Source organism: Streptomyces sp. SCUT-3 (assembly GCF_014083985.1).
GTDB lineage: Bacteria > Actinomycetota > Actinomycetes > Streptomycetales > Streptomycetaceae > Streptomyces_H > Streptomyces_H thermolineatus.
Window position 1 is genome coordinate 5,943,633 of sequence record NZ_CP046907.1, and the last position, 55,830, is coordinate 5,999,462.

The following is a 55,830-nucleotide window of genomic DNA, read 5'->3' on the forward strand; positions in this document are numbered from 1 at the left end:
TCCACGAGCTGCGGCGCGTCGTCACCAACCTGGCCGTGCTCGACTTCGGCGGCCCCGGCGGCACCATGCGGCTCGTCTCCGTCCACCCCGGCGTCACCGTCGAGGAGGTCACGGCCAACACCGGCTTCGCCCTTCACGTCGACGGCGAGGTTCCCGAGACCCGCACCCCCACCGACGAGGAACTCGTCCTGATCCGCGAGGTCATCGACCCCAACGGGCGGCGCGACCGGGAGGTCCCGGCATGACCGCGCCCCCGCCCGGTGCACCGCGCCCCGCCCCCGTCCCGGCCCGCGCCCCGCACCCCGCGCTGCACACCGCCCTGTGCGAACTCGTCGGCGTCCGGTACCCGATCGTGCAGACCGGCATGGGCTGGGTCTCCGGACCCGAGCTGACCGCCGCCACCGCCGAGGCCGGCGGCCTGGGCATCCTGGCCAGTGCCACCCTCTCCCTGGAGGAGACCCGCACCGCAGTCCGCGCCGTCCGCGAGCGCACCGGCGCCCCCTTCGGGGTCAACCTGCGCGGCGACGCCCCCGACGTGCTCGAACGCGCCGACCTGCTGGTGCGCGAGGGCGTCAGGGTCGCCTCCTTCGCCCTCGCCCCCGGCGAGCGGGTCGTCCGGCGGCTGAAGGACTCCGGCCTGGTCGTCATCCCCTCCGTCGGCGCCCGCCGCCACGCGGAGAAGGTCCAGGCCTGGGGCGTGGACGCGGTGGTGGTGCAGGGCGCGGAGGGCGGCGGGCACACCGGCGCCGTCCCCACCTCCGTCCTGCTCCCGCAGGTCGTCGACGCCGTCGACATCCCCGTCGTCGCCGCCGGCGGCTTCCACGACGGACGCGGCCTGGTCGCCGCCCTCGCCCAGGGCGCCGTCGGCATCGCCATGGGCACCCGCTTCCTGCTCACCAGCGACAGCACCGTCCCGGACCCCGTCAAACGCGAGTACCTGGCGCGCGGCGTCACCGACACCGTCGTCACCTCCGTCCTCGACGGCGTCCCCCAGAGGGTGCTGCGCACCGAACTGGTGGACCGGCTGGTCGAGGCCGGCCCCCTGTCCCGGCTCGGCCGCTCCCTCCGGCACGCCCTCGCCTTCCGGCGGATGTCCGGCATCCCCTGGAGCGACATGGTCCGCGAGGGCCTGGCCATGCGCCGCAGCCACGAACTGGGCTGGACCCAGGTGCTCATGGCCGCCAACACCCCGATGATGCTGCGCTCGAGCATGGTCGACGGCCGCACCGACCTGGGCACCCTCGCCTCCGGCCAGGTCGCCGGCCTCATCGACGACCTACCCAGCTGCGCCGAGCTCGTCGACCGCATCGTCACCGGGGCGACCGACGTCCTCGAACGCCTCACCGCGGCCCCCGCCGTTCGCCCCGCCCCCGCAGCCCCCGCCCCCGCCCCCGCAGCCGGAGGAGAGTCATGACCGCGCCCGTACCGGCCCCCCGCCCCCACCCCGGCCACGGACTGCTGACCGGCCGCACCGCCCTGGTCACCGCGGCCGCCGGCACCGGCATCGGCTTCGCCACCGCCCGCCGCCTCGCCGAGGAGGGCGCCCGCGTCGCCATCAGCGACCGCCACGAGCGCCGCCTGGCCGAGGCCGCCGACCGGCTGGCCGAGGTCACCGGCAGCAGGCCCCCGGCGATTGTCTGCGACGTCACCTCCCAGGACGACGTCGACCGGATGTTCGCCACCGCGATCGGCGAACTCGGCCACCTCGACGTCCTCGTCAACAACGCCGGCCTCGGCGGCACCGCGGAGCTCGTCGACATGACCGACGAGCAGTGGTCCACCGTCCTGGACGTCTCCCTCAACGGCACCTTCCGCTGCACCCGCGCCGCCCTGCGGCACATGGTCCCCCGCGGCACCGGGGCCGTCGTCAACAACGCCTCGGTGATCGGCTGGCGCGCCCAGCGCGGCCAGGCCCACTACGCCGCCGCCAAGGCCGGCGTGATGGCGCTCACCCGCTGCGCCGCCGTCGAGGTCGGCCGCTCCGGGGTCCGGGTCAACGCCGTCGCCCCCAGCATCGCCATGCACCCCCACCTGGCCAAGGTCACCAGCGACGAACTGCTGGACAGGCTCGCCGCCGACGAGGCATTCGGCCGCGCCGCCGAACCGTGGGAGGTCGCCGACGTCATCGTCTTCCTCGCCAGCGACTACTCCTCGTACATGACCGGCGAGGTCGTCTCGGTGAGCAGTCAGCACCCCTGAGCCCCCGTCCGAGCCCCCGTCGGGACCACGCGCCGGCACCCCCGGCCCCCGACACCGGCCCCCGACACCTGCCGGCCGGCCCCGACCCGGCCGGCCCCGACCCAGGAGACACACATGGGCGCAGAGATCATCAGGACCGGAGTCGACGAACGCGGCATCGCCGAGGTCGTCGTCGACTGCCCGCCGGTCAACGCCCTGCCGGTGGCCGGCTGGTACCGGCTCGCGGAGGCGCTCACCTCCCTCGGCCGCGACCCCCGGGTGCGGGTGGTGGTGCTGCGCGCCGAGGGCCGCGGCTTCAACGCCGGCGTCGACATCAAGGAGATCCAGGCCGACGACGGCCACACCGCCCTGATCGGCGCCAACCGCGGATGCTTCGCCGCCTTCGCCGCCGTCTACGACTGCCCGGTGCCGGTGATCTCGGCGGTCAACGGCTTCTGCCTCGGCGGCGGCATCGGCCTGGTCGGCAACTCGGACATCGTCGTCGCCGCCGAGGACGCCGTCTTCGGCCTGCCCGAGGTGGACCGCGGCGCCCTCGGCGCCGCCACCCACCTGTCCCGCCTGGTGCCGCTGCACAAGGCCAGGGCCATGATGTACACCTCCGCCACCGCCACCGCCGCCGAACTGCACGCCTTCGGCTCCGTGCTGGAGGTCGTGCCGAACGACCGGCTGCGCGAGCGGGCCCTCGCCCTCGCCGCCGGGATCGCCGCGAAGAACCCGGTGGTGGTCCGTGCCGCCAAGGAGGCCTTCACCGGCATCGACCTGTGGGACGTCAAGCGCAGCTACCGCTACGAGCAGGGCTTCACCTTCGAGCTCAACCTCTCCGGAGTCGCCGACGAGGTCCGCGACACCTTCGGCCGCGGCGCCGCCGGCAACGGCACCGCCGACCGCACCACCGCGGGCGGGGAGGGCTGAGATGGACCTGACCTGGAGCCCCGAGGACGAGGCGTTCCGCGCCGAGGCGAGGGCCTGGCTGGAGGCCAACGTGCCGCGGCGGCCGCTGCCCTCCGGCGACACCCGCGAGGGGTTCGCCGCCCACCTGGAGTGGGAGCGCACGCTGTTCGACGCCCGCTGGGCCGTGGTCTCCTGGCCCGAGGAGTACGGCGGCCGGGACGCCTCCATCTGGCAGTGGCTGATCTTCGAGGAGGAGTACTACCGCGCCGGGGCCCCGCAGCGGGTCACCCAGAACGGCATCTTCCTGCTCGCCCCCACCGTCTTCGAGTTCGGCACCCCCGAGCAGCAGCGGCGCATCCTGCCCCGGATGGCGGCCGCCCGGGACCTGTGGGCCCAGGGCTGGTCCGAGCCCGGCGCCGGAAGCGACCTGGCGGGCATCCGCAGCCGCGCCGTCCGCGACGAGGCCGCCGGCGGCTGGCGCCTGACCGGCCAGAAGACGTGGACCACCCGCGGAGCCTTCTGCACCCACCTGTTCGGCCTGTTCCGCACCGACCCCGAGGCGCAGCGCCACCGCGGCCTGACCTACTTCCTGGTCCCGCTGGACGCCCCCGGAGTCACCGTGCGCGGCTTCGAACGCCTCGACGGTGACGAGGGGTTCGCCGAGGTCTTCCTCGACGACGTCTTCGTCCCCGACACGGACGTCCTCGGCGGCGTCGACCGGGGCTGGTCGGTGGCCATGGCCACCACCGGCTCCGAGCGCGGCCTGACCCTGCGCTCGCCCGGCCGCTTCCTCACCGCCGCCGAACGCCTGCTCGACCTGGCGCGCTCCCTCCCGGACGGCCCCGGTGCGCACCGCGACCGGGTGGTGCAGTCCTGGATCGACGCCCAGGCCTACCAGCTGTTCACCCTCGAACAGGTCACCGCCCTCGCCGAGGGCCGGCCGGCCGGCGCGGAGTCCAGCCTCAACAAGCTCTTCTGGTCCGAACTGGACATACGGCTGCACGAGACCGCGCTCGACCTGCTCGGCCCCGCGGCCGAGACCGACGGCCCGTGGAGCAAGGGGTTCCTCTTCTCGCTGGCCGGCCCGATCTACGCGGGCACCAACGAGATCCAGCGCAACATCGTCGCCGAGCGGCTGCTCGGCCTGCCGAGGAGGTGACCGCCGGATGCGCTTCTCGACAGCCGAGAACGACGCGGCCCTGGCCGGGGCCGTGGCCGACCTGCTGGCCAAGGAGGCCGGCCCCGAGGAGATCCGGGCCGGCTGGCCGGGAGGCCGCAGCGAACGGGTCGACGCCGTGTGGCGCAAGCTCGCCGGGGTCGGCGTGGCGGGCACCCTCGTCCCGGAGGCCGACGACGGCCTGGGCCTGGACGAGAACGCCCTGCCGCCGCTGCTGACCGAACTGGGCCGCTCCGGCCTGCCGGTGCCCGCCGCGGAGACCGTCGCCGTCGGCGCGCCGCTGCTGGCCGCGGCCGGAGCCCCGCAGCTGGCCGGCGTCCTGGCCGGGGACCTGCTGCTCACCGCGTCCGCGGACCCCGGTGCCCCGGTGCCCTTCGGGACCCGCGCCGACCTGTTCGTCCTGCGCACCGGCGAGCAGCTGCGGCTGTACGGGCGCGACGAGGTCGACGCCGAGCCGGTCGGCTCGGCCGACGGATCCCGGGCCCTGGCCCGGGTGACCGCCCCGCCCGGCGGCGGACTGCTGCTGGCCGAGGGGCCGGACGCCGTCGCGGCGGCGTGGCGGCACGGCGTGCTGGGCACCGCCGCGCTGCTGGTCGGACTGGGGGAGCGGATGGTCGAACTCACCGTCGCCTACGTCGCGGAGCGCCACCAGTTCGGGGTGCCCGTCGGCTCCTTCCAGGCCGTCAAGCACGCCCTGGCCGACGCCGAGCTCGCCGTGCGGTTCGCCCGCCCGGCGGTGATGGCGGCCGGCTGGGCGCAGGCCGCAGGCGACCCCGGGGCGGCGGTGCGCACCTCCATGGCCAAGGTGCTGGCCTCCGACGCGGCGCGGCTGGCCGCCCGCACCGCGATCCAGTGCCACGGCGCCATCGGCTACACCACCGAGTACGACCTCCACCTGTACGCCAAGCGGGCCTGGGCGCTGGCTGCCGCCTGGGGCGGCCCCTCGGACCACCGGGAGCTGATCGCCCGCGAACTGGACCTGACGAGAGTGGGACGAGCATGACCGAGCCTTCGCCGACCGATCCGGCCGCGGACGGGCCCGCGCCCGACGGGTCCGCGCCCGACGAGGAGGTCGTGCGCTACGAGCGCCGCGGCCCCGTCGCGGTGGTGACGATGAACCGCCCGCAGTACCGCAACGCCCAGAACTCGGCGATGACCTACGCCCTCGACGACGCCTTCTACCGGGCCGCCGCCGACGACGAGGTCAAGGTGGTGGTGCTGGCCGGAGCAGGAAAGCACTTCTCCGCCGGGCACGACATCGGCACCCCCGGCCGGGACGTGGACCGCTCCTTCGACCGCCGCGCCGGACTGTGGTGGGACCACGTGGGCCGCCCCGGCGGCGAGGGCCGCTTCGCCCGCGAGCAGGAGGTCTACCTCGGCATGTGCCGGCGGTGGCGGGAACTGCCCAAACCGGTGATCGCCCAGGTGCAGGGCGCCTGCGTGGCCGGCGGGCTGATGCTCGCCTGGGCGTGCGACCTGATCGTCGCCTCCGACGACGCCTTCTTCGCCGACCCCGTGGTGCGCATGGGCATCCCCGGCGTGGAGTACTTCGCGCACCCGTGGGTCATGGGCCCCAGGTTCGCCAAGGAGTTCCTCTTCCTGGGCGAGCGCGTCCCCGCCGACCGGGCGCTCGCCCTGGGCATGGTCAACCGGGTCGTCCCGCGCGACCGGCTTGAGGAGGAGGTGGCCTCCGTCGCCGGGCGCATCGCGCAGATGCCCCGGATGGGCCTGTCCCTGACCAAGAAGGCCGTCAACCAGGCCGAGGACCTGATGGGCCTGCAGGCCGGCATGGACTCCGTCTTCGGCCTGCACCACTTCGCCCACGCCCACAACGCCGAGGTCGGCGCCGACTCGCTGGCCGGCCACGACGCCCGCTCCATGCGCGACGCCCAGCGCCGCGACTGACACCCCGTGAGGAGAGAGACCGACGTGAGGGGAATCTGCCAGGACCGCGTGGTCGTCGTCACCGGAGCCGGCCAGGGACTGGGGCGCGAGCACGCCCTGGCGCTGGCCGCCGAGGGCGCGAAGGTCGTGGTCAACGACCTCGGCGACGCGGCCGCGGCCGTGGCCGGGGAGATCAACGCCTCCGGCGGCACCGCCGTCGCCGACTCCGGCGACGTCAGCGACTGGGCGTACGCGAAGGCCCTGGTCGACCGGGCGGTCGCCGAGTTCGGAACACTGGACGCACTGGTCAACAACGCAGGCATCAACCGCGACCGGATGCTGGTGTCGATGACCGAGGAGGAGTGGGACCTGGTCCTGAAGGTCGACCTCAAGGGCCACTTCGCCCCCATGCGGCACGCGGCCGCCCACTGGCGCGAGCAGAGCAAGCAGGGCCGCCCGGTCGCCGCCCGCATCGTCAACACCAGCTCGGGCGCCGGGCTGATGGGCAGCGTCGGCCAGGGCAACTACGGTGCGGCCAAGGCCGGCATCGCGGCCCTGACCGTGACCGCCGCCGCGGAGCTGGCCCGCTACGGCGTCACCGTCAACGCCATCGCCCCGGCCGCCCGCACCCCCATGACCGAGGCGGTCTTCGCCGAGAGGATGCGGGCGCCCGAGGACGGCTTCGACGCCATGCACCCGGGCAACGTCTCGCCCCTGGTCGTCTGGCTGGCCGCGGCCGACTCCGCCGACGTCACCGGCCGGGTCTTCGAGGTCGAGGGCGGCACGATCGGCGTGGCCGACGGCTGGCAGTACGGTCCCCGGACCGTCCGCGACCGGCGCTGGGCCCCCGCCGAGGTCGGCCCGGCCGTCCGCGGCCTGATCGCGAAGGCCCCCGCCCCGGCCCCGGTCTACGGCGCCTGAGCGGGCCGGGCCCGCACCCCGACGGACGCCGACACCGCGGTGGCCGGTCCCCGACCGGCCGCCGCGCAGCGTTTCCCCCCGGGCCGCGTCTTCGCGGAAGGCCCGTGTCCGGTGCGGCCCGTGCCCGGTGCGGCCCGGGACCGCCCGCCCTGCCCGGTCCGCGCCCGTCCCGATCCGCTCGATCCGCCCGTCCGCGCCCGTCCCGCGACACGACTGCGGCCCCCCGGCACATCTGCCGGGGGGCCGTTCTCGCGTCGCCGGGCGGAGCCGAACGCCCGGCGACGCGGCCCGGTGCCCGGAGTGCCGGGCGCCGGGGTCCGTGGACGCCGGTGGCGCGGGGCGTCAGGGGCGGGGTTCGCGGGGCAGGCCCAGGACCCGTTCGGCGATGATGTTGCGCTGGATCTCGTTGGAGCCGGCGTAGATGGTGTCGGAGCGGGAGAACAGGTACAGCCGCTGCCAGTCGTCCAGGTCGTGGTCCGGCCCGGTCAGGGTCGAGGCGGTGCCGCACACGTCCACGGCCAGTTCGCCCAGGGAGCGGTGCCAGGTGGCCCAGAAGATCTTGCCGATGGACGCCTCGGGGCCGGGGGCGCCGGAGGCCACGCCGTCCATGGTGCGCAGCGCGGTCGCCCGCATGGCTTCCAGGCCGATCCACGCCCGGACCAGGCGGTCGCGGATCAGCGGGTCCTCGGCCGCGCCGTTGCGCCTGGCCAGGTCGGTGACGGCCTGCAGTTCGCGGCGGAAGCCGACCTGCTGGCCGAGGGTGGAGACGCCGCGCTCGAAGCCGAGGGTGGCCATGGCGATCCTCCAGCCGTCGCCGGGCGCGCCGACGACGTTGCCGGCGGCGGTGCGGGCACCGTCGAAGAACACCTCGTTGAACTCGCTGGTGCCGGTGAGCTGGACGATCGGCCTGACCTCGACACCCTCCTGGTGCATCGGCACCAGCAGGTAGGACAGGCCGGCGTGGCGGGCCGAGCCGGGCTCGGTGCGGGCGACGACGAAGCACCAGTCGGCCTCGTGGGCGAGCGAGGTCCACACCTTCTGCCCCGTCACCACCCACTCGTCGCCGTCGGGTTCGGCCCGGGTGCGGACGTTCGCCAGGTCGGAGCCGGCGTCCGGCTCCGAGTAGCCCTGGCACCACATCTCCTCCACCGAGACGATCCGCGGCAGGAACCGCTCGCGCTGCTCGGGCGTGCCGAAGGCGATGAGGGTCGGGCCGAGGAGCTGCTCGCCGATGTGGTTGACCCGCGCGGGCGCGTCGGCCAGCGCGTACTCCTCGTGGAAGGCGATCTGCTGCTCGAGGGTGGCACCCCGGCCGCCGTACTCCTCGGGCCAGCCGACGCACGTCCAGCCCGCGGCTGCCATGTGCCGCTCCCAGGCGAGCCGTTCGGCGTGCACCTCGTGCTCGCGGCCCGGGCCGCCGCGCCCGCGCAGACCGGCGAATTCGCCGGTGAGGTTGGACCGCAGCCAGTCGCGGACCTCGGCCCGGAACTCGCTCGTGCCGCGTTCCTCGGCCCTGCTCATGGACGACTCCCTCGACCCTGTTCGATGTCGGACTGCATGGTGACCTGCCAAGCGCGTGCTGGGGGACGGTTCTGTGTGCGCGGCCGGCCGGCCGCGGGGTGTTCTCAGACGGCGGGCGCGAGACCGAGGTCCGCGGCCAGTCGGCGGCGGTGCGAGGAGGGCGTGCCCAGGAGCAGGGCGGAGCCGTGCGCGCGTTTGAAGTAGCGGTGGGCGTCGTGCTCCCAGGTGATGCCGATGCCGCCGTGCAGCTGGATCATCTCGCCGGCCACCGCGGAGAACGCCTCCGAGCAGGCGGAGGCGGCCGCAGCCGCCAGCCGCGGCAGCTCCGGCGAGTCGTCCGCCGAGGCGAAGGCCGCGGCCAGGGCCAGCGACCGGGCGGACTCCACCATCACGTAGCAGTCGGCCAGGCGGTGCTTGACCGCCTGGAAGGACCCGATGGCGCGGCCGAACTGCACCCGGGCCTTCGCGTACTCCACCGTGGCCTCCAGGGCCCGGGAAGCGGCGCCGACCTGCTCCGCGGCGAGCGCGACGGCGCCCTCGTCCAAGGCCCGCGCCAGTGCTCGGCCGCCGTCGCCGTCCGCCCCGACCGGCCGGGCCCGGGCCCCGTCGAGCCGCACCCGCGCCTGGGGGCGGGTCAGGTCCATCGTCCCGACCGCCTCCCGGACCACTCCGGGGCCGTCCGCGGGCACCTGGAACAGCGAGCAGCCGGCGGCCGAGCCCGCCGTGACCAGCAGCACGTCGGCGTCCGCCCCGTGCAGGACGTGCTCCTTGACCCCGGTCAGCCGCCAGGTGCCGTCCGGCTCCTGCTCGGCCCGGGTGCGCGGCGAGGCCGGGTCCGACGGGCCGGGCTCGGCCCAGGCCAGCGCCCCCACCGCGGTGCCGGCCGCCAGGCCGGGCAGCAGGTCGCCGCAGGCGGCCGCGTCGCCGGAGGCCAGCAGCGCCCGCACGGCGAGCACCGCCGAGCCGAGGAACGGCACCGGGCTGAGCACCCGTCCCAGTTCCTCCGTCACCACGTGGACCTCCAGCGCGCCGCAGCCGGCCCCGCCGTACTCCTCTGGCACGGCCAGGCCCGCGGCGCCGATCTGCTCGACCAGGGGGCGCCAGGCGGCCGCGCCCTCGTGGCGGGCCAGCAGGGACCGCACCGCGGCCCGCAGCTCCTCCTGCTCGTCGCCGAGTCTCACCGGTCCTCACTTCCTTCCGGGGAACGGACGTCCGGGCAACAGACGTCCTGGGGACGGACTTCCTGGGGACGGACTTCCTGGGAACGGGCGGCCAGGTAGCGGCCGGGGTGCTCGCCGCCGCCGTGGACGGCCAGGTCCGCGCCGTTGACGTACGAGGCCAGCGGGGAGCACAGGTACAGGCAGGCGGCGGCCACGTCCTCGGGGACGGCCATCCGGCCCATCGGGATGATGCCGGCGACGGCGGCGCCGCCGTCCGGGCCGTACACGCCGGCGGCGGCCTCCGTGCGCACCAGGCCGGTCGTGATGTGGTTGACGCGCACGGCGGGGGCCCACTCCAGGGCGAGCGCCCGGGTGAGGGCGAGCAGCCCGGCCTTGGCGGCGGTGTAGGCGGCGGTGCCGGGCTGCGGGTCGTGCGCGGAGACGCTGCCGATGTTGACGACCGCCCCGCCGCCGGGCTGCTCGCGCATCACCCGGTTGGCGGCCTGCGCGACGTAGAACGGCGCCAGCAGGTTCAGCTGGACGATCTTCTCCACGAACCGCGGGGAGACCGTGGCCGCGTCCGCGTCGGGGGAGCCGCCGGCGTTGTTGACCAGGGCGTCGAGGCGGCCGAAGCGCCGCACCGCGGTGTCGGCCAGGTGTGCCGCGGCCGCCGGGTCGCGCACGTCGGCGGCGGCGAAGACGGCGGTGCGGCCGTTCGCCGCGGGGAGTTCCGCCGGTTCGTTGCGGCCGCACACCAGGACGTCCGCGCCGGCGGCGAGGAACGCCTCGGCGACGGCGCGGCCGATCCCCTTGGTGCCGCCGGTGACGATCACGGCCCGTCCGGTGAAGTCCACCGGGTTGCTGCTCATGCTGCTGCCTTCCGAAGGGGGAGGGGCACCCGGCCTCAGCCGAGCCGCTCCACGATGGTCACGTTGGCCTGCCCGCCGCCCTCGCACATGGTCAGCAGGCCGTACCGGCCGCCGCGCCGCTCCAGCTCGCCCAGCAGGCTCGTCATCAGCCGGGCGCCGGTGGCGCCGAGGGGGTGGCCGAGCGCGATGGCGCCGCCGTTGACGTTGACCCGCTCCGGGTCGGCGCCGGTCTCGGCGGTCCAGGCCAGCACGACGGAGGCGAACGCCTCGTTGATCTCCACCAGGTCGATGTCGTCCAGCGTCATGCCGGCCCTGCGCAGCGCGTGCTCGGTGGCCGGAATGGGCGCGGTGAGCATCCACACCGGGTCGGCGGCGCGGACGGACAGGTGGTGGATGCGGGCGCGGGGGGTCAGGCCGTGGTCGCGCAGCCCGCGCTCGTTGACGATCAGCAGTGCGGCGGAGGCGTCGGAGATCTGGCTGGCGCAGGCGGCGGTCAGCCGGCCGCCCTCGACCAGGGCGGGCAGCGAGCGGATCTTGTCCCAGTCGGGCACCCGCGGGCACTCGTCGCGCTCCAGCCCCGCGCAGGGGACGGTCTCGGCGTCGAACAGGCCCTGCTCGCGGGCGCGCAGCGCGCGCTCGTGGGAGCGGACGGCGAAGGCCTCCATCTCGTCCCGGCCCAGCGACCACTTCTCGGCGATCATCTCCGCCGCCCGGAACTGGGAGACCTCCTGCAGCCCGTAGCGGTCCCGCCAGCCGACGGATCCGGAGAACGGGTCGTCGAAGCCGTAGGCCCGACCGGCCGTCATGGCCGAGGAGATCGGCAGGCTGCTCATGCTCTGCAGGCCGCCGGCCACCACCACGTCGCAGGTGCCGCTCATCACGGCCTGGGCCGCGAAGTGGATCGCCTGCTGGGAGGAGCCGCACTGCCGGTCGACGGTGACGCCGGGGACGTGCTCGGGCAGGCCCGCCGCCAGCCAGGCGGTGCGGGCGACGTCCCCGGCCTGCGGGCCGATGGTGTCCACGCAGCCGAGGACCACGTCCTCGACGGCGCCCGGGTCGATGCCGGTGCGCCGCATCAGCGCGGTCAGCGACGCGGCACCCAGGTCGGCGGGGTGTACGGCGGCGAGGGCGCCGCCGCGGCGGCCGACGGGGGTGCGCACCGCGTCGACGATGTAGGCCTCGGTCATGGTCTCCCGCTTCCACTGCGACGTTGTATCAGAATGAATTTCACCCTACCAAGCGCTTGCTTCGGGCGCTAGGGTGGCGCCCAGGGTCCCGACGGCCACACGTGACACACAAGGAGAACCGGATGAGCGACGGAGAGCAGGCCACCACCGTTCCCGGCGTGCTGGCGGCCGCGGCCGCCGGCCGCCCCGAGGCCGAGGCCCTGGTCGACGGCCCGGTCCGGCTGACCTACCGGCAACTGCGAGAGGAGGTGAGGCGCGCCGCCGCCGCGACGATCGCCTCCGGCGTCGGACCGGGCGAACGGGTCGCCGTGTGGGCGCCCAACGGCCACCGCTGGGTGGTCGCCGCCCTCGGCGCCCTGGCCGCCGGCGCGGTACTCGTCCCCGTCAACACCCGCTACAAGGGCGAGGAGGCGGCCTGGCTGCTGGAGCGCAGCGGGGCGCGGCTGCTGCTGGTGGCCAACGGCTTCCTCGGGCACGACTACCTCGCGATGCTCGACCGGGCCGGGCGCCTCCCCGCGCTGCGCCGCACCGTCGTCCTCACCGACGACGAAAACTGGAACGAATTCCTCGAAAGCGGCGAGGCCGTGCCGGCCGGGGTCCTCGACGCCCGGACCGCGGCCGTCGGCCCGGACGACATCTCCGACATGCTCTTCACCTCCGGCACCACCGGCCGCCCCAAGGGCGCGCTGACCGCCCACGCCCAGAACGTCCGGGCCGCGGGCGCCTGGAGCAGCCGCGCCGGACTCCGCCCCGAGGACCGCTACCTCGTCGTCAACCCGCTGTTCCACACCTTCGGGTGGAAGGCCGGGGTCATCGCCTGCCTCACCCGGGGCGCCACCATGGTGCTCCAGCAGGTCTTCGACGCCGACGAGACGCTGCGGCTGGTCGGACGGGAACGGATCACCGTGCTGCCCGGCCCGCCCACCGTGTACACCTCGCTCCTGGACCACCCCGACCGCGCCGCCCACGACCTGTCCTCGCTGCGCGTCGCCGTCACCGGCGCCGCCGTCGTCCCCGTCGCCCTGGTCGAGCGGATGCAGGCCGAACTGTGCCCCGAGGTCCTCACCGCCTACGGGCTCACCGAGAGCTGCGGCATGGTCTCCATGTGCACCGCGGAAGACTCCCCGGAGACCATCGCCCGCACCGCCGGCCGCGCCGTCGACGGCATCGAGCTCGCCGTGGCCGACCCCTCCGGCCGGCACCTGGGACCGGGCGAGCCCGGCGAGATCGTCGTCCGCGGCTACAACGTGATGCGCGGCTACCACGACGACCCGGCAGCCACCGCCGAGGCCCTCGACGCCGACGGCTGGCTGCACACCGGCGACGTCGGGCACCTCGACGAGCAGGGCAACCTCACCATCACCGACCGGCTCAAGGACATGTTCGTCGTCGGCGGCTTCAACGTGTACCCGGCCGAGGTCGAGCAACTGCTCGCCCGGCACCCGGGGATCTCCGAGGCGGCGGTCGTCGGGGTGCCCGACGCCCGGATGGGCGAGGTGGGCCGCGCCTACGTCACCCCGCGCCCCGGAGCCGACGTGGACCCCGACGAGGTCGTCGCCTTCGTCCGCGCCCGGCTGGCCAACTTCAAGGTCCCCCGCGAGGTCGTGGTCCTCGACCGGCTTCCCCGCAACGCCGCGGGCAAGGTCGTCAAGAACGGCCTGCGCACCGCCTGACCGCCCCCCGCCCCCCGAACTGCCCGAACCCCTCGAACTCCGAGACCACACAGGAGGACCACCGTGTCCCACGCAGTCATAGTCGCCGCGAGCCGGTCCCCGATCGGCCGCGCCCGCAAGGGATCGCTGAAGGACCTGCGCGCCGACGACCTTGCCGCCACCATCGTCCGGTCGGCCCTGGAGCAGGTGCCCCAGCTGGACCCGAACAGCATCGACGAACTGCTCCTCGGCTGCGCCCAGCCCGCCGGCGAGCAGGGCTACGGGCTGGGACGCGTCGTCGCCACCCTGCTCGGCCTCGACGGCGTCCCCGCCGCCACCGTGCAGCGCTACTGCGCCTCCAGCCTGCAGACCACCCGGATGGCCGACCAGGCGATCCGCTGCGGCGACGGCGACGTGTACGTCTCGGCCGGCGTCGAGACGGTCTCCCGCTTCGCCCGGGGCAAGTCCGACGGCCTGCCCGACACCCACAACCCGCTCTTCGCCGCAGCCCGGCAGCGCACCGCGGACCTCGTCGCGGCCGGCGGCACCTGGACCGACCCCCGCGCCGCCGGAGAACTGCCCGACGCCTACATTGCCATGGGCCACACCGCCGAGCACGTCGCCCGGCTGCACGGCGTCAGCCGCGCCGACCAGGACGCCTGGGCGCTGCTCAGCCAGCAGCGCGCCGAGAAGTCGGCCGCCGACGGCTTCTGGAAGCAGGACATCACCCCGGTCGCCCTGCCCGACGGCACCGTCGTCGACACCGACGACTGCCCGCGCCTCGGCACCACCGCCGAGGGCCTGGCCGCCCTCGAACCCGTCTTCCACCCCGAGGGCACCGTCACCGCCGGCAACTGCTGCCCGCTCAACGACGGAGCAGCCGCAGTGGTCATCATGTCGGAGACCCGCGCCGCGGAACTCGGCATCACCCCGCTCGCCCGCATCCTCTCCACCGCCGTCTCCGCCGTCTCGCCCGAGATCATGGGCATCACCCCGGTCGAGGCGTCCCGCCGGGCGCTGGCCCGGGCGGGGCTGACCATGGGCGACGTGGACCTGGTCGAGATGAACGAGGCGTTCGCCGCCCAGGTCGTGGCCTCCCGGCGGGCCCTGGACATCGACGAGGACAAGCTCAACGTCCACGGCGGCGCCATCGCCGTCGGCCACCCCTTCGGCATGACCGGGGCCCGGATCACCACCACCCTGCTGAACGCGCTGCGCCACGGCGACAAGGAGATCGGCCTGGAGACCATGTGCGCGGCCGGCGGCCAGGGCATGGCGATGGTCGTCCAGCGCCTGTCCTGACCACCGCGGCACACGGCGGCGCCCCCGCGTCCGGGACCTCCGGGCCGGGGGCACCGCTCAGCCGTCCAGGCGGGGGACGACGAGGAGCCGGAGCGCAGCGCCGGCGCGCGGCCCGGCGTCCACGGCCCGGGGGCCGCCCGCCACGCACCGGCGGCCCCCGTCCGCCGGGGGCACCGCCGGGCGGCGGGCCGGGGCGACCACCGGACGGGCCGTGAACACCGCCGGGCGGCGGGCCGTGAACACCGCCGCCCGGCCCGCCGCCCGCCCGGTCACGCCGTCCCCGCGAGCAGGGAGGCCAGCAGCGCAGGCGACTCCGGACGGCCGTCCAGCACCCGGCTGGTGCGGACGGCGACCCGCCAGCCGTCCGGCCCCCGGCGCAGCCGCCAGTGGTTGGCGGTGGCACGGCGCACGGTGCAGGCACCGTCCTCGCGGACCACCATCAGCGAGTGGCACACCGCCACCGCCTCGTCGCCGTCCACCGTCACGTGCGCGGGGCCCACGACGTGCGCGCAGCCGCCGGCGATCCACCCCCGGTGGGCGTCCGAGCGGACCATGGCGGTGATCTCCTCCCGCCCGCGCATGAGCAGCTCGTCCACGTCGTACACGCCGTCCGGCTCCCACAGCGCCGCCACGGCCTCCGCGCTGCCGCTGTCCACCAGCGGCCCGTAGGCGGCGATCAGCCGGGCCACCGCCCGCTCGTCCTCCAGGTGCGCCAGACGCCGCTCCAGCCTGGCCAGCCGCTCCTGCGCAGTTCCCTCCGTCATGCCTCCTCCTCCAGTTCGCAGCCGGACTCCAGGGCCAGCGCGCGCAGCGCTTCCAACTGCTCGCAGTAGTGGGCGGCGGACGACGCCGCGACGGTCGCGCTCGCGACGGTGGCACCCGCCTGCGCCACCCGGCTCAGGGCCTGCACCGCCGCCTCCGGGGCGCCGAGCGGGTCCAGCGGCTTCCCGGCGCTGAGCACCACCTCGAAACCGTCCGGAAGGTCCGCGCCCCCGAGCATCTGCGCCAGCCGGTCCAGCGGCAGCCCGAACGGCACCCAGCCGTCGCCGTGGGCCACCGCCCGCCGCAGCGACCGCGGAGTGCGGCCCCCGATCCACAGCGGCACCCGGGGCTGGACCGCGTGCGGCTCCACCACGAAGCCCTCGAAGTCGTAGAACTTCCCGTGGAACTTGGGGGTGCGCCGCGACAGCGACGCGCGCAGCGCCTCCAGGGCCTCGTCGGCGCGCGCCCCGCGGCCCTCGAAGGGGACGCCCAGCAGCTCGAACTCCTCCTGGAGGGAGCCCACGCCCAGCCCCAGCACGACCCGTCCGCCGCTGATGCGGTCCACGGTGCCGTACCGCTTGGCGATCTGCAGCGGGTGGTGGTAGCCGAGCACCAGCACCTGGGTGGCCAGCCGGATCCGGGAGGTCCGCGCGGCCAGGTAGCCCAGTGTCGCCGCCGGGTCCCAGTAGGTGCCGCCGCGTTCCTCGGCGATCGGCTCGGGAACGGCCGTGTGCTCGCTGCAGGTGAGGTGGTGGAACCCCAGCCGGTCGGCGGTCCCGGCGATCAGGCCCAGCTCCTCGACGCCCGCGTCGCGCTCCCACTCGGAGCGGACGCCCGGCAGTTGGACGACCACGGGGGAGACGATCCCGACCTTCATGCGCAACCTCCTGCGATGGGAACCCGAAGAACCGTTCCTAACGCCCAGGGCGGGGCGGCCGGCCGTTCCTCCCGGTGAGCGGGACGGGGCGGCCGGCGCCGCCGCCCGGCCGGCCCCGCACTCCGCCGGCCCCGTGTCCCGGTCACCGGGACGCGGGACCGGCGGGCCGGGGCGGGCGGTTAGCGTCTGGGCGTCCAGGAGGTGCACGGAGCGGAGGAACCGGACGTGAACAGGTTCGAGGGCAGCAAGGTCCTCCTCACCGGGGCGGGCTCCGGGATCGGCCGGGCGACCGCGCTGCGACTGGTCTCCGAGGGCGCCGCCGTCCTCGCCGTGGACCGCAGCCCGGAGGGCCTCGCCGAAACCGTGCGGGCCGCGGCCGGGCCCGGGCGGATCACCCCGCACACCGCCGACGTGGCGGACGAGCGGTCCGTCGTCGCGGCGGTGGACGCGGCCGCCGCCGAACTCGGCGGCCTGGACGCCCTGGTCAACGTCGCAGGCGTCCACCGCACCACCCCGATCGCCGACCTCACCGTCGACGACCTGCGCCGCCTCTTCGACGTCAACCTGGTCGGCACGGCACTGTTCTGCCGCGAGGCACTGCGCCACCTGCCCGACGGCACGGGCGTGATCGTGAACGTGGCCTCCAGCGCCGCGGCCCACGGCAACCCGTACATGACCGCCTACTCGGCGAGCAAGGGAGCGGTGCTGGGCTTCACCCTCAGCCTCGCCGCGGAGGTCGCGGGCCGCGGCATCCGCGTGGTCGCCGTCTCCCCGGGCAGCGTCGCCACCCCGCTGACCGCCTCCGGTGTCCTGCCGCCCGGCCTGGACCGCAGCTACTACGCGCGCATCGCCCCGCCCTTCGGCGCCGCGGCCCCCGAGCAGATCGCCGGCACCATCGCCTACGCGGCCTCCTCCGACGCCGGCCACCTCACCGGGGTCGACCTCCGCGTGGACGGCGGCGCCCACATCTGACCCCGGCCCCGGCCCCCGGGCACCGACACCGGCGTGCGACGGCCCGCCGGTGCGGGCGCCCGTCCGCCTCCCCGCGGCATTGTCAGAGTCATGTGGTGGGATCCCGTTCGTCGCACGGTGCGAGGACGAACGGGGTGTGGTGCACGGTGACGGGGGACGAGCGGGCGCAGCGGGACGTGCTGTCCTTGCTGGTGCCGGGCGTACCGGCCGGGGAACTGCCGCGGTTGCGCGAGAGGTTGGGCGGCGAGGGGCTTCCGCGGCCCGCGGCCGGGTCCGGGCCCGGAGGCGGCGGCTGCGGTACCGACGGCGGCGCCCCGTCCCCGGCCGGGGCGCTGCGCGCGGCCCTCGCCGCGCCGCGCCCCTCGGGGCTGGGGCCGCTCGCCGCCGCCGCGCGGAAGGCCGGCCCGCTCGACGACGACCTCGTCCTCGCCCTGCTGGAACGCGCCCGCCCCGCCCGCACGCTGCCCGCCCTGCTCGGCGAGGAAGTGCGGCCGGACGGCCTGACGGCCGCACGGCTGCGCGAACTGGCCGCCCGCCACCCGGGCGCCGACCCGGCCCGCTGGCGCGGGCTGCACGACGCGCTGGCGACCCACCGCGGCACCCTGCCCGAACTCCTCGCCGCGGAACCGGAGGCGGCGCCGGAACCGGCCGACGGCCCGGCGCCCCTCCCGCCGAGGAGCGTGCCGGCCACCCTGGCCCTGCTGCTGGAGCACACCGCACCCGAGCAGACGGCCGCAGCCCTGCGGGCCCTGCCCGACGCCGCCGTGCGCGAACTGCTCGCAGGCGGCTCCCTCCCCGGCCCGGCCCTCACCGCCGCCGTCGCCGGGCACGGCGACAGCCGCAGCCGCACCGCCCTGGCCGCGCACCCCCGACTGGACGCGCGCGTCCTCAAGCAGCTGGTGGCCGCCGACGACCCGGCCGTCAACGCCGCCGTCTACCGCAACCCCCGCTGCACCCCCTCGCTGCGCCGCGCGATCGCCCACCGGCTGGACCGCGTGCCGCTGGACGAGGGGCTGCGCGCCGAACTGCTGTCCCCCGGGGCCGACGTCCCCGCCACCTGGCACACCCCGCTCCTGGCCTGCGGCGACCCCGGACTCGTCGCCCGGGCCCTGCGCCGGGGCGTGCGCAGGGCGGCGCAGCGCCACGCCCTGGTGCGCGTGTGGGAGAGCCGCGGCCCCGACGCCGTCCGGCGCCTGCTCTCCGACGCCTCCGCGCGGCCGCACCTGCACGCACAGGTCCGGGCCGAGGCCGAAGCCGCGCTGGAGGAACCGGACGGTGCCGCCCGGCTGCGCGCCGACGGCGAGCCCTACGACGACCCGGCCGCCCTCCCGCGCCTGCTGCGCACCGTCCGCGGCACCAGCACGCTGCGCGACCTGCTGAACGAGCCCTACGCCCACGACTTCCCGGCACTGGCCGCCGCCCACCGGCAGAGCCCGTTCATGCCGAAGGCCGCCGAGGAACTCCTCCGCCACGAGGACGCCACCGACGCAGACCGCGCCGACCTCCTGCTGAACGTGCTGAACGCGCCGTGGCGCACCGGCGGCCGGTACGGGGGCAACACCGCTCCGCCCGCCCGGCGGCTCGCGGACGAACCGCTGGACGACGCGGCCCCCGAGTGGGCCGAGGGCATGGTTCGCGCCGGCCTCCTGGACCCCGCCGCGCTCGTGCACCCGGCCCGCCCCGCCGCCCGCGCGGCCGGCGCCCTGGCCGCCCTGGCGGAGCGCGGCCTGCTGACCGACGACGCGCGCCGCGCCCTGCACTCCGCGGTACGCGACCACCTGGCGGGCCGCCCCGACGCCTGGGCGGCACTGCTGCGGATGCTCCCCGGCTTCACCGGCAGCTTGGCCGAGCTGGTCGCCGCGGCGGGGCAGGCCGCCGCCCCCACCCCGCCCGCCGCCCCGCCCGCCGCCCCGGACTCCGCCGCCCCGGACTCCGGCGCCCCCGCAGGCCGGCCGCGGCGCCCCGGCCCCGCGGCCGTGCGTGCCCAAACCCCCGGGACCCCCGAATTCCCCGGCGAGCCGCGCGGCGAGCGCCAACGGGCGGCGCTGGGCGCACTGGACCTGCTGATCCGTCTCGCCCCGGGCGACGCGCCCCTGCCCGACGACCCGGGCAGCCTGCGCTACCTCGCCCGTCACCACCCCGCCGACAACCCCGGAGGGGAGTCCCCGGCCTGGCTGGTCAAGGCGTGCGAGGCCGCGGGCATCGCCCCCGAGGACGGCTGGCACACCCCGCCGCCCCGGGCTCAGGCACTGGCGGAACCGGCCCGCGCGCGCGACGCCGGCGCGGCCGGGCACACCCTCGAGACCGCCTACCTGCACGGGGTGCTCCGGGCGGACGACCTCCTGCGCACCCTCCCCGCTCCGTGGCTGGTCCGCCGCCCCCACGACTGGTACCGGCTCGCCTTCCCCGTGGCCTGGGAGAACGCCCTGGCCGCCTTCCTCGACCACGAACTGGGCGACGACCCGGACGCCTGGCTGTACCTGGCCGCGGCCGCCCGCGAGGAGATGCGGACCGAGACCCGGCGCCCGCCGCACGGGGCGACCTGGCCCGAACTCCTCGAACGCTCCCGTACCCGAACCGGCGCCCCGCGCCGGAGGACTGGGCGCCCATGGCGGACCACGCGACCGTCGATCACGGCCCGTCCTCCCGCAACCCCGCGCCCACCACCCCCGACGAGGCCCTGCGGCTCCTCGCCCACGGCAACCACCTGTGGCTGTGGCCACTGGGCACCCTGCTGGGCCTGGCGGGGCCCCGCGCCCTGACCGCCGTGCTGCCCCGGCTCGGCCCCGACGGCCCCTGGCTGCTCGCCGCCCACCTGCTCCGCCACCGGCCCACGCCGCGCGCCGCGTTCGACCACCTCCTGCGGCAGCGCGACCCGCAGGCCCTGCGCGTCCTCGCAGTGCAGGGGCGGTGGCTCGACGACGGACTGGAGCAGCGGCTGGCCGACCTCCGCGACCCGGACGCCGACCTGGCCCTGCTGCACCACACCCAGGACCGCCACGTCCGCCGGCGGATCGTCACCGCTCCCGGGCCGGTGGCGGGCCGCCTCCTCCCCGGACTGCGCGACGACCCGTCAGCCGTCCCTCCCGGGGGCGCCCTGTGGCTGGAGTCGGCCGAACCCGACCTGATCGAGGCCGTCCTCGTTCGCACCGGTCGGCACCTCGACCTCGCGCAGCAGCTCACCGGATGCCTCAACCTCCTGCGCCACGGCGGTCCGCGGCGCCTGGGCGACCTCGTCGGCCGCGGTGTCCTCGGCCAGGCCGCCACCCGGCTGTGCCAGAAGGCACTGGCCGGACCGGACCCCGCCGCGGCGCTCCGCGCCCGCCTCGACCGCGAGCTGTCCCCGGCCCGGCTCGCCGCACGGCTGCGCCGCAGCGACCACCCGTGGCGCACCGCCGAACTCCTCGGAAGCCGGCCCGCCGCATGGGACTGGTACGGGCTGGAGGCCGAGCACCACAAGGACCCCGTCCCCCACTGGGCGGAGGTGGTCCGCCACCCCGCCGCCCCGCGCGACCTGGTCCTGCGGCACAGCGAGCACCTCCCGGCCCCGGGCCGGCACCGCACCCCCGCGGACCCCGGCTGACGCGGGCCCGGCTCCGCCACGGACTGGGCGACCACTTCCACGAGCCGCTCACCGTGCAGCTCGACCACCTCCTGGGCACCGGCCACCTCGGTGGGGCCGATTTGGTCCGGGAGGTCGCCCCCGCCGCTCTCGTCCTGGACTACCTCAACGGGGCCGGCCGCCGCACGGACGCACCTGCCCGGGTGGGGGCCGCGCTGGCGGAGACCGCGGTCCTGGTCCGCGACCGGCTGGGCGTCGACGCCGCCGCCTGGCGCCGCGTCGTCGCCCGCCTCAGCGAACGCGATCCCCACTGGGACCCCCTCGCCCCGGTCGCCTCCCTGCTCGCACCCTGAGCCGGAGCCCTCCGGCCGCGGGCCCGGACCACCGCGCCCGCGGCCGGGGCGCGCACGCGGGACGTGACGGCGGGGCAGACGCCCCGCCGTCACGTCCCGCCGGGTTCGGGCGCGCCGCGGAGCTCGCCCTCCAGCAGGCCCATGACGAACATGTCGTGCCACCGGCCGTCGCGCCGGAAGACCTGGCGCAGCCGACCCTCCTCGACGAAGCCGACCTTCTCGTAGACGCGCCGGGCGGCGTGGTTCTCGGTGACGACGGTCAGCGTGATCCTGTGCAGGCGCATCTTCTCGAAGCCGTAGCGGCACGCCGTGCGCATCGCGTCCGTGGCGATGCCGCGGCCCCAGTACTCCTTCTCGCCGATGTAGATGTCGATCTCGGAGCACCCGGTCTCCGGCTCGGCGCCGTGCAGCCGGACCAGGCCGACGAGCTTTTCGCCGGCGAGCACCTCGATCCCGAGGAGCACGTCCCCGTAGGTGTTGCGCGGTCGTTCCGCCAGCCGCTTCTCGACCTGGGACAGCGGCTGGGCGTAGCCGTCCTCCATCCACCGCATGACGTCGGGGTCGTGGTTCCACCGCCACAGCGCCTCGGCGTCCGGCAGCCCCATCGGCCGCAGCCTCACCAGTTCTCCGACCGTCATCTCAGCCTGCTTTCCGGTTAGTTCGTGATCGGTGTCCGCGGGCCCGCAAGCGGTTGCACGGCCCGGAGTCCTCCCCGGTCCGCCCAGGACCGTGTCCTGTGCGGTGGGGCGGACCGGCCGCCGCCGCGCACGCGGCGTCGGGCGCCCGGTAGCGCTTTCGACGCGAGTCCCGGGGTGCGGCCCGCCGGAGGTGGGCCGGCGGGCCGCGTGTTCCCGCGGCTGTGAAGCGATCGGGAGCAGGTGACACCATGGCACAGGCGTCTGACAACCCGTCCGCCGCAGCTGTCCGGAAGCCGACGGAGGCCCCGTCCCCGGGGCTACCCTTCCGTCCGACCCCGCGTGCCGCACGGGTCGGCCGAAGGCGTGTCAGGAACCCCGCCCGGCAGGACCGGTGACGCGGGACGACGGGGACGGGCGGACGGGGCGGGTGGCGGGAATGACGGGCACGGCGGGGAAGAGGAGGACGGCGGGGCGGGCGGAACCCGGTGCCCGCGGTCCGGTGGCGCGGATCGCCTCGGCGGCGCTCCCGCTCTACCTGACCATGATCGTCTCGTCGGCCGGCGCGCTCGTGGGAACCGCCGTGCTCGGCAGGCACGCCACGGTCTCCCTCGCCGCCTTCGCCGTCACCACCGCGGTCCACACCCCGGCGGTCGCGGCCGTCGCCGGCGCGCTGCGCGGTGTGATGCCCTTCGTCGCCGCGGAGCGCGAGGACCCCGACGCGCTGCTGCCCGTGGTCCGCGACGGCATGTGGCTGGGGATCGTCACGGGGCTGCTCGGCGCAGCCGCGGTGGGCGCGGTCCCGCTGATCGGCAGGGCCTCCGGCGTGCCGGAGGAGACCCTCGCTGAGCTGGGCGCGCTCCCGGCCCTCCTCGCCTGCAGCGTGCTCGTGTCCGCCGTGGGCAACTCCGCCACCTCCACCCTGGTGGGTCTGGGCCGCTCGAAACCGGTCATGCACGCCGGGACGGCCGGGACGGTGACGGCCGTGGCGCTCTCGCTCCTCCTGGTGGGCGGCGTCGGCCCGTTCGGCGGTCTCGGGCCGACCGGCGCGGGTGTCGCGATGCTCGCGTCGAACCTTGTCGGCGCCGCGGTCGCGCACCGGGCGCTGCGCCGTTCCCCGGTCCTGGCCGGGCGGCGGCTGCGGCCCGGGCGGCCGCACGTGCGCGCGCTGCTCCGCCTCGCCGCGGTCGGGGTGCCGCTCGCCGCCACCGTCCTGGTCAAGTTCGCCGTCCTGGGCGTCCTCGCCCTCGCCGCCGCCCGGACCGGCAGCGAAAGCGCCGCCGCGCACAGCATCTCCGTCTCCCTGGCCAACCTGGTGTTCACCGCGGCCGTCGCCGTGGGCCAGGCGACCGTCCCGCTGGTGTCCCCGTACGTCGGGGGCGGTGACGTCCGCGGGCTGCGCGGCGGTGTGCTGGCGGGGGTGAAGGTGGCCATGGGCGCCGTGCTCGTCCTGGGCGGCGTCCTGGCGTCGGCGGGGGAGCCGGTGGTCTCCCTGTTCACCGGTGACGCAGTCCTGCGCGGCCTGGTGACCGGGCTGCTGCCGGTGGTCCTGCTGGCGGTCGTCACGGACGCGCTCCAGGCGGTTTTCGGGTTCGGCCTGGTGGCCGTGAAGGACACGGTGCCCGGCCTCGTCGTCTTCGCCGCCTGCTACGGGGCGCTGGCACTGGTCGCGGTCCCGGTGGCCGCGGCGGGAGGACTGACCGCCCTGTGGGCCGCGCTGGCCTGCGCCAACACCGCGCTGGTGGCCGGGCAGGCGTGGGCCTTCCACCACCGCAGCGCCCGGCTGCCGTGCGGACCGGCGGGCACTCCCGGGTGAGCGCACCGGCGGCCCGGCGGAACCGGGACACCCGAGGCTCCGTCCTCCGCGGGGACGCCAGACCCCGCGACGGCCGCTCCCGCGACGGCCGCCCCTGCGACGGCCGCTCCCGCGACGGCCGCCCCTGCGACGGCCGCTCCCGCGACGGCCGCCGGCCGTGCCGCACCGTGGGGAGACGGTGCGGCACGGCCGGGGCGTGCGGGCTGCCCCCGGGGAGGGGCTCAGCGGGTCGTCACTTGACGTTGACGCCGGCCCAGGCGGCGTTGACCGCCTGGTACTCGGCGCCGGCGGCCCCGTACAGGTCGCTCGCCGCCGACAGGGTGGCGGCGCGGGCGCCGGCGTAGTCGGTGGTGGAGGTCATGTACGTGGTCAGGGCCTTGTACCAGATCTTCTCGGCCTTGTCCCGGCCGATGCCGGCGACCGCCGTGCCGTCGTAGGTCGGGCTGTTGTAGCTCACGCCGTTGACGGTCTTGGCGCCGCTGCCCTCGGAGAGCAGGTAGAAGAAGTGGTTGGCGGGGCCGGACGAGTAGTGGACGTCGACCCGGCGCAGGTTCCTGGACCAGTAGTCGTGGGACGAGCCGTCCTTGGAGGGCTTGTCCATGTAGCGCAGCGGGGTGCCGTCGCCGTTGATGTCGACCTTCTCGCCGACGAGGTAGTCGCCCGGGTCGGAGGAGTTGGCGGCGTGGAACTCGGCGGCCGCGGCGAAGATGTCGGAGGTGGCCTCGTTGAGGCCGCCGGACTCGCCGCTGTAGCGCAGGCCGGCGGTGTTGGAGGTGACGCCGTGGGTCATCTCGTGCGCCGCGATGTCCAGCGAGGTGAGGGGGGCGGCGTTGTTCGCCCCGTCGCCGTAGGTCATGCAGAAGCAGGAGTCGGACCAGAACGCGTTGACGTAGGCGTTGCCGTAGTGGACGCGGGTGTAGGCGGCCGCGCCGTCGTTGCGGATGCCGTTGCGGCCGTGGACGTTCTTGTAGTAGTCCCACGTGACCGCGGCGCCGTAGTGCGCGTCGACCGCGGCGCTCTGGCGGCCGCCGCCCCACACGTCGTCGGCGTCGTTGAACAGGGTGCCCGTGCCCGTGGTGCCCTGGTTCATGTCGAGGGTGCGGTGGCCGCCGCGGGCCCCGTCCTTGAGGTCGAAGGTGCTGCCGTTGGGCGTGGTGGTGAGGGAGACCGTGCCGTTGTAGTCACCGGTGCCGGTGCCGGTGTGGACGGTCTCGTAGGAGAACAGCTCCTTGCCGGTGGCGGCGTCGGTGACGACGTGCATCTCGCTCGGCGTGCCGTCGTGCTGCACCCCGGTGACGACGGTCTCCCAGGCCAGGACCGGCTTGCCGTCCGCGGCCCAGACCACCTTGCGCGGGGTCTTCGCCGCCGCGGCCCCCTCGGTCTCCTGCGCGGCGGCCTTCAGCGCGGTCTTCTTCGCGGCGGACGCCGGCAGCCCGGCGTCCGTGCTCGGCACCGAGATCCGGGCCTTCGTGGCCCGGGTGACGGTCCGCTCGCCGTTCTTCCGCTCGTGCACGACGAGGTCGCCGCCCAGGACGGGCAGCCCGGCCCAGGTGCGCTCGTAGCGGGTGTGCACCGAGCCGTCGGCGTCCTTGACGACGTCGCGGACGACGAGCTTCTCCTCGCTGCCCAGGTTGAGGAGTTCGGCCTCGGCGGCCGCGTCGGCCTGCGCCGCCCTGATGGCGGATGCCCGCTCGGAGGCGGACAGGGCGACCGCCGTCGCGCCGGACTCGCGGTCGGCCTGCGCGTTGGCCGTTCCGGACTGCACGCCGACGACGAGCATCGCGGCCGAGGCGGCCAGGGCGGCGGCGCGGACGGTGGCCTTGCGGGGGGTGGTGCTGGGTATCACTGGGGTCTCCTCGGCACGGGACCGCGAGGTGGCCGCGGTCCGTCAAAGCCGGGCGGATCAGTGGTGGGCCGCCCGGAGTTGTCGGGAAGTCCCTTCGGGCGTCCGGAACCGCGCCCCGGGGTGCACGAGGTGGAGACAGGTGCGCAGGGGAACGCGGACCCCTGGTGCGCCCGCGGGGAACCGGAGCAGAGACTGTCATCAATCGGTCACTTAGCAACAGGGGTTGAACAGAAAATGATTTGTTGTGTTCCCGACATGCCGATCTCCGTCACCCTGGGTGACCGTGCCCCGCCTCCCGCCCTGCCGGTGCTCGGCCCGCCGCCCCCACTGCCTCCGCCGCCCCCACTGCCCCGCTGCGTCCCATCACCCCGCAGTGCCCCGTTACTCCGCGGTCCCCCCGCGGTGACGCACGACGGCCTCGAAGATCTGCGCCAACTCGGCCGCGTCCTCACCCGCATGGTGCGTGTGCGGCAGTCCGTCCAGGCCCAGTGCGTGCTTGACGGTGCCCTTGCGGGTCCCGGCCCACTCGCTCCCGGTCATGCCCATCCAGTAGCTGCGCAGGTCGATTCCCGAACCGGTCGCACCGAACGGGCTCTTGCCGGTGAAGCGCATGAAGTACCAGTGCACGAACATCCCGTCCCACACCGCGGGAGCGGCGAGGAAGACCGGGCGCCCGATCCCGCGCAGGCCGTCGACCCAGCGCGCGGCGGCCGACATCGCATCCTCGGCGGCCGGTGCCTCCCGCAGCAGCCGTTCCCGGTCGAGGCCGGAGACGGCCAGCGCCTTGGGGTCGAAGTCGTCGGAGATCGGGCGCAGTTCGGTGTAGAACGACAGGTCGGGACGGCCGGCCACGGCCATGCCGAGGGAGATCATGCTGTACGGACCGGGGATCGGTCCGTCCGCCTCGACATCGACGGCGACATAGAGTTCGGGAAGACGGGACATGGTCGGCACTGTAGGTGCCTGGCTCTTCCCGGTGCCATGCGGTTTCCCGCGGCGTGCGCCGCGGGCCGGCCGGCCCGGCTCAGCGGCGGGTGCGGTCCCGGAAGGCGCGGTCCCGGAGGGCGCGGGGTCGGAGCCTGCGTGCCGCCGGCAGCAGCGCCGTGCCCGCAGCCAGCGCGAGGGCGCCGACGCCGGCGGTGACGGGGGCCCGGCCGCCCGGGCCGGTCTCCGCCAGCGCGCCCGCCGCCGCGGCGTCCCGTCCGTCCGCGGGTGCCCGCCCCGCCGAGGCGTCGAGGATCAGCCGGGCGACCGCCTCGGGGTGGGTGATCATGGCGAAGTGCGGCGCGTCCACCTCGACGGTGCGGGATCCGGCCCGGTCGGCCATGAACCGTTCGAGCCGGGGCGGGACGGCACGGTCCTCGGTGGCGACCAGGTACCAGGACGGGACGGTCCTCCAGGCCGCCGCGCGGGACTCCTCGGCCAGGGCGGCCTGCGCGATCGGGCGCTGGCCGGCCGCCATCGCGGCCGTCGTCCGGGCCGGGGCGCCGGCCACGAGGACCTCGCGGAACCTGTCCGGGGCGACGGAGAACTCGACAGCCGTCCCGCCGCCGGGCAGCGGGTAGCGCGCCGGCACGACGGCGGTCCCCAGCCGGCTGCCGGGGAACCGCCCGTTCAACTCCTCCACGCTCTCGCCCCTGTCGGGCACGTGGGCCGCGATGTAGACCAGGGCCTCGACGTCGGGGTCCGAGGCGGCGGCGTTGCCGATCACCGCGCCCGCGTAGGAGTGGCCGACGAGCACGATCGGCCCCTCGATGCGTTCCAGGACCGAGGCGAGGTACGCCGAGTCCCCGGAGAGCCCGCGCAGCGGGTTGGCCGGGGCGACCACCCGGTGGCCGAGCCGCTGCAGGCGCTCGGTGACGCCCCGCCACGCGGAGGCGTCGGACATGGCGCCGTGCACCAGGACCACGGTGGGCCCGGCGCCCGCCCCTTCCCGCCCGTCGCCGTCGCCGGGAGCGGCGGCGGCCGGGGACACGGCGGTGAGTGCGGCGACGGCCAGCGCGACCGGGCCGCGGGCGAGGAGGGTGCGGACGCTCGGGAGGGAAGGCACAGCGGTTCTCGCTTCCGGAGGACGGGGCGACAGTCAACGAGCCTGTACGACCCGGGATCCCCGGGCTCCCCAGGAGGGCCGGAAGAGTGACGCGCGCGGCGGCGGCCCGGCGGCGGTCGCCCGCGTCAGGTGTTGGCGGCCCAGATGCTCAGATTCAGCGCGGCCGCGAACGCCACCCACAGCAGGTAGGGGACCAGCAGGTACCCGGCAGCCGGCCGGACGCGGCGGAACAGCACCGCCGTCGCGCCGGCCGTGAGGAGCAGCAGGCAGACGTCGGCGAAGGCGAGCCCGTACTGCCGCGCGCCGAAGAACAACGGCGTCCAGGCCGCGTTGAGCAGCAACTGCACACCCCACAGGCCCAGTTCGGTACGGGCCCGCCGACCCCGGGCACGCTGCACCAACCATGCGGACGTGCCCACGAGCGCGTAGAGCACCGTCCACACCGGGCCGAAGAGCCACGACGGCGGCGCCCACGAAGGACGGTCCAAGGACGCGTACACCGCTCCGGAGCCGGAGGAGGAGAGCGCCCCCACCGCGGCGGCGGCAAAGCTGAGGGCGAGGAACAGCAGCAGCGAGGGCCAGGCGGCCCGTCCGGACGCGGCGGCCCGTTCCTGCCGGGCGGTCCGCCCCTGCCCGGTGCCCTGCCGGGGGCCGTGGACTGTCGGCATCGTGACTCTCCCTGTTCCCGCCCGCCGTCGTGCCGATCGCCTACCCGCCCGCGCCCGGTTCACCGGGCGGTTCGCCGGGCGGTTCGCCGGGCGGCCGGTCCGGGAGGCCGCGGCGAACCGCGCTCCGCGACCCCGCTTCCGCGGTAGGATCCGCGAGAACCCTTCGGACGCTCCCGGCCGTGATCACCGGCACGGGACGTCCGCCGCGGCGGAGGCCCCGATTCCCGCCGCCCGCCCCGCACTTCAGGCTCCAGGTCACCGACCTGGAGCCTTTTCGCCGTTCCGGGACCGCTCCGGGACCGGTTCATGAACGAAACCGTCCGGGGACGCCGCGGCCACCCGCCGCGGCACCCCGGCGTCCCACCAGGAAAGGCAGCAGAGCCCATGGACCTCGACGGATTCCCCCGGCAGTTCGCCCGCACCCGCCGCTTCTCCCTCGGGGTGCCCCGGTCGTTCACCGTCTCCCCGGACGGCGAGCGCGTGCTGTTCCTGCGCTCCGCCTCCGGCACCGACCCGTGCGGCCTGCTGTGGCTGTACGGGAACGGCCGGGAGCGGGTCCTCGCCGGCCCGGCGGAGGGCGGCCCGGTGGAGGGCGGCGGGGCGTCGGCGGGCGTGACGGAGTACGCGGCCGACCGGGAGGCGCGCACGGTGGCGTACGTCCTGGACGGCTCGCTGTGGACCGTGCGCACCGACGGCGGCGCGCCGCGCCGCCTCCCCGTCCCCGGCCCGGTGGCCGACCCGCGCCCCTCCCCGGACGGGACCCTGGTCGCGTACGTCACCGGCGGCTCCCTGCGCGTCGTGCGGACCGACGGGACGCAGGACCGGCCGCTGGCCGAGCCCGAGGGCCCCGACGTGACCTACGGGCAGGCCGACCACGTCGCGGCGCTGTCCATCGGCAGGTCGCGCGGCCACTGGTGGTCGCCGGGGAGCGACGCGCTGCTCGTGGCCCGCGTCGACACCTCGGCGGTGGAACGCCGGTACGTCGGCGACCCCGCGGAACCCGGCCGCCCGCCCGGCCGGTGCCCTACCCGGCGGCCGGAACGCCCAACGCGGAGACCTCGCTGCACCTGGTCGCCGTCACGGGCGGACGCACCCCCGTCCGGCTGCCGCGTACCGCGCACGAGGAGGTGAAGCGGCACGGTGGGGCGGGCCCGCACGGGGGCCCTTCCCCGCGCGGGGAGTGGAGCGACCCGGCCTTCGAGTACCTCGTCACCGCCGATTGGCAGGGCGCCCGTCCCGTCGTCGGCCTCCGCACCCGGGACCAGCGCACGGTGTGGATCGTCTCCGTCGACCCGGTGACCGGCGGGGTCCGGCTGCTGTCCGCCGCGACCGACGAGGCCTGGGCGGACCTGCGGCCGGGCACGCCCCTGCACACGGCATCCGGTGTGCCGGTGCTGTCGTGCCCGCGCGGTGACGCCCGGGGGATCCGCATCGGGGACGTCCCCTCCCCGGACGGGCTGCACGTGCGCGAGGTGCTGGGCGCGGTGGGGGAGAGGGTCCTGTTCACTGCGGGGGAGGAGCCCACCGAGGTCCACGTGTGGTCCCACGAGCCGGGGCGCGGCTTCACAGTGCTGACCCGCGGGCCCGGGGTGCACACGGCCGTGGCCGGCGGCGGCACGGTCGTCCTCGACAGCCGGACCCCGGACGGGCACGAGGTGACGGTGCTGCGCGACGGCAGGCCCGCCGGACGGATCGCGGTCCTCGCCGAGGAACCCCTGGTCGCACCCCGGCCGGTCCACCTGGTGCTCGGGCAGCGGGAGCTGCGCGCCCGGATCCACCTGCCGTCCTGGTACGAGCCGGGCTCGGGCGGGCTGCCGGTGCTGCTCAGCCCCTACTCCGGGCCCGGGCTCCAGGTCGTGACCCGGGCGCGGGGGTGGTGGACCGCCGTGTGCCAGTGGTTCGCCGAGCACGGCTTCGCCGTGCTGACCGCGGACGGCCGGGGAACCCCCGGCCGCGGGGCGTGGTGGGAACGCGCGGTCCTCGGCGACCGGCTCACGCCCGTCCTCGAGGACCAGGTCGACGCGCTGCACGCGGCCGCCGAGCGGTACGAAGGCGCCCTGGACCTTGGCCGGGTGGGCATCCGGGGCTGGTCGTTCGGCGGCTACCTGGCGGCCGGCGCGGTGCTGCGCCGCCCCGACGTGTTCCACGCTGCGGTCGCGGGGGCGCCGCCGGCCGACCGGCGGCTGTACGACACGTACTGGGAGGAGCGCTTCCTCGGGCACCCCGGCGTCCTGCCCGGCAACTACGAGCGCTCCTCGCTGCTCCGGCACGCCGCCCGGCCCGCGCGTCCGGACCGTCCGGCGCGTCCGCTGATGCTCGTCCACGGGCTCGCCGACGACAACGTCCTCCCGGCCCACACGCTGCGCCTCTCGGCGGCGTTGCTCGCCGCGGGCCGGCCCCACACGGTGCTGCCGCTGTCCGGGACGGGCCACCTCGTCGCCCGGGAGGGGACGGCGGACGCCCTCCTGCGGCTCGAGCTGGACTTCCTCTCGAAGGCCCTGGGCCCGCAGCGGCCGGGTCCCGCCCCGGGACCCGCCCCGAGGCCCGCTCCGGGTCCCTGACGGGCCGTCCTGCGGCCCGGCCCTCGTGCCCCTACTCGGCCTCGATCACGAAGAGCTGGTCGTCGCGGCCGGTGCACTGCTCCTCGACGATCTCGGCCCCCGCGTCCCGGCCGTCGCCACGCACCCCCAGGCACCGCCCGCTGTACTCCGGGTGCAGCAGGTACCGGCCCGGTCCCGCGTCCCGGGCCGGCTCGATGCGGAAGACCTGGGCGAGGCGGTCCTTCCGGCAGTCCTCCCAGGGCTCCAGCAGCCCTTCGCCGATGACCGTCAGGCAGCCGTCCCCGAGTTGGGGATGCCGCCAGACGACGAAGAAGGCCCCGTCCCCGGCACGTGTCAGACGGGTGCGGGGAGGGACCGCCCCGGAGCAGGCACGCTGGACGGCGACGGCCCGGTTCGGGTCGCCCCCGCGTTCCCGCCCCTCGGTCACGCACAGGGCGGGGGAGCGGACCGGGCGGATGCGGGACCAGCCGGGGGACGGCGCGCCGGCCGCGGCCCCGGCCCCCGCGTCCTCGCCGGCTCCCGCCTTCGCCCCCGCGGCCGCCGGGGGGCGCGCGGACGCCCGGCCGTCCGTGCGCGGGGAGAGCAGTCCCCAGGCGCCGAGGGCCAGCAAGGAGATGCCCAGTGCGCCGGCCAGGAGCAGCGCGGCACGGCGCCGCACGCTACCCCCGGGGCCGGAGGCGGCCGGGAGTCCGGAAGGCGGCCGCCCGTCCGCGCCGTCCGCGGACTCCTGCGGCCGGACGGGGTCCTTCCCGAGCCGCTCCGCGGCCCGGACCCACTCCTGTGCCCGTTCCCGGTCGCCGCCGCAGGCGCGCACGAATGCCTCGATGACGTCCGGGCGGGGAAGCGCCCCGCGGCGCAGCGCGTCGGACAGGGTGCTGCGTGCCAGGAAGCGCCCCTCGCCGGCGGCCCGCTGTTCGAGCTGCCGGAACGTCAGTCCGGAACTCTCCTTCAACCGCCGCATCCGGGCCACGTACTCCGCCGCGGTGCGGACGTCGCCGATACGGGTTTCCTCGTGGGGCGTCATGGCAGCCATGCTGGTGCGGGGCCGGGGGCTGGACAAGACGCACCTCGGCCACTCGCCGCCGCCACTCCTGCCCCTGCTCGCGTCCGGGGTGTCCGGGGTGTCCGGGACGTGTCCGGCGCCGTCCCGGACACGTCCCGGACGGCGGGACCGATTGCCGGCCGCGGACCGGCGGCCACAGCCTGGGGCGAGCCGGTACCCCCGGCGGCCGGAGAGCCGGTCCACCCCGCCGTCGGCGAAGACCCGACGGCCCGTCATGTCCTGGGAGCGCCAACGTGGCAGTCAAGAAGTTCGTTCCGTCCGTCCTCCTCGCCGGCGGCCTCGTCGCCGCGAGCGTGTTCGCCGCCGTCCCCGCCCAGGCGGCCGTCTCCGACTGTCCGTCGGGGAACTTCTGCATGTGGACCGCGACGGACTACCGCGGAACGATGGGCAAGTACAGCTGGCACAAGGAAGTCCTGTCCGACGCCCTCCGCAACAACGACGAGTCCTCCTTCAACAACATGTCGAGCGCCGGCATGGAGCTGTACTCGGGGAGCTACTACAGCGGCTACATCGGGTGCTCCAGGCCGAAGGCGCAGTGGCGGTCGCACTCGCCGGCCAACACCACCGAGTCCCTGAAGAGGGTGAGCTCCACCTGCTAGGAGGTGCACCGACGGCCCGACGGGCCGTCGGCGCACCGGGTGCGGGGGCCGGCCGGCCCCCGCACCTCCCCCTCGCCGACATGGAGGCCCCGTGCTTCACCGCCGCAGTACCGCGCACAAGGAAAGAGGAAGAGGCGGACGGGCAGCCCTGCTCGTCCTCGTCGCGCTGTCCGCCGGGGCCTGCTCGCCCTCCGGGGTGAGCGGGCAGGCCCCGCCCTCCGGGCAGCGGCCGCCGGCCCGTGAGGTCGTGGAGGCGCCGACCCTGCCGCCCGGGGTCAGGGGCGTCCTCGCGAACGCGGAGGCGGAACTGGTGGAGGAGTGCATGGAGCAGCGGGGCTTCCGGTTCTTCCACGACCCCGTGGACCCGGACGAGCCTGCTCCTTCCGAGCGGGCCCTGGAGGCGGAACTGCACCTGGACGACGTCGAGCGGGCGCGCCGCGAGGGATTCGGCCTGCCCGGGCCGTCGGTACCGACCCGCGCGGAACGCGCGGAGGCGGCCTACCTGGCCTCCCTGAGCCCGGCCCGGAGAAAGGAGTGGGACCGGGCGCTGGGGGACCTGGGGCCGGGGGCGGAGAGGATCACGGTCACGGTGCCGGGTGCGGGGACCATGGAGATGCCGGCAGAGGGGTGCTTCGCCGAGGCGCGCGCCGAGCTCTACGGCGACTACCCGCGGTGGTTCCGGGCGGACACCTTCGTCAACACCCGCTACCTGGCCGTCCGCGAGGCGGTGCGGAAGGCCCCGCGGTTCGCCCGGGCGACGCAGGAGTGGAGCGCGTGCATGCGCGGACGCGGATACGCGTACGCCGACCCCGAACAGGCCCGCGCGGAGGCCGCGGCGCCCGCGCGGGGCCGGGCTGGGGGCCGGGCGGGGGGCGAGGGGCGAGGGCACCGCACGGCGGTCGACTCCGCCGAGTGCGACCTCGCGGTGGGACGGTCGAGGACCCACCGCGCACTGTGGGAGGAGCAGACGCGGCGGTGGGCCGCCGCGCACCGGGACGAGGTCGCCGCCTACCGGGAGCTCAACGCCGCCGCACTCGTCCGTGTCGGGGCCGACGGTTCCGGCAGGTGAGCCGGGAGCGCCGGCCGGGGAGCGGCCCGCGGCCCACCGGGCCGCTCGGCTAGCCTGAGTGCACGATGAACCGTTTGACGACGTCATGGGGCGAGTACGGCCTCACCCGCTTCCCCGAGGACCGGCGCGACCCCTTCCGCGCGTGGGACGCCTCCGACGAGTACCTGCTGAAGCACCTGCGGGACACCGGGGCCGGGCCGGTCGACCTGTCCGGCACGGTGGTCGTGGTGGGCGACCGGTGGGGCGCCCTGACGACCGTGCTCGCGGCCCACGGCCACGACCCGGTGCAGATCACCGACTCCTTCCTCGCGCAGCAGGCCACCCGGGCGAACCTGGCGCGCAGCGGGAGCGACCCGGACGCCGTGCGGCTGCTGTCCACCCGCGACGCCCCGCCCGCGCGGATCGACGTGCTGCTGGTCAGGGTGCCCAAGAGCCTCGCCCTCCTGGAGGACCAGCTGCACCGCCTCGCCCCGGCGGTCCACGAGGGCACCGTCGTCGTCGGCACCGGCATGGTCAAGGAGATCCACACCTCGACGCTGAGGCTGTTCGAGAGGATCATCGGGCCGACCAGGACCTCCCTGGCGGAGAAGAAGGCGCGCCTGATCCACTGCACGCCCGACCCGGGCATCGCCCGCACCCCCAGCCCCTGGCCGGTCGCCTACGCACTGCCCGGCGGCATCGGCCCGGTCTCCGGACGCACCGTCACCAACCACGCCGGGATCTTCTGCGCCGAGCGCCTCGACATCGGCACCCGTTTCCTCCTGGAGCACCTTCCCCGGCCCGCGGGCGCGGCCCGCATCGTCGACCTCGGCTGCGGGAACGGGGTCGTGGGGACCGCGGCGGCCCTGGCCGCCCCCGGGGCGGCGGTCACCTTCGTCGACGAGTCCTACCAGGCCGTCGCCTCCGCCGAGGCCACCTTCGCGGCGAACGCCGGACCGGACCGCGAGGCCGACTTCGTCGTCGGCGACGGCATGGCGGGCACGCCGCCCGGGAGCGTCGACCTCGTGCTGAACAACCCGCCCTTCCACTCCCACCTGGCCACCACCGACGCCACCGCCCGGCGCATGTTCACCGGGGCCCGCGACGCGCTGCGTCCGGGGGGCGAGCTGCTGGTCGTCGGCAACCGCCACCTCGGGTACCACGTGCTGCTGCGCCGGATCTTCGGCAACTGCGAAATCGTCGGCAGCAACGCGAAGTTCGTTCTCCTGCGGGCCGTCAGGCGGTAGCCGCCGGCCGCCGTCCCGGAGCGCGCGCGGATGCCTCCGGCGGCGCCGTGCGGCGCGCGGCGCCGCCGCGAGGGCGACGGTCCGGCCGGGCGAGGCGTCGGCGGCCGTTCCCCCGGTTGCCCGCTCTTCAGCTGGTTACCCCGCGTGGAGTAATAATCACACTTCGCATACTCCAATCCTCCTAATGTGGACATCGTTCGATCGGGGGCATGTCCAGCAGTAGGAGTCCCGGAATGAGATTTCCCAAGGTCTACGCGGTCGTGGCCGCGGTGGTCGCGGCGATCGTCGGCATGACGACCTGGGCGTGGGCCGGCACCACGACCGGAGCCGAACCGCGGCCCCCGGCGCCGGCGCAGGCGAACGGCGGCAGGGTGACCGCGCCCCTGCGCGCCGAGCACCGCGAACTGCTCCCGAAGATCGAGGCGCTCGCCTCGGCGGCCGAAGCGGTCGGCACCGCCCCGCCGCAGGAGCAGCGCAAGAAGGTCGACGAGTCGTACGCGTTCCTGACGCGGGAGCTGATCCCGCACGCCGTGGCGGAGGACGAGGTGCTGTACGCGAAGGTCGACAGTCTGATCGGCACCGCCGACAGGACCCGCCCGACCGACACGATGCGCCGCGACCACGCCGAGGTCGTCGCCCTGACCGAAGACCTCGGCAGGCTCCGCGACCGGCTCCGCGCGGGCACGCTGCACCCGGCGGACCAGAAGGAGCTCCGCCGGGTCCTCTACGCGCTCAACGCCGTCGTGGACCTGCACTTCGCCAAGGAGGAGGAGGTCTACCTCCCGCTCCTCGACCGCAGGCTGACCGCCGAGGAGGCCCGGCGGATGTTCGAGCGGATGGACAGGATCGCGGAGGAGGAGACGGCGGGCGCGGGCGCGGCCCGGCACTGACCCGCACCGCTCCTCCCGCCTCCTGCCTCTCACCCCCGTCGGCGCGCCGGTGACGCCCTGTGTGCGCGCCTCGGCGGGACCCCGGCCCTCCGCGCCGTCACGACGGCGCGGAGGGCCCGGTGCGAGGTCCCCGACTCGGGAATCCGATACCCCCCGGGGTATGATTCCGGTACGGGTCCGCGGAGGACCGTTCCACGAGAGGGTGAGTGCCATGTGCCGACGCGTTGCCTGCCGTACCTGCGGCAAGGCCACCTACGCCGGGTGCGGCATGCATGTCGACCAGGTCCTGGCCGGTGTGCCGGCCTCCGGGCGCTGCACCTGCAAGGAGGGCCGGGACAAGCCCGCCCGCAAGTCGTGGAAAGCCCTGTTCGGCCTCCGCTGACACACCGCGCCGCGGCGCCGCACCGCCGCGCCGCCCGTATCGGGCGCGGCCCGGCGGCCCGGCCCCGGCCGGCCCGCGCGGAGCCCCGTTCCGCCGCGTGCCTGCGGCCCTTGCCATGATGGTCCCCGCAGGCACGCGGCGGAACGGGGACGGATCGATGGGCGAAGACAGGGGCCGGGACTCCGGGACCGCGGTCGAAGAGCGCTTCCTGCGGGACTGGGGCATCGAACTGCCGGACTCCCTGATCCGGTTCCGGGCGTTCCTCGACGCCCTCGGCCCGGAGGAGCGGGAGGCGCTCGCGGAACTGTCCGTGGCCCCGGCCGGCGTCATGGACCTGTTCGCCGACCCCGGCCGGCAGCCCCGCGACGGCCTCGACGTGCGGGTGCACGGCCGCTTCTACCTCGACCCGCCCGAGTTCGTCACCTTCATGCACAGCGGCTCCGACGGACTGCACCACGGCCTGTGGTCCGACGACGGCCGCACCTGCGACTCCGTCGCCTCCTACTGGACCAATGACGGCTGCGGGATCACCAGGAAGCGGGAGACCCCCCTGGAGGCGGTACGCGCCCTCCTCGAGCGCCACTGGCGCGACCTGGACGACTACGGGGCGGCGGGGGACGACGTGTCCGGGGAGCGCCGCCGCGCGGGCCTGCTCCGCGAGGCGCTGACCGCCTTCGCAACCGGCGACCGGACCGAGGTCGGCCTCGCCTACTCCCGTGCGTACGACTTCGTCGCGGAACCCGTGGACCCCGGCCGGATCACGACCCTGGACGGGGCGGGGGCGCTGGTGTCGGGCGGCACCGCACTGGACCGCCCAGCGCACAACGGCGCCGACGAGTACGCGTTCGCGACGCACGTGAACTCCCTGTTCGAGGACCCCGCGACCCTGGAGACGTGCGTGGACGAGGCCCGGCGCCGCCTCGCGGCGGGCGATCCGGCGGAGGCCCTGGTCCTGGGACGCGACCTGCACCGGGCGTCGTCCGGCGACCCGGTCCGCGAGGCGTACGCCAACGAACTCCTCGTGGCCGCCTACCGGGCGCTGGGCCGGCCGTCGCTGGCGGGGATCGCCGAGGCCCACCACCGCCACCGCTCCCTGCCGCACGTGGACGTCCTCGGGCCGCGCGGGAAGTGACGGCCGGGCGTACTCCTTCTGCAAGAACTGCGCCTGCCTGCGCCGCCGTGGAATCCGCTGCACCGTCCCGTACAGGGCCGGCCGGGCCCGCAACCGCGGGAAGCTCGGCTCCCGTGGCGGCCGACCGCCGCGTTTCGATGGGGTGGGTCACCGCGAGCACCATGCGGTCGAGTGCCGGATCAACCGACTCAAAAGGCCCGGGGCAGTGGCCACGAGGCACGCCAAGCCCTCCGTCCGCCACGAGGCGACGGTGCCGGTCGCGGCCGTGGACGAGCGGCTGTGGCCGGCACTGCCGCAACGTCCCTCACACGACGTCGAATTCGTTGCCCTCGGGGTCCTGCATGGCGGCGGCGTAGAGCCCCGTGTCCGGCTCGTCCTTGATCCGCAGCACGGTGGCACCAGCAGTGACCAGCCGTTCCACCGTGGCCTTGACCCGCTGTGCGCGGACGTCCGGCGGGACGTCACGGCCCCCACCGACCTTCAGGTCGAAGTGCCACCTGTTCTTGGCGGCCTTCGGCTCGGGAACCTGCTGGAACCACACCCTCGGTCCACGTCCCGCGGGATCGACGATCGACTCCGGAACATCCCCGGCACCGGCCGGCAACTCTGCCTCGGGCACTCCCGTCGCCGCCCAGTAAGCACGCCACGTGGCGTGCCCGCCCGGCGGAGGCTCAGGCACGTAGCCCAGGGCCTCGGCCCAGAAAGTCACCATTCTCTGCGGATCGGAGCAGTCGATCGTCAGCTGCACTGTCATCTCCATGCCCGGAGCGTCCCAGGCAGGTCCGACAGACGATCCGACCTCGCAGCAGGCCCTAGCATGACCGGCCATGGAGTTGCGTCAGCTGGAGTACTTCGTGGCCGTGGCGGAAGAGGCCAGTTTCACCCGTGCGGCCGCGCGGCTGTACGTGACCCAGCCCGGGGTGAGCGCACAGGTCCGCAGGCTGGAGCGCGAACTCGGACAGGACCTGCTGGACCGGTCGGGGCGCACGGTGCGGCTCACCGAGGTGGGGGCCGCGGTGCTCGCACACGCCCGCACCGTGCTGGACGGGGTCGCCGGGGTGCGGCTCGCCGTCGACGAGTTCACCGGACTGGTGCGCGGCCGCGTGTCCATGGGAATGGTGCGCTCGTGCTCGTCGGTCGACCTGCCCGTCCTGCTGGCGGACTTCCACAGGGCCCACCCCGCCGTGGAGATCACCCTGGCCGAGGAGAACTCCGACCTCCTGCTGGAGGGCGTCCGGAGCGGGCGGTTCGACGTGGCGATCGTCGCCCTGACGTCCGAGACCCCTTCGGGCGTCGGGATCCAGGTCTTCGTGGACGAGCCGCTCGTCGTCGCCGTCGGCCCCGGCGACCGGCTGGCCGGACTGTCCGCCGTCCCCGTCGACGCACTCCGCGACCGGGAACTGATCAGCCTCCCCCGGGGCACCGGCATGCGGACCTGCCTCGACGAGGCCTGTGCCGCGGCGGGGTTCGAACCGCGCGTCGCCTTCGAGGTCAGCGACCCGAACGTCCTCGCGCAGCTCGCGGCCCGCGGCCTCGGACCGGCCGTCGTCCCCGAGTCCCTCGCCGCCGAGTACTCCGGCGAGCTCCACGCGCTCACGGTCACCGACCCCCCGCTGCGCGGGCGCATGGCCCTGGCCTGGCGGACGGAAGGGCCCGTCGGCCCGGCGGCCCGGGCCTTCGCCGAACACGCCCGGACCGTCCTGGCGCCCCCGGTCGGCCGCCGGGAGCCCTGCGACGGGGCCGGACCCGCAACCGCTGCCCCGGCGGTGGGAAACAGCGGCTCCCGAACTCCTGATCCGGGCCTGCTCGGGACGGACCGGGCGGGGGACCGGTAGCGGGAGCGGGATCCGGATCCGCCGCGGTCCGGGACCGCGGCGACGCGTTCAGCCGCGGTCGAGCCGCAGCCGCACGGCGCGCGGGAGACCGGCCACCACCAGGTCGTACGAGTCCTCGATCAGCTCCCGGACCATGCCTTCCGGGAGCGAGCCGTCCAGGGTGACGGTGTTCCAGTGGCGCTTGTCGAGGTGCCAACCGGGCGCGATCGCCGGGTGCGCGGCACGCAGCTGCACGGCCAGTTCGGGGTCGCACTTCAGGCTCACGGTCGGCGGCTCGGCGTCCTGCGGGACGAACGCGAAGACCTTGCCCTCGACCTTGCAGGTGACCAGACCCGGGCTGCCCGGGAAAGGGGTGTCCTCGTAGGCGCCGTTCATGTCGAGGCAGCAGTTCCGCAGCTCTTCCGGTGTCATGCCGTCCAGCATGGCACCGCGCCCGGGCCGCCGGTGCTGCCGCAGGCGGCCCGGCAGGGCCCCGTCCCCATAACTTCCTGTTCTGGCGGCGATACCCAGCGTCTATTGGACTCCCACTCCGCGTTGCCGCAGGGTGAGGGCGGAGAAAGGAGTCGATCATGACTGACATCCGTGAGGGCGCCGCCGAGCCCGAGGACCTGGCGAGGCTGTTCGTGGAGCGGGCCAACGCCCGAGACGCCGACGGACTGGCCGCGCTCTACGCGCCCGACGCGGTGATGGCCTACCCGCCGGGGTCCTCGACGGTCGGCCGGGAGGCGATCCGCGCGGTGCTCGCGGAGATGCTCGAGCACGTGCCGCTGCCGTTCCCGGTGGAGGAGCCCCTGCCGACGGTCCGCCACGGCGACCTCGCCCTGACCTCGACCCGCCCGTCCGACGGGACGGGCGGCCGGGTGCAGGTGGCGCGCCGTCAGCCGGACGGGACCTGGCTGCGCATCATCGACCGCCCCGAGGTCCCGGGCGGGCAGTGACCGCCGGGGCCGCCCGCCCCCGGCCACCGGGCCGGCCGTGACCGAGCCCGAGCCGGTCCGGTGCCGGGAGCGGCGCGAGGCCGACGGAATGCCGTCGCTCGCGGGAAGGCGGTTCACCACCGGCGCCCACTTTCCTGCCGAGGCTCTCCGAACGGAGCTCCGCCCGGGTTCCGTGAACGATCCTGAGCCTGGTGCAATGCCGGGGTGGTGCTGAGCGCCGGGGATCGTCGTGTCCCGGTGTGCGGACGGGGCGGGTGGAGAGATGGCGGCAGCAGAGCTTCGGGGGGCCGTGCAGGGGGCGGCGCGGGCGGACTGGGAGCTGACGCCTCTGGAAGGCGTCGGTCCGTTGTGTTTCGGCATGCGCGTCGCCGAGGTCGCCGCGGCGCTGCCGGGCATGACCGAGACGCGCCGGTTCCAGGCCGACCCCTCGTTCCACGAGGTCCGCGGCGTGGAGTTCGGCACGGGGCGTGCGGAGCCTGCCGTGTACGCCTACTTCGTCGACGGCCGGTTGTTCTGCGTCGCGGTCGACGCGGTCCGCGGACCCCGTGTGACCCTCTGGGGCAGGGAGTTGACCGCCTGCGTCCCGGCCGATCTGGGGAGGTTCCTCCTGCACGCCGACGGGTGCGGGGTGCTCGACGTGTCCTACGGCCCGCGGGGGAATCCCGGAGTCAACGGCCTCGGTCCGGTCGTGCGGGTGCAGGAGGTCGCCCGCGGCGTGGTGACCCGGCCGGTCATGGTGGGCCGGGCCTGGGCCGACCGGTGCACCGACGACTGGGAAGGCGCGGTCCCGGAGTGTGAATGGGCGGGCCGCCCGTGGCCCCGTCCCACGGGCGGTGGCGGTGCTTGCCCGTCGGTCCCCACAGGCCGGACACTGGGGCGCTCGGTTTCCGACCGCTCACGGACGCAGTGATGAGGTTTTCCGGCCCGTGGAGCCCCACCAGTGCGGTCCAACACCACAGGAGGAACAGATGGCTCAGCTCTTGAGGGTCCAGAACTTCAACGTCTCGAGCGACGGCATCGGTGCCGGTGAGGACCAGAGCTTCGAGAACCCGTTCGGCCATGTCGATCCCGGGAGGCTGTTCGCCTGGGCCGGTGCCACGGCGAGTTGGCCCATGCGCACCGACCCCGGGGGGAGCAGGGGCCTCGACGACCACTTCACGCGGGACTACGCCCGCAACATCGGTGCCGAGATCATGGGGCGCAACAAGTTCGGGCCCCAGCGCGGGCCCTGGCACGACCATGAGTGGCGCGGCTGGTGGGGGGACGAGCCCCCGTTCCGCACTCCGGTGTTCGTCATGACCCACCACCCGCGTCCGTCGTTCACGCTCTCCGACACCACGTTCCACTTCGTCGGCGGCGACCCGGCCGCGGTCCTGGAACAGGCGCGGGAGGCGGCGCGGGGCAAGGACGTCCGGCTCGGCGGCGGGGTCACCACCGTCCGGCAGTTCCTCGACGCCGACCTCGTCGACACCCTGCACGTGGCGGTCTCGCCGGTGGAGCTCGGGTCCGGGCTGCGGCTCTGGGAGTCGCCCGACGAGCTGCTCGACCGGTTCCACCTGGAGGTCGTGCCCAGCCCGAGCGGCGTGACGCACCACCTGTTCTGGCGAAAGTGACCGGGTTTCAGGCCTGTCGGGCCGAGCCTCCGGCGACCGCGCCGTCGAACGCCGGCCGGTCGGCGACGGCCGCGCGGAAAACCGGTTGGAGGGCCCGGCGGTAGCCCCCTAGCCTCCCGGCATGGACGTGACCTTCTCCACCCTGGCCGAGCGTCCCGAGCTGGCCGCCTCGCTGTGGTTCCCGGACACCTGGCCGGAATTCGTGCTCAACGACCTCGTGGGATGGGCGCACTTCGGCAGGGTCGCCGCCACCTTTCCCGAGTTCACCGTGGTCGGCACCGACGGGGACGGCGAGGTCGTGGTGCGCGGGCACAGCGCTCCCTTCGCGTTGGCCGCGCCGGGCCGCGGCGCGCTCCCGGCCGGTGGCTGGGACCAGGTCCTGCTGTGGGCCTTCTCCGACCACCGCCGCGGCGTCCTGCCCGACACGGTGAGCGCGCTCGAGGTCGCGGTCCGGTCCGATCGCCTCGGCCGTGGCCTGTCCGCCGCCGCGCTCGACGCGCTCCGGGAGAGCGTGCGGGCACGCGGCTTCCGGGAACTGGTCGCGCCGGTCCGGCCCACCGGGAAGCACCGCGAACCCGCGACCCCCATGGCGGAGTACGCCTGGCGCACCCGTGAGGACGGGCTGCCGGCCGACCCGTGGCTGCGCACCCACGTCCGCGCGGGCGGGGTGATCGCCTCGGTGGCGCCGGCCTCGATGACGGTCGCCGGATCCCTGGCGCAGTGGAGGGAGTGGACCGGGCTGCCGTTCGACGAGGAGGGACCGGTGGAGGTCCCCGGAGGGCTCGTCCCGGTCCGCTGCGAGCCGCGCCACGACCACGCCGTCTACGTGGAGCCGAACGTCTGGGTCCGGCACGTTCTGGCCCCGGAACCCCGGGGCGCGCGCGAGGGCGACGCGGACGTTGCGCACAGGGCGACCTGACACCCCGACGGCTTCAGCAGGTGCCCGCCCCCGCGGGCACACCGCCGCCCCGACCGTTCGACGGTCGGGGCGGCGGCCGTTACGGGGCCGTGCCCGGAGCGGTGTCCGGTTCGCCGTCCGCTCCGGCGTCCGGCCCCGCGGGCGTGTCGGTGAGGCCGAGGCGCAGGTGCTCGACGTGGTACAGGGCCTGGTCGAGGAGTTCGGCGACGTGGTTGTCGTACAGCGTGTAGACCACGGAGCGGCCCTGCCGGGTGCCGGTGACCAGGCCGAGGTTGCGCAGCAGGCGCAGCTGGTGCGAGCAGGCCGACTGCTCCATGCCGACCGCGGAGGCCAGTTCGGTCGCCGCGCAGGGCCCCTCGCGCAGCCGGGCCAGGATCAGCAGCCGGGACGGGGTGGCCAGTGCCTGCAGTGTGGCGGCGACCTTCGGGGCGTTGCCCGGGTCCAGGCGGGTGCGCGGGGCGGCGTGCTGTGCGGGGGTGCTGACTCCGTGGCCCATGCTCCCATCCTACGGACCTCGAAAAATGAATAGCTGTTCATGTATTCCTGTATGTTGGGCGGGACGGACCTCGCCTCCCATCACGAAGGGCCTTCCGCTGCCATGGTTTCCACCCTCACCCGGCCCGATCCGGCCGGCACACGGGGCGCGCCCGCGCCCGGGCGCCGCACACGGGCCCTCGCGCTGCCCGAAGTCCGCTGGGCGGCGGCCGCGCTGGCACTGTTCCTGACCGCGCTGCCGCTCCACCTGCTCGGCGCCCCCGCGTGGGCGTGGGGGCCGCTGTACGCCCTCACCTACGCCGCCGGCGGCTGGGAGCCGGGATGGGAGGGCCTGAAGGCGCTGAAGGACAGGACGCTGGACGTCGACCTGCTGATGGTCGTCGCCGCACTGGGCGCCGCGTCGATCGGGCAGGTCCTGGACGGCGCGCTGCTGATCGTCATCTTCGCCGTCTCCGGCGCCCTGGAGGCCGTCGCCACCGCCCGCACCGCCGACTCGGTGCGCGGCCTGCTCGACCTCGCCCCCGCCACGGCCACCCGCGTACTGCCCGGCGGGGCCGAGGAGGACGTCCCCACCGGGAGCCTCGCCGTGGGCGACACCGTCCTGGTCCGGCCGGGGGACCGCGTCGGCGCCGACGGCCGGGTCCTGGACGGCGCGAGCGAGGTCGACCAGGCCACCATCACCGGTGAGCCCCTGCCGGTGGCCAAGCAGCCGGGCGACGAGGTGTTCGCCGGCACCCTGAACGGCACCGGCGCCCTGCGCGTGCGGGTGGAGCGGGACCCGTCGGACTCGGTGATCGCCCGGATCGTCCGGATGGTCGAGGAGGCCGCGGAGACCAAGGCCCCGACCCAGCTGTTCGTCGAGAAGATCGAGCAGCGGTACTCGATCGGCATGGTCGCGGCCACGGTGGCGCTGTTCGTGCTGCCGCTGGTCCTCGGCGACGACCTGCGGTCCGCCCTGCTGCGGGCCATGACCTTCATGATCGTCGCCTCGCCGTGCGCGGTGGTGCTCGCCACCATGCCGCCCCTGCTGTCCGCGGTGGCCAACGCCGGACGGCACGGCGTGCTGGTCAAGTCCGCCGTGGTCATGGAACACCTCGGGCAGGTCGACCGGGTCGCACTGGACAAGACCGGAACCCTCACCGAGGGCACCCCCCGCGTCACCGAGGTGCGCCCCCTGGCGGCGGCCGGCCGGGAAGGCCGTCCGGACGAGGACGCCCTGCTGGCCCTCGCGGCCGCGGCCGAGTACCCGAGCGAGCACCCGCTGGGCCGGGCCGTCGTCGCCGCCGCCCGCCTCCGCGGCCTGCGCCCCCCGCAGGCGGAGGACTTCGCCTCCACCCCCGGCCTCGGCGTGACCGCCACCGTGCAGGGGGCGAAGGTCGCCGTCGGGACCCCGGAGCGGCTGCTGGACGGACTGACCGGCGAGCGCGCCGCGGCGGCCCGCGGCGCGGCCTCCGCCCTGGAGGCGGAGGGCCGCACCGCCGTGCTGGTCCTGCGCGACGGCGACCCGGTCGGCGTGCTCGGCGTCGCCGACCGCCTGCGGCCGGACGCCGCCGCCACCGTCGCCGCCCTGACCGCGCTCACCGGCACGGGCCCGGTGCTGGTCACCGGGGACAATCCGCGGGCCGCCGCCCGGCTGGCCGCCGAGGCCGGCATCACCGACGTCCGCGCCGGCCTCCTGCCCCAGGACAAGGTGGACGCGGTCACCCGCCTCCAGGCCGCCGGGCACAAGGTGCTGGTGGTCGGCGACGGCGTCAACGACGCCCCCGCGCTGGCCGCGGCCCACACCGGCATCGCCATGGGCCGGGCCGGCTCCGACCTCGCGCTGGAGACCGCCGACGCGGTGATCGTCCGCGACGAACTCGCCGCCGTCCCCGCCGTCGTGGCCCTGTCCCGCCGTGCCCGCCGCCTGGTCGTCCAGAACCTGGTCGTCGCGGGCGTGTTCATCGCGGGCCTGGTCGTCTGGGACCTGGCCGGCACCCTGCCGCTGCCCCTGGGCGTGGCCGGGCACGAGGGCTCCACCGTCATCGTCGGCCTCAACGGCCTGCGCCTGCTGCGCGACAAGGCATGGGACCGGGCCCGCGACGAGGCCGTCCCCACCGGAACCCCGGGTGCGGCCGCCGCCGACGCGTCGGCGGCCGGCGGCGGGGGCGGGGCGGCCGGTGAGCCGCCGCACGCGGAGGGAGAACGCGCGCCCGCCGGCGGGCGGGGCCGACCGCTGCACGGTCACCGTCTGCCGGGGCTGCTGCTGCGGGACCGCCAAGGTCCCCGGCACGGACCACGCCGAGCAGCTCTCCCGGCTCCGCGCCTCCCTCGACGGCGAGGCGCAGGTCCGCGTCACCGGATGCCTGGACGCCTGCGAACAGGCCGACGTCGTGGTCGTTCAGCCGTCGGCGGAGGGCCGCGGGGCCGGCGGCCGCCCGGTCTGGCTCGGCCTGGTCAACGACCCCGGCGCCGTCGACGACATCGCAGCCTGGATACGGCAGGGCGGCCCCGGCCTCGCCGACCCGCCCGGCGTGCTGGACCTGTACGCCTTCACCCCCTCCCGCCGCGTCCGCCGGGCCGCGGAGCAGTGAAACGGCCCGCGCCCCCGGCACCGCCCGCGTCGGCGGGTCGGACCGGGGGCGCGGGCCGGTGGAGGGGCGCGGGCCGGGGCCGGGGAGGGGGCGGCGTCAGCCGGTGAAGAGCTCGGCCAGGGTCCAGACGGCCAGGCCCAGCATGCACAGGCCGCCGATGCGCTGGACGGTCTTGAGGGGGACCCGCTTGGCGATGAAGCGGCCCGCGAGCAGGGCGAGGGCCGAGACGCTCATGAGCGCGGCGGCGGAGCCGACCGCGGTGGACCAGGGGTCGTTGGCGGCGGCCAGGTTGGCGGTGGTGATCTGGGTCAGGTCGCCCCACTCGCTGATGAACACGGCCGTGAAGGCGGTGGAGTACACCGGCCAGAACCCGGTCACGGGTGCGCCGCCGGAGTCCTCCTCCCCGTCGGCGCCACCGCCGCGCAGCAGCATGAACGCGCCGAAGGCGAACAGCGAGGCGGAGACCAGCTTCACGCTCCAGTCGGGCAGCAGGCCCAGCAGCCCGCCGGCGCCCACCGCGATCGCGACGTGGACGACGAACGCGGTCGCGGTGCCGAACCAGACGTACAGGGGGCGCATGCGGGTGCCCATGGCCAGCGACGCGAACATCGTCTTGTCGGGGAGTTCGGCGAGGAAGATCAACCCGAAGGCGGTGACGGCCGCAAGGGGCGCGAAAGTCATTCCGGTGGCTTTCTGTCGGGGCCGGGCCCGGGACTTCGCGCAACACCCGGAGGGCGGCGGGAGGACCACTCGGCCCGGCACGATGGGGTGGTTGCCGCCCACCCGGGGTGGGCATGCCGTGCCGTGGCCGAAGGTCTCGTCCACCGCCGCGCTCCGCGCGGCGGCCCGGCGGCCGGGCCCCCTGAGGGGCCAGTATGTCGACCGGCCGGTGTTTCGGGACTACTCCCCTTCGCTCCGGCAAGGGTACCCGACCCCGCCACCCGGCCCCATCGTCGGCCCTGCCACCCCGCCACCCCGCCACCCCGCCCCGGCGCCGTCGGCGGGATCCGCCCGCCGGGGCGCGCTCAGAGCCAGTTGCGGCGCTTGAACACCACGTAGAGCGAGACGACGAGCACGGAGATCACGACGGTGCTGGCGAGGAAGCCGGACGTCCTGCCGATCCCCGGGTAGGCCACGTTCATGCCGAACCACCCCGTCACCGCCGTCGGCACCGCGATGATCCCCGCCCAGCCGGTGAGCTTCTTCATCACGGTGTTCAGCCGGGCGTCCTGCAGGGCGAGGTTCGTCTCGAAGACCGTCGTCACCATCTCGCGCAGCGACTCCGTCCACTCCCACGCCCGCAGGGTGTGGTCGTACAGGTCGGCGTACCAGCCGTCGAGCTCGCCGCCGAGGCCGTGGAGGTCCGCGCGGTGCCGCACCACCGCGCCGACCACGTCGCGCATCGGCAGCACGACGCGGCGCAGCCCGACGAGTTCCTTGCGCAGCCGGTAGGTGCGCTGCTGCAGCACGCGGGGGGAGGAGGTCTCGTCGAACAGGCCGTCCTCGAGCGACTCGATCATCTCGTCCATCACCCGGACGGTGTCGAGGTGCCCGTCCACGACGACGTCGAGGAGCCCGTGGAGCAGCGCTCCGGGGCCGTTCTCCGGAAGGTAGCCGTGGTCCTGCCAGCGCCGCACCACCTCGTCCGTGTCGAAGCGGTCGTCGTGGCGGACGGTCACCACGCCGTTGGGCAGGACGAACGCGGAGACCCGGCTGGTCTCCAGCCGCGACTCGATCCTGCCGGGCCCCGGATCGCCGTCGGCCTCCAGTCGCGTGGCGTACACGGTGACGAACGTGTGCGACGCGTGCCGCGTCGCCTTCGGCCGCTCCGTGGAGGCCAGGGCGTCCTCGACCGCGTGCCGGTCCAGCGAGAGCTCGTCGGCCAGGGCGCCCAGCGTCCTGCCGTCCGGGGCGCACAGGTCGACCCAGACGAGCGCGCCCTCCTCCTGGAGGCAGTCGGAGACCTTCTCCAGGGGGAAGCCCTCGACGACCTCCCCTCCGCGGCGCCACATCATCGTGCGCACGCCGCAGGAGACCTCATTGCTCATACCGGCAAGTCTGCCCCATGCCCCGGTACTACCCTCGGGCGCCTCCGGGGCCGGGCCGGGCCGGGCGCCCGCGGCCGCCGGGCGCCCCCGTCGTGCGCCGTCAGGCCTCGGTGCCTCCGGGGCCGGCCCAGTCGGTGCCGGTGCCGTCGGCCGGCTCTGCGGCCGTCTCCCGCTGCTCCTCCTCCGGGGCGTCGGAGTCCGTGGTGTTCATCCGGTCTGCGTCCATCGTCGTCTCCCCCGTGCGCGGGACCACCGGTTGGTCCCTCCGTACATCAGGGCGGCCGACCCCGGCCGAAGGTTGCGCCGGGCGCTCCCGCCGTGCGCCTCAGTCCACGTCGACGTGGTCGAAGAGCTCGAGCATCCGGCCGAGCACCCGGGTGCAGGCCGCCACGTCGGATTCGGTGAGGTCGCCGCCGGTCTGCCGCAGCAGGGCGTGCTCGCGGGCGGTCAGCGCGTCGATGGCGGCCCTGCCGTCGTCGGTCAGCCGCACCAGCGGGGACCGTTTGTGGGCGGGGTTGGGGACGGTCTCGACCAGGTTCCGCGCCGCGGCGTCGTTGACCGTGCGCTGCACGAACTGCCGGCTCAGCGCCTGGGCGCGGCCCATCTGGGGGACCGTCATGGGGCCGTTCCCGCGCAGCAGGTCCAGTACGGCCCGCACGCCCACGGACAGCCCTTCGGTCGGCGCGTTCCGCTCCACCGCGCGCAGCACCCGCCGGTACAGCGGGCCCACGAGGGCGAAGACGTCCGTGAGCCGGTGGGCGAGCTCGTCGGGAGGGAGGGGAGGCTCTGCGTCGTTCACCCCACCAGGATGACACCCCGGTTGCCAACCCGGCGCAAGAATGACACCTTGGTTGTCATGAATGCTGTTTCTGACGTGTTCTCACTCGAGACCGGAGACGCCGTCCTCGCCTACCGCGACGTCGGCACGGGTCCGCTGCTGGTGCTGCTGCACGGCGGTTTCCTGGACCACGGCATGTGGGACGACCAGGTGGCCTCCCTCGCCGAGGACTTCCGGGTGGTCGCGCCGGACGCCCGCGGGCACGGTGCGTCCTCCAACGCGGACGGACCGTTCCGCTTCACCGACGACCTCGCGGCGCTGCTGCGCCACCTCGACGCCGGCCCCGCGGTCCTCGTCGGGCTGTCGATGGGCGGGGGCACCGCGGTGGACACCGCGCTGGAACACCCCGACCTGGTGCGGGCGCTGGTCGTCAGCGGCGTCGGGACCAGTGAACCCGAGTTCCGGGATCCCTGGTCGAAGGAGGTGCTGGCCAGTTGGGGCCGCGCACTGGCCGCCGGTGACGTCGAGGGCTGGGTCGAGGCGTTCCTGCTGATGGCGGCGGGGCCGCACCGCACGCTCGACGACGTCGACCCGGACGTCGTGCGGCGACTGCGGGAGGCGGCCGTGCGGACGATCACCAAGCACACCGCCGACGAGCCGGTGTGGTCCGTGCCCGTGACCGGCACCTGGGAGCGGGCGCGGGGGATCACGGTCCCGGTGCTGGCGGTCAACGGCGGCCTCGACAGCGACGACCACATCGGCATGGCCGAACGCCTCGTGCGCACCGTCGCCGACGGCCGGGCGGCGACCGTCGAGGGCACCGCCCACTACCCCAACATGGAGCGCCCGGACGCCTTCGACGCGATCCTCCGGGACTTCCTGCAGGCCGTCCTCCGGGAGGAGTGACGCCCGGCTGCGGTCCCGGACCGGCCGACGGCCGACCGGTTCGGGACCGCAGTCACAACCGCAGCCGCAGCCGCAGCCGCTCCCCGCCTCCTCCGTCGTCGCGCTCTTGGAGCATTGCTCAAGTAGTGCATCCCCAAAAAAGATGGGGATGCACTCAGTCCCGGCCTCCGTTTAGAGTGGTGCTCAAACAGGAGGTGTGGTGACGTGCGACTGACCCCCACGGAACGCGACAGGCTGCTGCTCTTCGGCGCCGCCGAGCTCGCCCGGACCCGCCGGGCCCGCGGGCTGCGGCTCAACGTCCCCGAGGCGACCGCCCTGATCGCGGACACCGTCTGCGAGGCGGCCCGCGACGGCCGGCGGCTCGCGGAGGCGATCGAGGCGGCCCGCTCGGTCCTCGGCCCCGGCGACGTCCTGCCCGGGGTCGCCGACATCGTGACCGAGGTGCAGGTGGAGGCCGTCTTCGACGACGGCACCCGGCTCGCGGTGGTCACCGACCCGATCGGCGGCGGCGGGGGAGAGGACGCCCCGGGCGCGCTGTTGCCGGGCCCCGCGCACGCCGAACCGGAACCGGCCCTCGTGCTGACCGTGCGGAACACCGCCGCCGTGCCCGTCGGCGTCACCTCGCACTTCCACTTCTTCGAGGCCAACCCGCGCCTGCGGTTCGACCGCGCGGCGGCCTACGGCATGAGGCTGTGCGTCCCGGCCGGCTCTTCGGCGCGCTTCGACCCGGGCGGGGAGACCGAGGTCGGGCTCGTGCCGATCGGCGGGGACCGGGTCGCGGTCGGCTTCGCGGGCCTGGTCGACGGCCCGCTGGACGCGCCCGGCGCGAAGGAGGAGGCGCTGCGCAGGGCGGCGGCCTGCGGCTACCTGGGCGCGGAGGAGGCGTGATGGACCCGTACGCGTACGCCTCCGTGCACGGCCCCCGCGCGGGCGACCGGGTCCGGCTCGGCGACTCCGGGCTGGTCGTGCGGGTCGAGTCCGACGCGCAGCTGCCGGGCGACGAGTTCCTGGCCGGATTCGGCAAGACGGCCCGCGACGGCCTGCACCTGAAGGCCGCCGCCGTGCGCGAGACCTGCGACGTCGTGATCAGCAACGTGCTCGTCCTCGACGCCGTGCAGGGCATCCGCAAGATGTCGGTCGGCATCCGCGAGGGGCGCATCCACGCCCTCGGACGGGCCGGGAACCCGGACACCCTCGACGACGTGGACGTGGTCGTCGGCACGGGCACCTCGATCGTCTCCGGCGAGGGCCTGATCGCCACCGCCGGCGCCGTCGACACCCACGTGCACCTGCTGTCGCCGCGCGTCATGGAGGCGTCGCTCGCCTCCGGGGTCACCACGATCGTCGGCCAGGAGTTCGGCCCTGTGTGGGGCGTCGGCGTCAACTCGCCCTGGGCGCTGCGCCACGCCTTCAACGCCTTCGACGCCTGGCCCGTCAACATCGGCTTCCTGGCCCGCGGTTCGTCCTCGCACCCCGCCCCGCTGGTGGAGGCGCTCGCCGAGGGCGGCGCCTGCGGTTTCAAGGTCCACGAGGACATGGGCGCGCACGCCAGGGCACTGGACACGGCGCTGCGGGTCGCGGAGGAGCACGACGTGCAGGTCGCCCTGCACAGCGACGGACTGAACGAGTGCCTGGCCGTCGAGGACACCCTGCGCGTGCTGGAGGGCCGCACCGTCCACGCCTTCCACATCGAGGGCTGCGGCGGCGGCCACGTCCCCGACGTGCTCCGGATGGCCGGGGTGCCGAACGTCATCGGCTCCTCCACCAACCCCACCCTGCCCTTCGGGCGCGACGCGATCGCCGAGCACCACGGGATGATCGTCTCCGTCCACGGACTCAAGCCCGACCTGCCGGGCGACGCGGCCATGGCCCGCGACCGGATCAGGGCCGGGACGATGGGCGCCGAGGACGTCCTGCACGACCTCGGCGCGATCGGCATCACCTCCTCGGACGCCCAGGGCATGGGGCGGGCCGGCGAGACCGTGCGCCGCACCCTCGCCGTGGCGGGGAGGATGAAGGCCGTACTGGGCCCGCTGGAGGGCGACGGGGACTGCGACGACAACGCCCGCGTCCTGCGCTACCTGGCGAAGCTGACGATCAACCCGGCGATCGCCCACGGCCTCGCGCACGAGATCGGCTCGATCGAGGTCGGCAAGCTCGCCGACATCGTGCTGTGGCGCCCGGAGTTCTTCGGCGCGAAGCCGCAGCTCGTCCTGAAGTCGGGCTTCCCGGCGTACGGGGTGACCGGCGACCCGAACGCCGCCACCGACACCTGCGAACCGCTCGTCCTCGGACCGCAGTTCGGTGCGCACGGCGCGACGGCGGCCGACCTGTCGGTGGCCTTCGTCTCGGACGCGGCCGCGCAGGCGGGCGCCGACGCGATGCCCACCCGCCGCCGCAGGGTCGCCGTGCGCGGCACCCGCGGCATCGGCCCGGCCGACCTGCACCTCAACTCCCGCCTCGGCGACGTGGCCGTGGACGCCCGCACCGGGCTGGTCACCCTCGACGGCGAACCGGTCCGCTCCGACCCCGCCGACACCGTCCCCCTCAACCGCCTCTACTTCCTGTGAGGAACCCCTCCATGACCCCGCCCGCCTTCCGCATGCCCGCCGAGTGGGAACCGCACGAGCGCACCTGGATGGCCTGGCCCCGCCCCAACCCCACCTTCGCCGGAGCCGGGGAGCTGGCCGCCGCCCGTGAGGCCTGGGCCGCGGTGGCCCGCGCCGTGCGCCGATTCGAGCCGGTGACGGTGGTCGCGGCGCCCGGGACTCCGCGTCCGCCCGCGAACTGCTCGGCCCCGGCGTCGACCTGGTCGAACGCCCCCTGGACGACGCGTGGATGCGCGACATCGGCCCCACCTTCGTCACCGACGGCGACGCACTCGCGGCCGTCGACTGGACGTTCAACGGCTGGGGGGCGGCCGACTGGGCGCGCTGGGAGCACGACGCGGCGATCGCCCGCGAGGTCGCGGGCCTCGCGGAGGTCCCCGTCCTCTCCTCCCCGCTCGTCAACGAGGGCGGCGGCATCCACGTCGACGGCGAGGGAACCGTCCTGCTCACCGACACCGTCCAGCTCGGCCCCGAACGCAACCCGGGGTGGAGCCGCGAGGAGGTCGAGGCCGAGATCCACGCCCGTCTCGGCACGACGAAGGCGATATGGCTGCCGCGCGGGCTGACCGCCGACTACGGCCGGTACGGCACGCGCGGCCACGTCGACATCGTCGCCGCCTTCGCCCGCCCGGGCGTCGTCGTCGCCCACACCCAGCCCGACCCGTCCCACCCCGACCACGAGCCCTGCCGGGCCAATGTGGAACTGCTGCGGTCGCAGACGGACGCCCGCGGCCGCCGCCTGGAGGTGGTCGAGGTCCCTGCCCCCACGGTCCTGCGGGAGGACGGGGAGTGGGTCGACCACTCCTACATCAACCACTACCTCTGCAACGGCGGCGTCGTGCTGTGCGCCTTCGGCGACCCGCGCGACGAGACCGCGGCCGGCGTCTTCCGCCGCCTCTTCCCGGACCGGGAGGTCGTCCAGGTCGACGCCCGCCCGATCTTCGCCGGAGGCGGCGGCGTCCACTGCATCACCCAGCAGCAGCCCAGGGTGCGCGGGTGATCGGGTAGAACGTAGGGGTGAACCCACCGCTTCCCGCCCACGGCATCCCCACCCCCGGGGCCCGTCACCACATGAACCACGGCCACAGCCACGCCCACGGTCACGGCCACGGCCACGGATCCGGCGCGTCCCGGGGCGGCGCCCTCCCGGACGGGGAGGCCGCCGCGTGACTCCGCCCGCACGGCGGCGCACCCCCGCGCCGCCCCGGGAGAAGGTCTTCGCCGCAGCCATGGCGACCGTCGCCGAACGCGGGCTCGACGGGCTCACCATGGCCGGGCTCGGCCGCGAGGTCGGGATGAGCAGCGGCCACCTCCTCTACTACTTCCGCACCAAGGACGAGCTCCTGCTGCAGACCCTGGAGTGGAGCGAGGGCCGCCTGGGCGCCGAGCGCGGTGCGCTGCTGTCCCGGCGGGCGCCGGTGCGGGAGCGCCTGGACGCGTACGTCGGCCTCTACGTGCCCGACGGGCCCCGCGACCCGCACTGGACCCTGTGGCTGGAGGTCTGGAACCGGTCGCAGAACGCCGGTGACGACGCGCGCGCCCGCCAGGCCGCCATCGAGGGGGCCTGGCACCGCGACCTGGCGGCCCTCCTCGCCGAGGGCGTCTCGCGCGGGGAGCTGCGTGCCGTGGACCCGGACCGCTCCGCCACCCGGCTGCGCGCCCTGCTGGACGGCTTCAGCGTCCACGTCGCGGTCGGCCTGCCGGGCACCGGGCGGGCGCAGGCCCTCGCCCACGTGCGGGAGTTCGTCGAGGAGACGCTGCTGCCCGCCGGCACGTCCGCCGACCGGTGACGCACCCGTTGCGCGGGCCGGGGAGCAGGTCCGCCGCCGCGGGGTAGGGGAGGGCGGAGGGCAGGAGGGGCCGATGGGAACGGCGGTGCACGTCCCGCAGACGCGGGACATGGCCGGGGACGAGCTGTCCGGCGACGAGGCGTGGGCGGCGCTGCGCCACTACGGCGGCCGCAAGCTCGTCCTGGACGCCTTCTCGCGCTTCCGCTACGCGGACGGCTTCAGCCATGCCCGGGCGCTCGCCCTGCAGCTGGTGCTTGCCCTGGTGCCGCTGGCCATCGGCCTGGTGGGCGTGGCGACCACCCTCCACACCGAGAGCGTCGGGCACGTGGTCGAGCTGACGCTGGGCCGGATCGCCCCCGGTGCGAGCAGCGGCCTGATCGAGGAGGCGCTCGACGAGACGCGGCGCAGCGCCGGCGACGTCGGGGGAGCGGTCGCGATGTGGCTGGGCCTGGGGTTCGCGGTGGTGAACCTGGGGTCGGCGACGGCCCAGATCGAGCGCGGCGCCAACCGCATCTACGGCATCGAGCGAGACCGGCCGTTCCTGCGCAAGTACCGGCGCAGCACGGTGCTGTCGGTGGCCGCCGGCGCCCCCATGGCGGCGGGTTTCCTGGTGCTGGTGGCCGGTGAGGCAGTCGGCGGTTCGCTGGCGGAGGTCTTCGGCTGGGGCGAGGGTCTGCGCAGCGCGTGGCAGTGGCTGCGGATCCCGGCCGGGGTCCTGCCGGCCTGGGCGGCCTCGGCGGCGATCTTCCGCTGGGCCCCGCGCCGCCGTCAGCCCGGCTACACCTGGCTGGCCTTCGGCTCCGCCGTGCACCTGACCCTGTGGGTGGCGGCCACCTGGCTGCTGGCCCTGTACGTCGAGCGCAGCGGCTCGTTCGGCGCGGTGTACGGGCCGCTCACCGCGTTCGTCGCACTCGTGCTGTGGGCGAACCTGGCGGGGGTGGCGCTGTTCCTGGGCCTGGCCTTCGCGGCGCAGCTGGAGGCCGCGCGCGCCGGCGTCGTCGAGCCGGTGCACCCGGACCCGGGGGCATGAGCGGCCCGTCCGGAGGGGCCTTCCGGGACGGGCCGCCCGCGGTGCCGCCTCGCCGCGCCGGGACGGCGGCCGCCGTCCCGGCGCGGACGAAACCGGTCCGGTGGGCGCGGCGGGCGGACGCTGCTCACCGGCCGTCGGTTCATCTTCTGCCGCCCGGACCCTTGTTGACGGATCGTCTACTGGTTACTTTCTAGTAGCCGGATCCGGGCGCGGGCGTTTTCGGATTCGGGGCGAAGGCTGCTCGGCCCGCGCCGCACGCCGGGTCCGGCGCACCACCGGCCGTGCCCCGGTCCCGCGGGTGCCGGCCGTCCCGTCGGCGCGGGGCGCGCGCCGCACCGCACCGTGATTTGTCATGATCCTCTCAAAAACGGCACGGCTCGCCGCGGCGGCGGCAGTGCGCCCCGGCGACCGGGCCGTCCACACGGAAGGAACACGGATGTCCGTTCCCAGCACCGGCCGTGCCCGGCCGCCCGCGCCCGCGCGGGGCCGCCGGCATCCCCTGTACCTGCGGGCCGCCGGCTCCCTCGCGGCCGCCCTCGCCCTGACCGCCGCGGCCGGCGTCCCCGGGGCCGCCGCGACGGCGGACACCGGCGCGCCGGCCGCGGCGCCGGCGAGCACGGGGGCCGCCGGGCAGCGGGAGGTGATGTTCGTCGGCAACAACTGGGACGGCACCGCCGACGTCATCGAATCCACCGGCGACTTCGCCCGGATCGGCCGCATCAACGTGATCCCGGACAAGGACCGCAGGCTGAAGGAGATCTACCTCAACCCGGTCAGGCTCGCCTTCTTCCTCGGCATCCGCCAGGGCCCCGGAGAGGGCCACGACCAGTTCGTGGACGACATGTACTCCACCCCGGACGGATCGGCCGTGGTCGTCTCCCGCCCGAGCTTCGCCGACGTCGTCTCGATCGACCTCGCCACCGGGGGGATCAACTGGCGTTTTCCCGTCTCGGGCTACCGCTCCGACCACATGGCGGTCTCCCCCGACGGAACCCGCGTCGCCGTCTCCGCCTCGACGTCGAACACCGTGCACGTGCTCGACATCGGCACCGGCGAGCAGGTGGGATCGT

The 55,830-nt window shown here is 75.4% G+C and carries 53 protein-coding genes and 3 pseudogenes (2 of these 56 running past the window's edge); 36 read left to right on the forward strand and 20 right to left on the reverse strand.

The annotated features are described in order from the left end of the window. The 8 genes from GQS52_RS26285 to GQS52_RS26320 all read left to right on the forward strand — a co-directional run. On the forward strand, positions 1–245 hold the end of the coding sequence (locus GQS52_RS26285; protein WP_182316026.1) for a CoA-transferase. Its footprint begins 514 nt before the window's first position; the window shows 245 of its 759 coding nt (coding positions 515–759); its start codon lies beyond the left edge, outside the window; its stop codon occupies positions 243–245. Between the two features lie 62 nt (positions 246–307). Beyond that, complete coding sequence (locus GQS52_RS26290; RefSeq protein ID WP_259371207.1) at positions 308–1,414, forward strand: nitronate monooxygenase; 1,107 nt, start codon at positions 308–310, stop codon at positions 1,412–1,414. Continuing rightward, the gene (locus GQS52_RS26295; RefSeq protein ID WP_182316028.1) at positions 1,411–2,199 is read left to right on the forward strand and encodes an SDR family oxidoreductase; all 789 of its coding nucleotides are present in this window, start codon (positions 1,411–1,413) and stop codon (positions 2,197–2,199) included. The genes GQS52_RS26290 and GQS52_RS26295 overlap by 4 nt, the downstream gene beginning before the upstream one ends. A gap of 114 nt (positions 2,200–2,313) precedes the next feature. After that, entirely contained in the window at positions 2,314–3,111 is a 798-nt protein-coding gene (locus GQS52_RS26300; RefSeq protein ID WP_182316029.1) for an enoyl-CoA hydratase family protein, read from the forward strand. Position 3,112: 1 nt separating this feature from the next. Then, positions 3,113–4,249, forward strand: coding sequence for an acyl-CoA dehydrogenase family protein (locus GQS52_RS26305; protein WP_182316030.1), 1,137 nt, complete (start codon positions 3,113–3,115; stop codon positions 4,247–4,249). A gap of 7 nt (positions 4,250–4,256) precedes the next feature. After that, positions 4,257–5,270, forward strand: coding sequence for an acyl-CoA dehydrogenase (locus GQS52_RS26310; RefSeq protein WP_182316031.1), 1,014 nt, complete (start codon positions 4,257–4,259; stop codon positions 5,268–5,270). Continuing rightward, positions 5,267–6,172: an enoyl-CoA hydratase gene (locus GQS52_RS26315; RefSeq protein WP_182316032.1), complete on the forward strand. Its 906-nt coding sequence runs from the start codon at positions 5,267–5,269 to the stop codon at positions 6,170–6,172. The genes GQS52_RS26310 and GQS52_RS26315 overlap by 4 nt, the downstream gene beginning before the upstream one ends. A gap of 24 nt (positions 6,173–6,196) precedes the next feature. After that, complete coding sequence (locus GQS52_RS26320) at positions 6,197–7,072, forward strand: SDR family oxidoreductase (RefSeq protein WP_182316033.1); 876 nt, start codon at positions 6,197–6,199, stop codon at positions 7,070–7,072. A gap of 342 nt (positions 7,073–7,414) precedes the next feature. On the opposite strand, the gene GQS52_RS26325 is transcribed toward GQS52_RS26320, so the two are convergent. The 4 genes from GQS52_RS26325 to GQS52_RS26340 form a co-directional block, all read right to left on the reverse strand. Further along, a complete protein-coding gene (locus GQS52_RS26325; RefSeq protein WP_182316034.1) occupies positions 7,415–8,593 on the reverse strand; it encodes an acyl-CoA dehydrogenase family protein in 1,179 nt (392 codons plus the stop codon). A gap of 104 nt (positions 8,594–8,697) precedes the next feature. Then, positions 8,698–9,774 carry an acyl-CoA dehydrogenase family protein gene (locus GQS52_RS26330; protein WP_182316035.1) on the reverse strand — a complete coding sequence of 359 codons (1,077 nt, stop codon included), beginning with the start codon at positions 9,772–9,774 and terminating at the stop codon, positions 8,698–8,700. After that, positions 9,771–10,622 carry an SDR family oxidoreductase gene (locus GQS52_RS26335; RefSeq protein ID WP_182316036.1) on the reverse strand — a complete coding sequence of 284 codons (852 nt, stop codon included), beginning with the start codon at positions 10,620–10,622 and terminating at the stop codon, positions 9,771–9,773. Before GQS52_RS26335 ends, GQS52_RS26330 begins: the two co-directional genes overlap by 4 nt. A 35-nt stretch (positions 10,623–10,657) precedes the next feature. Then, a complete protein-coding gene (locus GQS52_RS26340; RefSeq protein WP_182316037.1) occupies positions 10,658–11,809 on the reverse strand; it encodes an acetyl-CoA C-acetyltransferase in 1,152 nt (383 codons plus the stop codon). A gap of 122 nt (positions 11,810–11,931) precedes the next feature. On the opposite strand from GQS52_RS26340, the gene GQS52_RS26345 reads away from it, so the two are divergent. Further along, positions 11,932–13,482: a FadD3 family acyl-CoA ligase gene (locus tag GQS52_RS26345; RefSeq protein WP_182316038.1), complete on the forward strand. Its 1,551-nt coding sequence runs from the start codon at positions 11,932–11,934 to the stop codon at positions 13,480–13,482. Between the two features lie 63 nt (positions 13,483–13,545). Next, positions 13,546–14,763 (forward strand): acetyl-CoA C-acetyltransferase, encoded by a 1,218-nt coding sequence (locus GQS52_RS26350; RefSeq protein WP_182316039.1) that lies wholly within the window; start codon positions 13,546–13,548, stop codon positions 14,761–14,763. A 57-nt stretch (positions 14,764–14,820) separates the two neighbouring features. Here the strand turns inward: GQS52_RS26350 and GQS52_RS26355 are convergent, their stop codons facing one another. The 3 genes from GQS52_RS26355 to GQS52_RS26365 are packed head-to-tail and all read right to left on the reverse strand — an operon-like array spanning position 14,821 to position 16,402. Continuing rightward, positions 14,821–15,036 carry a hypothetical protein gene (locus GQS52_RS26355; protein ID WP_182316040.1) on the reverse strand — a complete coding sequence of 72 codons (216 nt, stop codon included), beginning with the start codon at positions 15,034–15,036 and terminating at the stop codon, positions 14,821–14,823. After that, positions 15,033–15,527 (reverse strand): nuclear transport factor 2 family protein, encoded by a 495-nt coding sequence (locus tag GQS52_RS26360; RefSeq protein ID WP_182316041.1) that lies wholly within the window; start codon positions 15,525–15,527, stop codon positions 15,033–15,035. Before GQS52_RS26360 ends, GQS52_RS26355 begins: the two co-directional genes overlap by 4 nt. After that, a complete protein-coding gene (locus GQS52_RS26365) occupies positions 15,524–16,402 on the reverse strand; it encodes an LLM class F420-dependent oxidoreductase (protein WP_182316042.1) in 879 nt (292 codons plus the stop codon). Before GQS52_RS26365 ends, GQS52_RS26360 begins: the two co-directional genes overlap by 4 nt. Positions 16,403–16,627: 225 nt before the next feature. Here GQS52_RS26365 and GQS52_RS26370 point away from each other — a divergent pair, with 225 nt between their 5' ends. The 3 genes from GQS52_RS26370 (at position 16,628) to GQS52_RS26380 (ending at position 21,289) form a co-directional block, all read left to right on the forward strand. Continuing rightward, positions 16,628–17,374, forward strand: coding sequence for an SDR family oxidoreductase (locus GQS52_RS26370; protein WP_182316043.1), 747 nt, complete (start codon positions 16,628–16,630; stop codon positions 17,372–17,374). Between the two features lie 95 nt (positions 17,375–17,469). Next, positions 17,470–20,136, forward strand: a complete 2,667-nt coding sequence (locus GQS52_RS26375; RefSeq protein WP_182316044.1) for a hypothetical protein — start codon at positions 17,470–17,472, stop codon at positions 20,134–20,136. An 874-nt stretch (positions 20,137–21,010) separates the two neighbouring features. Beyond that, positions 21,011–21,289: a hypothetical protein gene (locus GQS52_RS26380; RefSeq protein ID WP_182316045.1), complete on the forward strand. Its 279-nt coding sequence runs from the start codon at positions 21,011–21,013 to the stop codon at positions 21,287–21,289. A gap of 89 nt (positions 21,290–21,378) precedes the next feature. On the opposite strand, the gene GQS52_RS26385 is transcribed toward GQS52_RS26380, so the two are convergent. After that, positions 21,379–21,927, reverse strand: coding sequence for a GNAT family protein (locus GQS52_RS26385; protein ID WP_182316046.1), 549 nt, complete (start codon positions 21,925–21,927; stop codon positions 21,379–21,381). 499 nt (positions 21,928–22,426) lie between these two features. Between GQS52_RS26385 and GQS52_RS26390 the strand changes: the two genes are divergently transcribed. Then, complete coding sequence (locus GQS52_RS26390) at positions 22,427–23,740, forward strand: MATE family efflux transporter (protein ID WP_259370997.1); 1,314 nt, start codon at positions 22,427–22,429, stop codon at positions 23,738–23,740. A gap of 232 nt (positions 23,741–23,972) precedes the next feature. On the opposite strand, the gene GQS52_RS26395 is transcribed toward GQS52_RS26390, so the two are convergent. The 4 genes from GQS52_RS26395 to GQS52_RS26410 form a co-directional block, all read right to left on the reverse strand. Further along, positions 23,973–25,586: a M4 family metallopeptidase gene (locus GQS52_RS26395; RefSeq protein ID WP_259370998.1), complete on the reverse strand. Its 1,614-nt coding sequence runs from the start codon at positions 25,584–25,586 to the stop codon at positions 23,973–23,975. A 381-nt stretch (positions 25,587–25,967) separates the two neighbouring features. After that, positions 25,968–26,531 (reverse strand): exonuclease, encoded by a 564-nt coding sequence (locus GQS52_RS26400; protein WP_182316048.1) that lies wholly within the window; start codon positions 26,529–26,531, stop codon positions 25,968–25,970. A 79-nt stretch (positions 26,532–26,610) separates the two neighbouring features. Further along, positions 26,611–27,636 (reverse strand): alpha/beta hydrolase, encoded by a 1,026-nt coding sequence (locus tag GQS52_RS26405; protein WP_182316049.1) that lies wholly within the window; start codon positions 27,634–27,636, stop codon positions 26,611–26,613. Between the two features lie 125 nt (positions 27,637–27,761). Continuing rightward, positions 27,762–28,304 carry a TspO/MBR family protein gene (locus tag GQS52_RS26410; RefSeq protein ID WP_182316050.1) on the reverse strand — a complete coding sequence of 181 codons (543 nt, stop codon included), beginning with the start codon at positions 28,302–28,304 and terminating at the stop codon, positions 27,762–27,764. A gap of 384 nt (positions 28,305–28,688) precedes the next feature. Between GQS52_RS26410 and GQS52_RS26415 the strand changes: the two are divergent. Continuing rightward, a pseudogene (locus GQS52_RS26415) lies at positions 28,689–30,865 on the forward strand (prolyl oligopeptidase family serine peptidase). Positions 30,866–30,896: 31 nt separating this feature from the next. On the opposite strand, the gene GQS52_RS26420 reads toward GQS52_RS26415, so the two are convergent. Continuing rightward, entirely contained in the window at positions 30,897–31,889 is a 993-nt protein-coding gene (locus GQS52_RS26420) for a helix-turn-helix domain-containing protein (RefSeq protein ID WP_259370999.1), read from the reverse strand. A gap of 272 nt (positions 31,890–32,161) precedes the next feature. Here GQS52_RS26420 and GQS52_RS26425 point away from each other — a divergent pair, with 272 nt between their 5' ends. The 6 genes from GQS52_RS26425 (at position 32,162) to GQS52_RS26450 (ending at position 37,226) form a co-directional block, all read left to right on the forward strand. Further along, positions 32,162–32,527, forward strand: a complete 366-nt coding sequence (locus tag GQS52_RS26425; RefSeq protein ID WP_182316051.1) for a peptidase inhibitor family I36 protein — start codon at positions 32,162–32,164, stop codon at positions 32,525–32,527. A 91-nt stretch (positions 32,528–32,618) separates the two neighbouring features. Further along, complete coding sequence (locus tag GQS52_RS26430; protein WP_182316052.1) at positions 32,619–33,596, forward strand: hypothetical protein; 978 nt, start codon at positions 32,619–32,621, stop codon at positions 33,594–33,596. A 65-nt stretch (positions 33,597–33,661) separates the two neighbouring features. Further along, on the forward strand, positions 33,662–34,822 hold the full coding sequence (locus GQS52_RS26435) for a methyltransferase (RefSeq protein WP_182316053.1): 1,161 nt from the start codon (positions 33,662–33,664) through the stop codon (positions 34,820–34,822). Between the two features lie 233 nt (positions 34,823–35,055). Then, positions 35,056–35,712, forward strand: coding sequence for a hemerythrin domain-containing protein (locus GQS52_RS26440; protein WP_182316054.1), 657 nt, complete (start codon positions 35,056–35,058; stop codon positions 35,710–35,712). 211 nt (positions 35,713–35,923) lie between these two features. Continuing rightward, on the forward strand, positions 35,924–36,094 hold the full coding sequence (locus GQS52_RS26445) for a hypothetical protein (RefSeq protein ID WP_182316055.1): 171 nt from the start codon (positions 35,924–35,926) through the stop codon (positions 36,092–36,094). Positions 36,095–36,251: 157 nt separating this feature from the next. Next, positions 36,252–37,226 (forward strand): ADP-ribosylation family protein, encoded by a 975-nt coding sequence (locus GQS52_RS26450; RefSeq protein WP_182316056.1) that lies wholly within the window; start codon positions 36,252–36,254, stop codon positions 37,224–37,226. A 304-nt stretch (positions 37,227–37,530) separates the two neighbouring features. On the opposite strand, the gene GQS52_RS26455 is transcribed toward GQS52_RS26450, so the two are convergent. After that, positions 37,531–37,986 carry a VOC family protein gene (locus GQS52_RS26455; RefSeq protein WP_182316057.1) on the reverse strand — a complete coding sequence of 152 codons (456 nt, stop codon included), beginning with the start codon at positions 37,984–37,986 and terminating at the stop codon, positions 37,531–37,533. Positions 37,987–38,053: 67 nt separating this feature from the next. On the opposite strand from GQS52_RS26455, the gene GQS52_RS26460 reads away from it, so the two are divergent. Beyond that, on the forward strand, positions 38,054–39,061 hold the full coding sequence (locus GQS52_RS26460) for a LysR family transcriptional regulator (protein WP_182316058.1): 1,008 nt from the start codon (positions 38,054–38,056) through the stop codon (positions 39,059–39,061). A 48-nt stretch (positions 39,062–39,109) separates the two neighbouring features. Here the strand turns inward: GQS52_RS26460 and GQS52_RS26465 are convergent, their stop codons facing one another. Further along, positions 39,110–39,472 carry an MmcQ/YjbR family DNA-binding protein gene (locus tag GQS52_RS26465; protein WP_182316059.1) on the reverse strand — a complete coding sequence of 121 codons (363 nt, stop codon included), beginning with the start codon at positions 39,470–39,472 and terminating at the stop codon, positions 39,110–39,112. Between the two features lie 158 nt (positions 39,473–39,630). Here GQS52_RS26465 and GQS52_RS26470 point away from each other — a divergent pair, with 158 nt between their 5' ends. From GQS52_RS26470 to GQS52_RS26485, 4 genes are all read left to right on the forward strand, one after another. After that, a complete protein-coding gene (locus GQS52_RS26470) occupies positions 39,631–39,999 on the forward strand; it encodes a nuclear transport factor 2 family protein (protein WP_182316060.1) in 369 nt (122 codons plus the stop codon). A gap of 358 nt (positions 40,000–40,357) precedes the next feature. After that, positions 40,358–40,909, forward strand: coding sequence for a hypothetical protein (locus tag GQS52_RS26475; protein ID WP_182316061.1), 552 nt, complete (start codon positions 40,358–40,360; stop codon positions 40,907–40,909). Positions 40,910–40,967: 58 nt separating this feature from the next. After that, complete coding sequence (locus GQS52_RS26480; protein ID WP_182316062.1) at positions 40,968–41,612, forward strand: dihydrofolate reductase family protein; 645 nt, start codon at positions 40,968–40,970, stop codon at positions 41,610–41,612. A 121-nt stretch (positions 41,613–41,733) separates the two neighbouring features. Further along, positions 41,734–42,531, forward strand: a complete 798-nt coding sequence (locus GQS52_RS26485) for an N-acetyltransferase (RefSeq protein ID WP_182316063.1) — start codon at positions 41,734–41,736, stop codon at positions 42,529–42,531. Between the two features lie 79 nt (positions 42,532–42,610). Here the strand turns inward: GQS52_RS26485 and GQS52_RS26490 are convergent, their stop codons facing one another. Continuing rightward, complete coding sequence (locus tag GQS52_RS26490) at positions 42,611–43,027, reverse strand: metalloregulator ArsR/SmtB family transcription factor (RefSeq protein WP_182316064.1); 417 nt, start codon at positions 43,025–43,027, stop codon at positions 42,611–42,613. A 102-nt stretch (positions 43,028–43,129) separates the two neighbouring features. On the opposite strand from GQS52_RS26490, the pseudogene GQS52_RS26495 reads away from it, so the two are divergent. Continuing rightward, positions 43,130–45,103 (forward strand): annotated as a pseudogene (locus GQS52_RS26495) (heavy metal translocating P-type ATPase); the annotation flags it as partial. Between the two features lie 82 nt (positions 45,104–45,185). Beyond that, on the forward strand, positions 45,186–45,599 hold the full coding sequence (locus GQS52_RS28125) for a (2Fe-2S) ferredoxin domain-containing protein (RefSeq protein WP_259371209.1): 414 nt from the start codon (positions 45,186–45,188) through the stop codon (positions 45,597–45,599). A gap of 96 nt (positions 45,600–45,695) precedes the next feature. Here the strand turns inward: GQS52_RS28125 and GQS52_RS26500 are convergent, their stop codons facing one another. The 4 genes from GQS52_RS26500 to GQS52_RS26510 form a co-directional block, all read right to left on the reverse strand. Continuing rightward, on the reverse strand, positions 45,696–46,280 hold the full coding sequence (locus GQS52_RS26500; RefSeq protein ID WP_182316065.1) for a TMEM165/GDT1 family protein: 585 nt from the start codon (positions 46,278–46,280) through the stop codon (positions 45,696–45,698). A 344-nt stretch (positions 46,281–46,624) separates the two neighbouring features. Further along, complete coding sequence (locus GQS52_RS26505; protein WP_182316066.1) at positions 46,625–47,647, reverse strand: magnesium transporter CorA family protein; 1,023 nt, start codon at positions 47,645–47,647, stop codon at positions 46,625–46,627. Between the two features lie 100 nt (positions 47,648–47,747). Beyond that, a complete protein-coding gene (locus GQS52_RS28130; RefSeq protein ID WP_259371000.1) occupies positions 47,748–47,873 on the reverse strand; it encodes a hypothetical protein in 126 nt (41 codons plus the stop codon). 99 nt (positions 47,874–47,972) lie between these two features. Next, positions 47,973–48,446 (reverse strand): MarR family winged helix-turn-helix transcriptional regulator, encoded by a 474-nt coding sequence (locus tag GQS52_RS26510; RefSeq protein WP_182316067.1) that lies wholly within the window; start codon positions 48,444–48,446, stop codon positions 47,973–47,975. A gap of 57 nt (positions 48,447–48,503) precedes the next feature. Between GQS52_RS26510 and GQS52_RS26515 the strand changes: the two genes are divergently transcribed. The 8 genes and pseudogenes from GQS52_RS26515 to GQS52_RS26550 form a co-directional block, all read left to right on the forward strand. After that, positions 48,504–49,331 (forward strand): alpha/beta hydrolase, encoded by an 828-nt coding sequence (locus GQS52_RS26515; RefSeq protein WP_259371001.1) that lies wholly within the window; start codon positions 48,504–48,506, stop codon positions 49,329–49,331. A 204-nt stretch (positions 49,332–49,535) separates the two neighbouring features. After that, a complete protein-coding gene (ureA, locus tag GQS52_RS26520; protein ID WP_182316069.1) occupies positions 49,536–50,219 on the forward strand; it encodes an urease subunit gamma in 684 nt (227 codons plus the stop codon). After that, positions 50,219–51,901: an urease subunit alpha gene (locus GQS52_RS26525; protein WP_182316070.1), complete on the forward strand. Its 1,683-nt coding sequence runs from the start codon at positions 50,219–50,221 to the stop codon at positions 51,899–51,901. Before ureA ends, GQS52_RS26525 begins: the two co-directional genes overlap by 1 nt. An 11-nt stretch (positions 51,902–51,912) precedes the next feature. Beyond that, positions 51,913–52,940, forward strand: a pseudogene (locus tag GQS52_RS26530) (agmatine deiminase family protein). A gap of 17 nt (positions 52,941–52,957) precedes the next feature. Then, positions 52,958–53,110: a hypothetical protein gene (locus tag GQS52_RS26535; protein ID WP_182316071.1), complete on the forward strand. Its 153-nt coding sequence runs from the start codon at positions 52,958–52,960 to the stop codon at positions 53,108–53,110. Continuing rightward, positions 53,107–53,730, forward strand: coding sequence for a TetR/AcrR family transcriptional regulator (locus GQS52_RS26540; RefSeq protein ID WP_182316072.1), 624 nt, complete (start codon positions 53,107–53,109; stop codon positions 53,728–53,730). Before GQS52_RS26535 ends, GQS52_RS26540 begins: the two co-directional genes overlap by 4 nt. A 73-nt stretch (positions 53,731–53,803) precedes the next feature. Then, positions 53,804–54,760: a YihY/virulence factor BrkB family protein gene (locus GQS52_RS26545; protein ID WP_182316073.1), complete on the forward strand. Its 957-nt coding sequence runs from the start codon at positions 53,804–53,806 to the stop codon at positions 54,758–54,760. A 436-nt stretch (positions 54,761–55,196) separates the two neighbouring features. Beyond that, positions 55,197–55,830, forward strand: the 5' portion of a protein-coding gene (locus GQS52_RS26550; protein WP_259371002.1) for a YncE family protein. 707 nt of this gene lie beyond the right edge of the window; the window shows 634 of its 1,341 coding nt (coding positions 1–634); the start codon lies at positions 55,197–55,199; the stop codon falls past the right edge of the window.

Bases quoted from the DNA above. Each gene is read 5' to 3' on its own strand.
- GQS52_RS26295 (WP_182316028.1), top strand. From the start codon at position 1,411: ATGACCGCGCCCGTACCGGCCCCCCGCCCCCACCCCGGCCACGGACTG.
- GQS52_RS26300 (WP_182316029.1), top strand. From the start codon at position 2,314: ATGGGCGCAGAGATCATCAGGACCGGAGTCGACGAACGCGGCATCGCC.
- GQS52_RS26305 (WP_182316030.1), top strand. From the start codon at position 3,113: ATGGACCTGACCTGGAGCCCCGAGGACGAGGCGTTCCGCGCCGAGGCG.
- GQS52_RS26310 (WP_182316031.1), top strand. From the start codon at position 4,257: ATGCGCTTCTCGACAGCCGAGAACGACGCGGCCCTGGCCGGGGCCGTG.
- GQS52_RS26315 (WP_182316032.1), top strand. From the start codon at position 5,267: ATGACCGAGCCTTCGCCGACCGATCCGGCCGCGGACGGGCCCGCGCCC.
- GQS52_RS26325 (WP_182316034.1), bottom strand. From the start codon at position 8,593: ATGAGCAGGGCCGAGGAACGCGGCACGAGCGAGTTCCGGGCCGAGGTC.
- GQS52_RS26335 (WP_182316036.1), bottom strand. From the start codon at position 10,622: ATGAGCAGCAACCCGGTGGACTTCACCGGACGGGCCGTGATCGTCACC.
- GQS52_RS26340 (WP_182316037.1), bottom strand. From the start codon at position 11,809: ATGACCGAGGCCTACATCGTCGACGCGGTGCGCACCCCCGTCGGCCGC.
- GQS52_RS26345 (WP_182316038.1), top strand. From the start codon at position 11,932: ATGAGCGACGGAGAGCAGGCCACCACCGTTCCCGGCGTGCTGGCGGCC.
- GQS52_RS26360 (WP_182316041.1), bottom strand. From the start codon at position 15,527: ATGACGGAGGGAACTGCGCAGGAGCGGCTGGCCAGGCTGGAGCGGCGT.
- GQS52_RS26365 (WP_182316042.1), bottom strand. From the start codon at position 16,402: ATGAAGGTCGGGATCGTCTCCCCCGTGGTCGTCCAACTGCCGGGCGTC.
- GQS52_RS26385 (WP_182316046.1), bottom strand. From the start codon at position 21,927: ATGACGGTCGGAGAACTGGTGAGGCTGCGGCCGATGGGGCTGCCGGAC.
- GQS52_RS26400 (WP_182316048.1), bottom strand. From the start codon at position 26,531: ATGTCCCGTCTTCCCGAACTCTATGTCGCCGTCGATGTCGAGGCGGAC.
- GQS52_RS26410 (WP_182316050.1), bottom strand. From the start codon at position 28,304: ATGCCGACAGTCCACGGCCCCCGGCAGGGCACCGGGCAGGGGCGGACC.
- GQS52_RS26420 (WP_259370999.1), bottom strand. From the start codon at position 31,889: ATGACGCCCCACGAGGAAACCCGTATCGGCGACGTCCGCACCGCGGCG.
- GQS52_RS26435 (WP_182316053.1), top strand. From the start codon at position 33,662: ATGAACCGTTTGACGACGTCATGGGGCGAGTACGGCCTCACCCGCTTC.
- GQS52_RS26440 (WP_182316054.1), top strand. From the start codon at position 35,056: ATGAGATTTCCCAAGGTCTACGCGGTCGTGGCCGCGGTGGTCGCGGCG.
- GQS52_RS26445 (WP_182316055.1), top strand. From the start codon at position 35,924: ATGTGCCGACGCGTTGCCTGCCGTACCTGCGGCAAGGCCACCTACGCC.
- GQS52_RS26450 (WP_182316056.1), top strand. From the start codon at position 36,252: ATGGGCGAAGACAGGGGCCGGGACTCCGGGACCGCGGTCGAAGAGCGC.
- GQS52_RS26455 (WP_182316057.1), bottom strand. From the start codon at position 37,986: ATGGAGATGACAGTGCAGCTGACGATCGACTGCTCCGATCCGCAGAGA.
- GQS52_RS26460 (WP_182316058.1), top strand. From the start codon at position 38,054: ATGGAGTTGCGTCAGCTGGAGTACTTCGTGGCCGTGGCGGAAGAGGCC.
- GQS52_RS26465 (WP_182316059.1), bottom strand. From the start codon at position 39,472: ATGACACCGGAAGAGCTGCGGAACTGCTGCCTCGACATGAACGGCGCC.
- GQS52_RS26470 (WP_182316060.1), top strand. From the start codon at position 39,631: ATGACTGACATCCGTGAGGGCGCCGCCGAGCCCGAGGACCTGGCGAGG.
- GQS52_RS26475 (WP_182316061.1), top strand. From the start codon at position 40,358: ATGCGCGTCGCCGAGGTCGCCGCGGCGCTGCCGGGCATGACCGAGACG.
- GQS52_RS26480 (WP_182316062.1), top strand. From the start codon at position 40,968: ATGGCTCAGCTCTTGAGGGTCCAGAACTTCAACGTCTCGAGCGACGGC.
- GQS52_RS26485 (WP_182316063.1), top strand. From the start codon at position 41,734: ATGGACGTGACCTTCTCCACCCTGGCCGAGCGTCCCGAGCTGGCCGCC.
- GQS52_RS26490 (WP_182316064.1), bottom strand. From the start codon at position 43,027: ATGGGCCACGGAGTCAGCACCCCCGCACAGCACGCCGCCCCGCGCACC.
- GQS52_RS26500 (WP_182316065.1), bottom strand. From the start codon at position 46,280: ATGACTTTCGCGCCCCTTGCGGCCGTCACCGCCTTCGGGTTGATCTTC.
- GQS52_RS26505 (WP_182316066.1), bottom strand. From the start codon at position 47,647: ATGAGCAATGAGGTCTCCTGCGGCGTGCGCACGATGATGTGGCGCCGC.
- GQS52_RS28130 (WP_259371000.1), bottom strand. From the start codon at position 47,873: ATGGACGCAGACCGGATGAACACCACGGACTCCGACGCCCCGGAGGAG.
- GQS52_RS26515 (WP_259371001.1), top strand. From the start codon at position 48,504: ATGAATGCTGTTTCTGACGTGTTCTCACTCGAGACCGGAGACGCCGTC.
- GQS52_RS26525 (WP_182316070.1), top strand. From the start codon at position 50,219: ATGGACCCGTACGCGTACGCCTCCGTGCACGGCCCCCGCGCGGGCGAC.
- GQS52_RS26545 (WP_182316073.1), top strand. From the start codon at position 53,804: ATGGGAACGGCGGTGCACGTCCCGCAGACGCGGGACATGGCCGGGGAC.